We start from the raw sequence: 52,543 nt of genomic DNA on the forward strand, positions 1-52,543 counted from the left end.
CATCAGCTCGCATCTCGTGGTGAACCAGGCCGCGCTCAAGCTCAAGCGCGAGCCGTTGCGCCGCATCATCGATGCGTTCGCCCAGGCTACCGCTGCAGGCGCCCCGAAGTGAAAGTCGGGCGCGTGTGATACGAGAGATCGCTGCCATCCATTGATACTATGAAATTAATAGCTGCTCCTGCCCGTCTCTCCACGGTATCCGCTACCTTCGAGGCCGATTTCGCGGCCCGCCTGCACTGGTCCGCGGACACCGACGCCGCCATCGAGCAGCGCGTGGCCGACATTCTGACCGACGTGCAGGCGCGAGGCGATGCGGCCGTGCTGGAGTACACGCAGCGCTTCGACGGGCTGCAGGCGGACTCCGTGGCGGCGCTGGAGCTTTCCCAGTCCGAACTGAAGGCCGCCTTCGAGATGCTGCCGGCCGCGCAGCGCGAGGCGCTGGAAGCGGCGGCCCGCCGCGTGCGCAAATACCACGAAGCGCAGAAGAAGGCGAGCGGCGAGAGCTGGAGCTACCGCGACGAAGACGGCACGCTGCTCGGCCAGAAGGTGACGCCGCTGGACCGCGTGGGCATCTACGTGCCCGGCGGCAAGGCGGCATACCCTTCCAGTGTGCTGATGAATGCCATTCCGGCCCACGTGGCCGGCGTGCCGGACATCGTCATGGTGGTGCCCACGCCGCGCGGCGAGAAGAACCCGCTGGTGCTCGCGGCTGCCTACGTGGCGGGCGTGAGCCGCGCCTTCGCCATCGGCGGTGCGCAGGCCGTGGCCGCGCTGGCCTATGGCACCGCTACCGTGCCCAAGGTGGACAAGATCACCGGCCCCGGCAATGCCTACGTGGCCAGCGCCAAGAAGCGCGTGTTCGGCACGGTGGGCATCGACATGATCGCCGGCCCCAGCGAGATCCTGGTGCTGGCCGACGGCACCACGCCGCCCGACTGGGTGGCGATGGACCTGTTCAGCCAGGCCGAGCACGACGAACTGGCGCAGTCCATCCTGCTGTGCCCGGACGCCGCCTACATCGATGCCGTGCAGGCGTCCATCGACCGCCTGCTGCCCGAAATGCCGCGTGCGGAGATCATCGCCAAGAGCCTCACGGGCCGTGGCGCGCTGATCCTCACGAAGGACATGGAAGAGGCCTGTGCCATCAGCAACCGCATCGCGCCCGAGCACCTGGAGGTGTCGAGCCGCGACCCGCACCGCTGGGAGCCGCTGCTGCGCCATGCAGGCGCCATCTTCCTCGGGGCCTATACCTCCGAAAGCCTGGGCGACTACTGCGCGGGCCCCAACCACGTGCTGCCCACCAGCGGCACCGCGCGGTTCTCGTCGCCGCTGGGCGTGTACGACTTCCAGAAGCGCAGCAGCCTGATCGAGGTGAGCGAGCAGGGCGCGCAGGCCCTGGGCCGCATTGCCAGCGTGCTGGCGCACGGCGAGGGGCTGCAGGCCCATGCGCGGGCTGCGGAGATGCGGTTGAAGGCCTAGGGCGACGTCCAACAAACACCTCAATCCTGATCTGAGCGGAGAAACTGCTGTTGAAAGATCAAGGTTGAAGAAGAGTTGGATGTTGCGCCATAGGGTTTTTAAAATCGATAGCTCGGATAATGAGCAAATGAACAAAGATCGGATTGAGAGGGCCTACGATCCTAAATTGGACTCCATACGCATCATTGCATGCCTTGCTGTGGTACTGCTGCATGTTTCAGCAAGGCCAATTTACATGCAGAAGGAGTTGAGCCAGTGGGGGTGGATGCTCGGAAACGCAGTCAGTTCATTGACGCACTGGTGCGTTCCGGTTTTTGTCATGCTGAGTGGTGCATTGGTCTTGGGAGACAAGAGAACCACCTATCCCTACATGTTGGTCCACAGGGTGCCGAGAATGCTGGTCGTTCTCGCAATATCTTCCATTATTTATGCCCTGTGGATGTTTTTCTTCCAGCATGCTTTTGAATGGAAGGCCTTCACCCGCGATCTGCTGATGGGGATGCCTTATTGCCATCTTCATTTTTTCTATCTGATCATAGGATTGTATATTATTGTGCCCTCTATTTCACAGGCTGTAATCGCCATGGACGAGAAGCACGTCCGCAATGCGGCAGTGGTAGCCTGCTTGATTTCCGCAGTTACTTTTTTCTGGAGCGTTTGGACTAGGGCATACTCGCCAAATGGCGGCAGCTTCTCTTGGGGGTATTGGTTATTTTATTCTTTGATATTATATCCATCGATAAAAGCCCAATCTGCCCTATGTAATTATCTTCCTGGTTGGTTACGTGGTTACGTGGTTACGTGGTTACGTGGTTACGTGGTTACGTGGTTACGTGGTTACGGTAGTCGGGGCGGGATTGCTGTCGTACAAGACTGCCGACGGAAGCGTCTGGAAGTTGTATTTGTACACTTACTTCAGTCCCACCGTGGTGGCCATGTCGATAGGTACATGGGGCTTGGGCGTCAAGGTTGCTAAATATGTGCGAGTTTCCTGGTTGAAAACGCTCGCTCCCCTCGCGTTACTGGTGTATATCCTTCATCCGATTTTTATGGAAATAATCAGAGCTAAATATAAAATCATTTCCCCTGCGTTGATGCGACCCGAAATCGAGGTGCCATTGACGTTCATTCTGACGACGTTGGGCGCTTTTTTCTGGCTTACGTTTTGAGAAAAATCCGAATCGCGAGGATATTTTTTTGAATCCGATCTACGGGTCCGGAATTTTTTTCTGAGATCCTAATTGCTGGTGGTTGCTATAAAATTAAATTCCATGCGCCTCAAATATAAACCATATGCTTTAGACTGCGCGATCGTTTTGCTGCTTTCTATCGCCATAATTTATCTCTTCTATCCCGGATTCATGAGCTATGACTCCTGGAAGCAGTTGTATGATGCGAAGAATCGACATATTGGAGATGCCCATCCTCCCATCATGTCGATGATCTGGCGAGGCCTTGATGCCGTTTATCCCGGTCCGGCCCTCATGCTCATCCTGCAGGTGGCGCTTTTTTCCGTTTCGCTTGCTTTTGTCGCTATCCGTTTGGCGCCGCACCCTGTCGGCCGCCTGCCTTTCCTGCTTTTGTTGATATTTCCTCCCTCGCTGGGGATCATTGGAATCATCTGGAAAGACGTTTGGATGCATGGCTTTCTGTTGGGTTGTCTTGCTGTGGCACTTTATTGTCACCACGCTCAGGGGCGCGCCCGCATTGCTTTATTGGTGGCGTTTTCGGCAATGGCGTTCATGGCGGCGACTTTTCGTCATAATGCAGTGGCCGCCATTCCACCGTTCGCTATGCTGGCCTTTTATGGAGTTGCCAGTCGACCTACGGTGAGTCGCTTGCGTAATTTCACAGTCACTGCCTTGATTTCGCTTGTTTTCACCGCTGTGGTTTTGTTTGTCAATGGACTGGTTACGCGCGTTCTGGCTGATTACCATGAGAATTTTTCACAAGTCTTGATGACTTTCGACGTGGCTGGGACATCCTCCCTGAGCGGAAGGCGACTATTCAGTTCCGGGTACGCAGACATGGTCGATGACACGGTGACTGTGGCGGACATCCAGGCCCGTTATACGCCGCGCTTTCATTCCTGCCTTTATAACCCTTGCACTGCGGGTCCAGGGATATTCAGAACGTCAATGAAGCAAAGCGAACTGGACCATTTGCGCAAGGATTGGTTACTTGCAATTGTCACAGAGCCTCGTGCATGGATGGAGCATAAATATCATGTGGCGCGGGAAATAATTCGGCTAGGAACGCTGGAAATTTGGGCCCCGACTCTTGAAGATCCCTTGTTTCCCAATGACTGGGGGATTACCTTCAACGATACGCCCGTCCGCGCTGCATTCCGGAAAATGATCTTTGCCGCTTCGGGCACCTGGATCTACAACACCTATATGTACTTGGCCGGGGCTGTCGTTGTTGGATTCATGGCTGCTGCCGGTCTTCTCTGGACGCAATGGCCGAGGGCGCAGCTGGCGGCTGCACTGGCCCTTGCCGCAAGCGGAACGCTTTACGAAACATCTCTTTTCTTCGGGGCTACCAGTGCAGATTTTCGATACTCTGTCTGGCTGATTATTTGTACTTGGCTGGCTATCTGTTCATTTGTCTCAGCCTTGATTGTCGGCCGGCGGTGATGTCGCGCGTTTGCTGGAGACGACTGCTGCCGGACTGAACGGAAAATGAGGCTGGTGGTCAATTTCCTCCTCCAAGACGCTCGCGCCCGGGCTGCGGCTTGGCTGGCTGGAAGGCGGGCGCTGGACGGACGCGTTGCGCCAGATGAAGGACCTGCAGGTGGGCGGGCAGTCGCCGGTGCTGGAGCTGGCGCTGGCCGACCTGGCGCTGCAGACCGGGCATGCTGCGGCGATGCGCCAACTGCGCACGGCCGTGGCAGCGCGCATGGATGCCGTGCGGCATGCCATCGCGCAGTCGTTCCCGCCGGGCACGCGGGTGAGCGATCCGTCAGGAGGGCTCCTGCTGTGGGTGGAATTGCCGCGCGGGGCTGGACACCCTGCGGTTGCACCAGGCCTGCAGGGAGCGTATCCTGGTGCCGCCGGGCACCGTGTTCGGCACGGGGGCGCTTCCACAACTGCCTGCGCATGGGTGTCGGTGGCGACTGGACGGAGCACTCTATGTGGCCGCGCTGTGGAGGGTGGGTGCCATCGCCTGCAGCATGCCCCCGAGGGGGCGTTCAATACAGCCGACTCATCATGACGCTCGACGCGCCGACCGATTCACAAGAGTTCGTCTTCTTATCATGGTTCTCCCCAAATTCTTATCTGCATTGCTGATATCGACGATGACGATAACTGCGGCCGCTGATGCTGCCGAAAAGAGAGGCCATCCTGAGGTCTTCACGTGGGCAAAGACTCCCGTCATCGAGACGCGGCCCTACTCTGAGGAATCCCTCCACGTCGAATATCCTACGGTGTTCATGGTGGGGGAAAGAAAATTCATGCTCTACTCCGCATACGGGGACGACGGCCGATGGCGGATAAAGCTCGCCATTGCCGAAGAGGGGAATAATTTTGTCGGGCAGGGAAATATTTTCGATGAATCATCGTTGCCTTTTCATGGGGCCTACGCTTTTCCCTTCGTGATGGTTTCAGGCTCGGGAGAGGGTGCGGTATATCATCTGTATTTTTCTGCAGCCGATGGGAAGGAGAGGTCGAAATATTCGGCCATTTACCATTCTTCCAGCCGCGACGGCGCCCAATGGGCCAAACCCGGAAAATTGCTGTCTGACGGCGCGCTCGATCCTGTCGTGATGGAGGATCGTGGCGGCAAGAAATTCATCATATACACCACCTCATTCAAGAGCAAGAACTTCATCAAGATGGCGGATTTGCCGGCGCCGAACGTCGCCGGGAAGAAGCGTGTGTTGTATTCCTCTCCCACAGGCTTTTATACGCTGGGGAAGCTGACGGTGAGTGGCAAACCCATGGTCGTCGTCGAAACCGGCGAAGACTGGATGGCCATGTGCTTCGCGCCAAATGGTCAGCTCGTAAAATCTTCCATAAGACCCCTTTTGCGCTTGAGAAATGGCGAAAGTTCCCAATGGGACGGCCTGAAATATGGAATGTATTTCACGGATGCCTCCGGAAACCCGGAGATTTTCTATAACGGCATCAGAGGCCGGGGAGTGGAAAGTGGCGGTCAGATAGGAGCAGGTACCTACGATGTGACGGCTATTGCCAAGACGCTGGATACCGCAGCCTGCCAGTAAGAATGCTTGGGGTGGTCCCACGAAGTTCGTGTTTCACGAACTTCGTGGGATTTCCGCTACCATGGTGCCCATGAAGAACGTCACCGTCACCATGGACGACACCGTCGCCGAATGGGCCCGCGTCGAGGCGGCCCGGCGCGGCACGAGCGTGTCCCGCATGCTGGGGGAATGGCTGGCCGAAAAGATGCGGCAGGAGGACGCCTATGCGCAGGCCCAGCGCGAAGCGCTGGCCTTCGAAAGCTGGGGCGCCTCGTCCCGGCCGTACCTCACGAGGCCCGAACTGCAGGAGCGCGAGGCCGCGCCATGAACGCCCCGCTGTTCGTGGATACCGGCGTGCTGCTCAGCAGCGTGGATGACCGCGATCCCGTCCGCCAGTCCCGTGCCCGCGAATGGCTCGCGCTGTGCTGGAACACGCGCCGTGGCCGCATCAGCTCGCAGGTGCTCAACGAGCTCTACCACAATGCCGTCGCCTGCTTCCCCGGCCCGCAGACGCTGCACCTGGTGCGCGCGCAGGTGCGTCGCCTGCGCGTCTGGCAGCCGCCGCACCTCGACGCCTATGTGGTCGATGGCGCCTGGGACCTGCAGGACCGCTACGGCCTGAGCTACTGGAACGCGCTCATCGTCGCTTCCGCGCACCAGCAGGGCTGCCGCCACGTGCTGGGCGACGTGCTGCCGCACGGGCAGCGGTACGACGCGGTGCGCGCCGTGAATCCCTTTCTACTGGCTCCCGACGAACTGGAATCGCTCGAATGACCGACACCCTTGCCGCCGCGCTCGGCCGCATCCGCCCCGACGTCCGTGCCATGCATGCCTACGCGGTACAGCCCGCCACCGGCGTGCTCAAGATGGACGCGATGGAAAACCCCTTTCCCCTGCCGCCGGAACTCCAGGAGGCCCTCGGCCGGCGCCTGGGCGCCCTGGCGCTGAACCGCTACCCCGGCGCGCGGCTGACGGACCTGAAAAGTGCCCTCGCCGCGCACATCGGCATGCCCGAAGGCTTCTCGATGGTGCTGGGCAACGGCTCGGACGAGATCATCACGCTGCTGGCTCTGGCCTGCGCACGGCCGGGCACGGGCGAGCGCGCGGCCATGCTCGCGCCCATGCCCGGCTTCGTGATGTACCCGATGAGCGCGCAACTGCAGGGCCTGGACTTCGTGGCCGTGCCGCTCACGGCCGATTTCGAGCTCGACGAGCCCGCCATGCTGGCCGCCATCGCGCAGCACCGCCCGGCGATCACCTACCTGGCCTACCCCAACAACCCCACGGCCACGCTGTGGGACGAGGGGGCGGTGCAGCGCGTCATCGACGCGGCGGGCGCGCAGGGCGGCATCGTGGTGATGGACGAGGCCTACCAGCCCTTCGCGAGCCGCACCTGGCTGGACCGCATGCGCGCCGAGCCCGTCCGCAACGCCCATGTGCTGCTCATGCGCACCCTCAGCAAGTTCGGCCTGGCGGGCGTGCGCCTGGGCTACCTCGCGGGCCCTGCGGCGCTCGTGGACGAGATCGAAAAGGTGCGCCCTCCCTACAACGTGAGCGTGCTCAACTGCGAGGCGGCGTTGTTCGCGCTGGAGCATGCCCGGGTGTTCGCCGCGCAGGCGGCCGAGCTGCGCGCCGTGCGCACCCGGCTGGTCGCGGCACTGCGCGCCATGCCGGGCATCGAGCGCGTGTGGGACAGCGAGGCCAACATGGTGCTCGTGCGCGTGCCCGACGCCGCGCGGGCCTTCGAGGGCATGAAGGCCCGCAAGGTTCTCGTCAAGAACGTTTCTACAATGCATCCCTTGCTGGCCCGCTGCCTGCGCCTCACGGTGGGCAGCGAGGCCGACAACGCCCAGATGCTCGACGCGCTCCAGGCTTCCCTATGACTTCCTCCGCACTCGTTCCCTCCACCGCCTCCGAGGGCGACCGCATCGCCGAGGTCGCCCGCAACACCGCCGAGACCCGCATCCGCGTGCGCGTGAACCTCGACGGCACGGGCAATGCCCGCCTGTCCTCGGGCATCGGCTTCTTCGACCACATGCTCGACCAGATCGCGCGGCACGGCCTGATCGACCTGGACATCGAGTGCGAGGGCGACCTGCACATCGACGGACACCACACGGTGGAAGACGTGGGCATCACGCTGGGCCAGGCGTTCGCGCGGGCCGTGGGCGACAAGAAGGGCATCCGCCGCTACGGCCATGCCTATGTGCCGCTCGACGAGGCGCTCTCGCGCGTGGTGGTCGATTTCTCGGGCCGGCCGGGCCTGCACATGGACGTGAAGTTCACGGCCGGCAGCATCGGCCAGCTCGATACCCAGCTGGTGTACGAGTTCTTCCAGGGCTTCGTGAACCATGCGGGCGTGACGCTGCACATCGACAACCTGAAGGGCTTCAATGCCCACCACCAGTGCGAAACCATCTTCAAGGCCTTCGCGCGAGCGCTGCGCGCAGCGCTCGAGCGCGACCCGCGCTCGGCCGGCGTCATTCCCTCCACCAAGGGCTCGCTCTAGGCTGCCACCATGAATGTTGAAGCAAAGACTGTCGCCGTCGTGGACTACGGCATGGGGAACCTGCGCTCGGTGTCCCAGGCCGTGCAGGCCGCCGCCGAGGGCAGTGGCTGGACCGTGGTCGTGACCTCGCGCCCCGAGGACGTGCGTGCCGCGCAGCGCGTGGTGCTGCCGGGGCAGGGCGCGATGCCCGACTGCATGCGCGAGCTGCGCGAATCCGGCCTGCAGGAATCCGTGCTGGAGGCTGCGGCCTCCAAGCCGCTTTTCGGCGTCTGCGTGGGCATGCAGATGCTGCTGGACCACAGCGCCGAGGGCGACACCCCGGGCCTGGGGCTGATTCCCGGCGACGTGGTGCGCTTCGAGTTGGCCGGCCGCCTGCAGCCGGACGGCAGTCGCTACAAGGTGCCCCAGATGGGCTGGAACCGGGTGCGGCAGATGCCGCACGGAGGGGCCGTGCATCCCGTGTGGGCCGGCATTCCTGACGAAAACTATTTTTATTTCGTGCATAGTTTCCATGCGTTGCCGCGCGACGCCGCGCACACTGCAGGGGAAACCGATTACGGCGGGCGCTTTGCATCCGCCGTGGCTCGCGATAATATTTTTGCCACGCAATTCCATCCTGAGAAAAGTTCCGGGCACGGCCTCGCGCTCTACCGCAACTTCCTCCACTGGAATCCCTGAGCAATCTCCCTCGCTTCCTATCCTCTTTCTTCCACCCGGCCGGCACTGGCACGCCCTGCCACGGCATTTCCCCACCTCGTCATTCCATCATGCTGCTCATCCCCGCCATCGACCTCAAGGACGGACACTGCGTGCGCCTCAAGCAAGGTGACATGGATCAATCGACCACCTTCGGCGAAGACCCGGCAGCCATGGCGCGCAAGTGGGTGGATGCCGGCGCCCGCCGCCTGCACCTCGTGGACCTGAACGGCGCCTTCGCCGGCGCGCCCAAGAACCACGCCGCGATCAAGGCCATCCTCAAGGAGGTGGGCGACGACCTGCCCGTGCAGCTGGGCGGCGGCATCCGCGACCTGGACACGATCGAGAAATACATCGACGGCGGCCTGCGCTACGTGATCATCGGCACCGCGGCCGTCAAGAACCCCGGATTCCTGAAGGATGCCTGCAGCGCCTTCGGCGGCCACATCATCGTGGGCCTGGACGCCAAGGACGGCAAGGTCGCCACCGACGGCTGGAGCAAGCTGACCGGCCACGAGGTGGTCGACCTCGCGAAGAGGTTCGAGGACTGGGGCGTCGAATCCATCGTCTATACCGACATCGGCCGCGACGGCATGCTCTCGGGCATCAACATCGAGGCCACGGTGAAGCTGGCGCAGGCCCTCACCATCCCCGTGATCGCCTCCGGCGGCCTGGCGGGCATGGCCGACATCGAGCAGCTCTGCGCGGTGGAGAGCGAAGGCGTGGAAGGCGTCATCTGCGGCCGTGCGATCTATTCCGGCGACCTCGACTTCGCCGCGGCGCAGGCGCGCGCGGACGAGCTGAACGGCGCGGCCTGACCCTCCTGCGCCGCAGGTGCGCCGGCCGCTTCAGCAGGCCGGCGGCGGGCGCCCCTGGTTCATGGCCGCCACGGTCTGCAGCAGGGCCGTCCAGTACGAGGGCAGCGATGCCCACGGGTTGCCGATGTTCCTGACCGGGTCGTACTGCAGGTCGGTCATGTAGACCAGCCCGGCGTTGTAGATGGGGGATCCGGCGGACTGCAGGGCCTTCACCATGTCGACGCAGGTGGCGGTGTCGTGCACCAGCGAACTCTGCCGGTTGTTGGGCAGGGTGTAGAGCCACGGCGTGGTGCGCGGATCGTAAGCGGCGTAGGTGCTGTTGCGGTCCTCGAAGGTGACGAGCACGTCGGCCACGGTGGCGTAGTCGGCGGTGTCGGGCACCCTGCCCGGGTTGCCGATCACGCGCAGGTCGGCGCCCTTGGCCTTGATGTATGCGTAGATCTCGCGGTAGCCGCTCAGCTTGGCGGCGTCGGACGACATTTCGTCGAGGAAGATGCCGCTGATCGCGGCGCGGCCGTAGAGCGCGAAGTACGCATCGATGTTGGCCTTGACGGCCGCGAGCGAGCGGGCGCCGTAGCCCGTGTAGACATAGCCCACCACCTTCCCGCCGGCGGCGACGAAGGTGCCCAGCGCGTTCGTGTAGGCGGCCTCGGCCGAAGTGAATTCGCCGTTGTTGGGGTTCATGATGGCCGTCACCGCGACGCCGGGGTGGGCGGCCGCGCCGGCCGCGAGGCGTGCCCATTCGGTACCCGAGGACGGGTGGAAATAGGCCGGCACCAGCACCTCGAGCGATGCGGGTACGGGACGCAGGTACATGATGCGGGTGGCCTTTGCCGTGGCGGTGGCCGATGACCCGGAGGGCACCGCGACCGAGGCGCTGAGCTGCTGGCGGCCCGGCACCGTGCCGCTGAATGCGACCGTGGCTACGCCCGACCGGGTGGTGCCGGTGGCGGAGAACGTTCCGGGCGACGCCGCGAAATTCACGGGGGTGCCGTCCGCGGCGTCCGCGCCGTTCACCGTGACGCGGGCGCTGAGCGACAGGGGCGAACCCACGCTGTGGACGGTTTCCGCCTCGGGCCCGGCAAAGGCGATGGCGACGCTGGCGGGGTTGGCCGGGTTGGCGGGCGAAGAGCCGCCGCCTCCGCCGCCGCAGGCGGCGATCAGGGCGGCCAGCGACAGGCTGCACCAGCGGGCGAGGGAAGGCTTACGGGCCATGGCAATTCCTGTCTGGATGGGGAAAGAGGAGGGCGGACGGGATTGTCGTCCGGTACGGTGAGCTTTTGGTGCAACGCTGCATGCGGACGCAGGAAGCTGCTCAGCAGGAAGGCAGGCTGGCCCCTCGATTGACGGCATCGACCGTGCCGAGGAAGCGCAGCCAGTACCCTGGCAGGGCGTCCCACGGGTTGCCTTCCCCGGTGTCGGGATTGAACTGGTCGTCGGTCACGTACAGCATGCCGGCGTTGCTGCGCGGCGTGGCGGCCGCGCGCACGGCCTGCTGCATGGCGGCGCAGCCGGGCGCGTCGTGCAGCAGCACCGCCTGCCGGGTGTTGGCCACCTGGTAGAGCCAGCCGCCATCGGCGCGCGGGTCGTAGCTGGCGAAGGCCGGTGAACGGTTCTCGAAGTTCACCAGCGTGTCGGCCGCCGCGAGGTACCCGCTGGTGGTCTGGGTGCCGGGGTTGCCCACCACCCGCAGGCCCGAGTCGCGTGCCTTGATGTAGGTGTACAGGTCCAGGTAATAGGCCAGGCGCTTTGGCGACGTGGACATCTCGTCGATGAAGAACCCGCTGATGAGGCCCCTGCCGTAGAGCTGCAGGTAGCTGTCGATGTTGCGCTTCACCATGCTGGCGGAGCGCGCGCCGTAGCGGGTATAGACGTAGCCGAGCAGCCGGCCGCCCGACTGCACGAAGGTGCCGGCCGCCGCCGTGAATTCCGGGTTCGCGCTCTTGAACACGCCGTTGTCGGGGTTGAGGATGGCGGTGACCGCCACCCCCGGGTAGGCGCGCGCGCCCGCGCTGAGGGCATCCCAGGGCGAGCCTTCCGACGGGTAGAAGTAGGCGGGCACCAGCACCTCGAGCGGGGCCGGGGCCGGACGTGCGTACACCGTGCGCGAAGCGGATGCGGCGCCGCTGGCCGATGCCAGCGTGGCGGAAATCACCTGGGGGCCGGGAACGGATGCGGTGAAGCTGGCCGAGGCGGTGCCGGCGCGGACCGGGGCGGCCGCCGGCAGGATGGCGGCCGTGCCCGCGGAGAACACCACGGTGGCGCCATCCTCCGCACCCGGGGCCTCCACGGCGACGCCGATGGCGGTGCCGACGTCGATCACGTCCGCGCCATCGCCGGGCGCGGTGAACGCGAGGGCTGCGGCCGGCAGGGCGGAGGCCCTTGCATCCTGCGCGGTCCGGGAGGTTGCGGCGGTGCCGGTGCCGTCAGCGGGGCCTCCCCCGCCGCCGCAGGCGCCCAGCAATCCGGCGGCGGCCAGCAGGCAGGCCGGCAGGGCCACGCGTGCGTTCGGAAAGTTCGGCTGTGCCATCGGGCCCTCTCTGCAGGTATGGAGCACCGATTGTGAATGCCGCCGGCTATTGCAGCATAAAAGTTTCGTATTCCAACCGGTTCAGCTGTCGAGACAATAAATACATGCCCGTGCACAGCGTGAGCAGCGTGGCGATGGCGAAGCCGTAGCCGTACAGCGCGGCACCCGCATGCAGCGTGAAGCCGGTCAGCAGCATGTTGAGCAGCACGAACTGCAGGCACAGCATGAGCACGATGCGGCGCTGGTCCAGGTAGAAGAACACGTTGAGGATGGCCATCAGCCCCACCTGCAGCCCCGCGCCGATCACCTGCACGTGCAGCAGCGGCAGGTAGAGGCGCGAAATGCCCAGGCCGCTCAGGATGGCCGGCCCGGCGACGAAGGTGATGAGCACGGCCAGCGTCTGGATCTTGCCGATCTCCCCGAGGCCCTGCTGGATGGAATAGACCATCTCGTCGCGCATCGCCTCGATGTACTCCAGCGAGCCGCCGCTGCGCACGGCGTCGTAGAACTTGTCGTAGTACTCGACGAAATCGGTCTCGATGCGCACCAGGAACACCGCCATGCCGGGAATGATGGACAGGTAGGCCAGGAACACGGGCAGGTCGTAGATCAGCGAGGCCCGCAGCGCCCCGATGATGGGCTCGGAGGTCGGCGGGAAGTACCAGAACATGAACTTGTCCACCCAGATCCCGAAGTTGTAGAGGAAGCCGATGGCGACCAGGGAGGGGTAGAGCAGCTTGCGGTCCGCGAAGTCGAAGGCGATGATGCGGCCGCGCGGGTTGAACTCGCGCACCACGAGCAGCCACATGCCCGCGAGCAGCAGGTAGTTGCCCAGCACGAAGCCCGCCAGCAGTCCTTCCAGGCCCCAGGGCCGCATCAGCAGCGCGCTGACCACGATGACGGCGTACGACACGCCGAAGAGCGCCACGATCTCCTTGTAGCGCTTCATGCCCGACAGCAGCACGGTGAGCACCCACACGTCGCACATGAGGGTGAAGCCCGCGAGCATGAGCATGCGGTACACCAGCCCCAGTTGCGGCAGCACGGTGAAGAGCGCCAGCGTGCCCAGGGCCGCGGCGGCCAGCGTGGTCACCAGCAGCAGGCCGTGGAGGTTGGGCAGGATCGAATCCTTGCGCTTTTCGAAGAGGCGGTCGGACACGAAGCGCGTGAAGGCCAGCTGCACCAGGCCGGTGAGGATGAGGCTGCCCGCCACCATGTAGGTGACGGAGGTCTGGAACTGGGTGACGAGCACGCCCGGCACCACCACGCTCGCGCTGAAGATACCGATGAGCAGGATGCCCACGATGGAGAAAACCCAGGGGCCGGAGCCGATCACGCCCGCGTAGGCGTAGGCCTGCACGAGGCCGACCAGGGTGTTCTTGCGCAGCATGCGCCGCAGCTCGAATCCGATGCCGGCCATCAGCGGGGGCCCTCCGTCTGTTCGAACGCCCGTTCGTACACGCGGCGGTAGCGGTCGAACATCAGCGTATCGGTGTAGTAGCGCTCCACGCGCGCCACGGCGGCGCGGCTGGCCGCGTGCCAGGCGGGCGCATCGTTGAGCAGCGACAGCGACGCGTCCGCGAGCTGCTGGGGATCTGCGATGGGCACGACCTTGCCGGAGGCGCCGAGCGCGCGGTCTTCCTCGTCCAGCCCCTCGATGAGCTGGCGGCACGAGCCCACGTCGGTGGAGACGGCCGGCACGCCGGCCGCATAGCCTTCCAGCAGCACCAGGGGCAGCGCCTCGCTGATGGACGAGAGGATGATCAGCCCGATGCGCGGCATGAGGTCTTCCACCTTCTGGAAGCCCAGGAAACGCACGTTGTTCTCCAGGCCCAGGCTGCGCACGAGGTTCTCGCACTCCTGCGCGTAGGCCGGGTCCTCCTCGGTGGGGCCGGCGATCCAGCCTTCGGCGTCGGGCCGCTGGTTCACCACGCGCCGCATCGCGCGGATGAAGGTCTTGATGTCCTTGATGGGGACCACCCGGCCGATGAGGCAGAGGATGGGCGGCACCTCGGCGGGTCGCTGGCCGCGCAGCGGCGCGAAGCGGCCGAGCTTGATGCCGTTGGGGATGTTGAAGGTGCGCGCGGGATCCGCGCCGTCGGCCACCTGCCGCAGCCGGTTGGCCTCGTAGAGCGCGATGATCGGGTCGGCCGCCGCGTAGCAGTAGTAGCCCAGCCACTCGAAGAACTGGATCCACATCTGGCGGAAGTAGGACAGCTCGGTCGGGTCGCGCTGGAAGATGTTGCGGTTGTCGCGGATCCACTCGCTCTTGAACAGGTCGATCTTGCGTTCCTTGGTATAGATGCCGTGTTCCGAGAGGATGAGCGGCACGCCGCGCATCTGCCGGACCAGGCCGCCCAGGTAGCCCGCATAGCCGGTGGAGGCACTGTGCACCATGCGCACGCGCAGCATGCTGCGGGCGACGCGCGCGAGCATCCAGAGCGGCTGGTACATGATGCGCACGGTCCAGAAATAGTCCACGAAGGACGGGTCCGTGCAGTGCTCGCGGTAGCTCTGGCAGATGATTTCCCAGGCGCGCTCGCTGTAGAGGAAGTCTTCCAGCGGCAGGCGGCCGCCGGGCTGCATCTCCAGGCTGATGCGCTGGAAGGCCTCGATCGCCGCGGGGCTGCGGTCGCCGAGCCGGAACGAATCGACGAGCGTGCGCACCATCTCGAGCGCGGCGCGGTCGCCCCGGCGCCGCGCGGGCATGGAGCGCACGCCGAGGTGCTCGTAGAGGTAGTGCTCCTCGAAATGCACCACGTTGGACGGCAGTTCGTACTTGAAGCCGGAATAGTCCTCGCGGCGGCTGCCCAGGAAGATGATGGCGAACCGGTATTCGGGGTAGGCGCGGATGATCTGGTTGATCCAGCTCGACACGCCCCCGCTCACGTAGGGAAACGTGCCTTCGAGCAGCAGTGCGATGTCGGCTTCCTGGGCCTGGGGGCGGACGTCGCTCATCGGGCGTTCCAGTAGTCGAGCACCGGCCGCAGGCGCGGCAGGGCGCGCCACTGGCCGAGTTCCTGCAGCAGCGCACGGGCCTGCACGTAGTCGCGCCGCTCGAAGCACAGCTCGGCCTGGTAGGGCAGCACGCGCGTGGCCGGCAGTCCCAGTTCCCGCGCGCGGGCATAGGCCTCGCCCGCCTCGTCGGTGCGGCCCTGCGCGTGCAGCAGGCGCCCGCGCCGCAGGTTGAGCTGCGCGTTGCCGGGGGACTGGGCCAGCACCATGTCGCAATAGCGCAGGGATTCGTGGATGGCGTGGGTGCGCAGGTCGCCCTGCACCAGTTCCTGGTACACCAGTTCCCAGTAGAGGTCGGAGAGCCGGTGGGCGGATTCCAGCATCAGCGGGCCGGGCGTGGCGCCTTCCTCGGCCTGGGCGCGGCGCATGGCGTCGAGTTCGCTGTCGATGGTGCGGTTGATGCGCTTTTCCAGCGTGTCGAGCATGCCGTAGGCGAGCAGCCGCAGGTCTTCGCTCGGATCGCTGAGGATGCTGCGCAGCAGGGGCGAGGCGATGCGGCCGGAGACGTGCTGCAGCGCCACCATGGCGCGCATGCGGGTCTGCATGGGGGCCTGGGCGTTGCCCAGGAAGGACCGCAGCCCGGCCTGCCGGAAGCTCGCCTGCATGCGCTGGTGCAGGTCGAATTCGGGCAGTTGCAGGGATTCGAAATCGTCCTGCCCGGTCGGCGAACGGTACAGGCGCAGCACCACCACGCCCACCGCCACGCCGATGAATCCGGCGATGGGGACGGCGTAGCTGAAGGCGGCCATGAGCACCAGCACGGGCAGGCGGGGGCGGGCCTGCTCGCCCGAGAGCAGCGGCAGCAGGCACAGCGCGAGCATGGAGCAGGCCAGCGCGTGCACGATCAGGTAGCTCGCCAGGGCCGCGTCGGAGCGGCCCTGCAGCATCAGGGGGCCGCTCCAGGCGCCCAGTTCCAGCAGGAAGGCCGACATGCCGAGCTTGAGGTTAAGCATGGGCGATCCTGTGCAGTTGCTCCAGCACCGCGAGTGGCTCGCCCTCCAGGGGCAGCACGTGCGGGAAGATGCCGGATTCGGCGAGCGGCTGGCCACCCTTCTGCCGGGACCAGTTCTCGAGCCGGTTGATGTAGCCCTCCGCCGTGGCCGTGTCGCCCAGCGGCATGAGCACCGCCAGCACCTGGCGCTCGGGGCCGGTGATCAGCCAGCTTTCGTCCAGTTCGCGCTTCAGGCGCTCGATCTGGGCCGGCAGGCCGCGCTCGACGGCGCGGGGCAGGAACTCGAGCGCCACGATGATGCTGGGCACGCCCGTGGTGTCGCGCATGTGGGACAGCCGCCGGGCCTCGAAGGCGAAATCCGCCGGGCAGTCGGGAAGGCGCTCCATGATGGGGCGCGCCAGGGTCTGCATGGCGAGGCCGTCGGTGTAGTAGCCCAGCAGCAGGTTGATGGTCTGCAGGTTCTCGTCCTGCAGCGAGAAGAACGGCATGTCCTCGATCACCAGCAATCCGTAGATCTCCCCGCCCAGGTCCAGCAGCGGCGCGACGGCGAGGTAGCGTGTCTGCTGCTTGTGCGTGAGCAGCTGGCTGATGTGGCAGAGCTTGCGGGTTTCCAGCGCCTGCAGCACCAGCGGGTCCTGCGTGTCCAGCGGTTCGCTGCCGCTGCCGATGCGGGCCACGGGCTCGGCTTCGACGCGGTCTTCGGTGGCCGCGTGCAGCGCGGCCGATTCGAGCTGGCAATACTGCGCGAGCAGGCGCAGCAGGGTCTGCGCGCCCTGCGCGGCGTCCTCCGGCGCGCCGGTGTCCACGCTCTGCAGCGTGGAGAGCGCGTCGCGCATGGACATGGGCCGGCCGATGAGCTCCTGCTCCAGCCGGTCGTGCGACAGGCGCAGCAGGTAGTACTGGCGCACGAGGTGCTCCAGGCGCTGGTCGAGGTAGAGCTGAACGTTCTCGGCGCGCCGGGTGCGGGCCTGCCACAGGCTGGAGAACTCGCCCACGATCAGCACCAGGATGAGTCCGCCCAGGAAGAACAGCTGAGGAAAGCGGTCGTAGTGACCGAGATTGGTCAGCAGCCAGCCCGCGAGCAGCACCACGGCGCCACCCAGTCCGGCGAGCGGTCCGTAGCGCAGCGCCACGATGACGGGCGCGAGCCATGCCCAGGGAAAGTCGCCCTCGCTCCAGATCGGATCCTGCGGATGCAGCAGCAGGCCCAGCGCGATCGCCAGGCCCGGCAGCAGCAGGGTCTCCAGCAGCATGATGGCCGGGCGCGTGTCGGTGGCGGCGAGCTTGCCCAGCAGCTGCTGCGGCAGCGGGCGCAAGCCGGTGCGTCCCGAAGCCGGCGCGGCGCCGACCGCGCGACGGCGGCCGGGGGAGGGCGGGGGGGACTTCTCCGGCGGCATGGCGGGGTCAGCGCGCACCGGACAGGCCGGAGTCCATCAGGCTGCGGATCAGCTTCTGCGCCACGCCCGAGAGGGACTCGCGGCTCCACCCGCTCTTGCCGCCCGTGCCGCTCCAGAGCGTTTCGCCGGTTGCGACGTCGATGATCTGCAGCGTCACGCCGGCCGCGGGTTCGCCGTCCACGCCGACCTTGTAGCGCCATTCGTCCACCGCGCCGGCCAGCGCGTATTTGGCCTGCTTCTCGCGGGCCCAGGCCAGGACCTCTTCCTGGCGCTTGGCGTCGCCCGCGTCGAACAGGGCCTCCTGCTGCGTGCCGCCGGGGTAGCGCTGCACACGGCCCACGCCGCGTGCCTGCAGCAGGGCCAGGGCGATGGCTTCCGCGCGGTTGCCGGCCAGCGGCGTTTCCGTGTGGTTCGCGAACGGCAGGACCACCCAGCTGGCATTGCGCTCCAGCGGCGGGGGCGTCCCGCGGTCGATGGTGGAGCACGCCGCGAGCATCACCAGGATCAGGCCGCCGGCGGCGCAGTGGCGCAGGCGTTGCAGCAGGGTGCGTGGATGTGGCATGGGAGAGTCCTTTCTTGTTGGGAGATACGCGTCAGAAATGCAGCCGGTAGCTGAAGAGCAGGCTGCGGTTGAGTCCCTGCTGCAGCTGCAGTCCGGATTTGCTCAGGCCCCAGGTCAGGCCCAGGTGGTCGCCGCCCAGCACGCTGCCGGCCATGCCCAGGCGCACCTCATAGCCCGGCCCGAGCCGGCTGTGCCAGGTGCGGCTCGCGCTGGCGTAGGGCCGCAGCGTGCGGGAATACTCTTCCTCGTAGCGCATGTTGGTCGATACCTGCAGCCCGTAGTAGGTGAAGCTTTCGGGCAGGAAGTAGTCCGGCCCCGGAACGATCCCGGGCAGCAGGTAGCGCTGGAACTCGCGGTCGCGCGGGGCGAGCGAGAAGATGTCGGTGCGCGAGAAGTCGTGGCGCGACCAGAACGCGCCGAACTCCAGCAGCGGCGCTTCCTGCCGGTAGGTGTGGACATAGCTCAGCGTGGTGTGCCGTCCGCTGCCGAGGTCGGCGCCGGTCTGCAGGCGGTAGCGCTCGTCCGCGTATTCGAGCACGAAGCGGTCCAGGCGCGTTGCCTGGTAGCGCAGGCTGGCGCCCGCGCGGCGCTTCATGCCGGCGATGCGCAGCGCCAGGCTTTCCTGGCTGGGCAGCTGGAATCCCAGTTCCATGCGCAGCGACAGGCGGTTGTCGATGCGCTGCTCGTGCTCGATCTGCACGGGCGTATAGGGCTGGAAGCTCACGCGGCGTCCCGCGCGCAGCGTGGTCTCCCCGTCCGCATGGCGCCATTGCAGGCGGGCATCGAACACGCTTTCATCCGGCGGATTCACCACCACCAGCGGGTCGGTGGAGCGGCGCCGGATGCTGGCGAACTCCAGGTCCAGCGCCATGCGCGGATTGAAGGCGATGTGGAAACGGCCGCCGGCCTCGTCTTCGTCCAGGCCACCCAGCTGCTGGATCTTGCCGTAACCGCCGGCGTGGTCGCTGAACGCCAGCAGGGTTTCGGTGAGCTGCAGCTGCAGGGGCTCGTCCTCCCGCTGCTCGCCCTGCGCCTCGAAGGCCGCGGTCTGCGCGAGCCGCACGTCGTCCACCGCGCGGGCGGCGTTGACGCGGTCGTAGCGGGGCAGGCGCTCGTCGAAGCCTTCCAGCAACTGGCCCGTGGCGGCCTTGTCGTCCTCGGCCAGCGCCACCGTGATCTCGGCCCAGAGCGGCCGGTTGGTGCGCGTGCCGCGGGCGCGGGCGTACTGCTGCCAGAGGTAGCCGCGCTCGGCGGTGTACTCGCCGGCATCCTGCAGCCAGCCGATGGCGGTCTCCGCCGCCGCGTTGGACATGCGGTTGCGGTCGTCCGTGTCCATGCGCAGCAGTTCGCGCAGCACGTCCAGCGCCGGATCGCCGGGCCGCTGGGTGAGCATGAGGCGCACGCGGGCCACGCGGCGCGTGGTGTCCAGCCCTTCCTCGGTGAGCCACCGGGCGCGGGCCTGCTGCGGCGTGAGCCGCTTGCCGCCTTCGCCTGCCTGGCGGGCCGCGCGCCATTCGCGCGAGAGCAGTTCGCGGCGCAGGCGCCAGGAGCGGTCGGTCTGCTGGTTCTGGTCCAGCGCGTCCGCATAGTTCATGAGCCACAGGAAATCGTCCTGGTGCTGCGCCACGCGCGGCGTGAGGTAGCGCTCCAGCGCCACCTGCGGCAGCGAGAGCGCCTGGTAGGCGGCGGCGAGCGCGTCGTGCACGTCCTCGTCGCGCGCCCAGCGGCGCTCCTGCGTGGTCAGCAGGGCGCGCAGCGCGACGGCATCGTTGCTGTCGATGAACAGCCAGATCAGCGCCTGGCGCATCTCGGACGAATCGGGGCTGGCGCGCAGGCCGTCCTCGTAATAGCGCCGCGCGCGGGCCAGGTCGCCCTGGGCCTGGTAGTAGCCGCCCGCCAGGCGCAGGAACCCGGGGATCTCCCGCAGGGCGGCGACCGCCTGCCGCGTCTCCTGCGGGCCGGCTTCGAGCTTGCGCATCAGCGGGCCCATCGCGTCCCACTGGTTGCGGCTGGAATAGACCGACAGCGCTTCCACGAGGTAGCGCGGATCGCCGAATTTCTCCCAGGCGAGCTCCGATACCTTGGCGGCCTCGAGCGGCTGGTCGGCCATGAGCAGGCGGATCAGCGCGTCGTAGTCGGAGCGGTCGTGGTCCTTGGATCCCACCAGCGCCCGGTAGGCCTGCACGGCCAGGGCCTGCCGCTGCCGGCTCTCGGCCAACTGGCCCGTCAGGCGCCAGAAGTCCATGGCGGCAGCTTCCGACGGCGCCTGCCGCTGCTGCGCGGCCTCCAGCCAGCCCAGGCCCTCGTCGGGCCGGTCGTGGGTGAGCGCGAGCACGGCCGCGCGCATGGCCCGTTCGGGCGTGAGCTGCTTCGGGTCCGCCAGCAGGCGGCGCCAGGTCTCCAGTGCCAGCGTGGGTTGCCCCGCGCGCTCGGCCAGCTGGGCCAGCAGTTCCACCGCCTCGGGTATCTTGCCGTGCTGGCGCAGGTAGTCGATGGCCGGCTGGGGCTCGCCGATGCGTTCGTAAGTGGCCACCAGCTGCCGGATCAGCGCGAAATCGTCGGGCCGCTGGCGCAGCTGGAAGCGGATGGCCTGCACCAGCGCGGTGTCGTCGAACTGCCCGGGCGCGATCCGCAGCACCGCCTGCCATGCGGCTTCCTTCTGCGTGCGCTGGGCCACCACCAGCCAGTTCTGCAGCGCCACGCCGGGCCGCTGCGACCATTCCGATACCTGGGCGAGCCGCTCGCGCCAGGCCATGTCGTCCGTGCGGGCCTGCACCGCGGCATGCGCTATCAGCCAGGCGTCGTCGAGCTTGCGGTTTTCCAGGAAGACCTCGAACGCGATGCCGTAGATCTTCTCGTCGTAGGGCAGCAGGTGCGCGGGGATCGGCACGGGCGGGGCCGCGACGGCGGGGGCGGGAGCGGCGGCCGGAGCAGCAGGTGCCCCGGGGGCCGTGGGGGCGGGGCCCGCCATGGGGCGGAAACCCCAGCCGTGCGCCGGACCGGCGTCGGCGCCGGTCGCGGACGGCAGCGGGATCACGGGCGGGCGCAGCAGATGGGCACCGTCGTCGTAGCGCCGTGCCGGAGCCGGGGCGGAGGGCGGGGCTCCGTGCCAGGCCATGGGGCGCAGCATCGCGCCGACAGGGGGCACCGCCACGGCCAGCGCGGTGGCGCCGTCCTCCCATTGCCGCAGCCAGGAGATGCGCAGCAACTGCCGCACATAGCGGTCCGCGACGGCGGGCTTGCCCGCCGCGCGCGCCAGTTGCGTGATCATCAGCAGCACCTGCGGATCCTTCGCCAGCGGGCCGATCTCGCGCTCGGCCATCTCCAGCGCGTCCACGGGCCGGTTGCCCGATTGCAGCGTGCGCACCGCGGCCATGTAGTAATCCTTGGCCTTGTCCGCATCGGGCGTAGCGCGGCGCGCCAGCAGGTAGAGCTCGGCGGAGCCGACGTAGTCCGACTGGCCCAGGGCCTCCTTCGCGGCGCGCTCGTAGAGCAGGGCGGCTTCCCGCGGATCGGAGGCCTCCTCGGCCATCCTGCGGGTCATCGCGGCCCCGAGCACGCGGTCCTGCAGCTCGGCGGCGCGGCGCGTCAGCAGCACGCGGCGCTCCAGCGGCCACGGCTCGGCGGACAGCGCGCGCAGCTGCCGCAGCAGGTCCTCGCGCATGGCCTTGCGGTAGGTGGCCTCCCGCTCGGGCGTGCGCTGGTACTCGGTGTACGACAGCTCCCAGAGCGCCCAGAGCGCGTCGCGGTGGATCTGCGGGTCGGAAGAGTCCAGCGCGGGTTGCAGCGTGGCGCGCGCGTCGCCCATCTGGCCGACGGCGATCTGCCGCTGCGCGAGCAGCAGCCGCAGGCGCGGGTTGTCCGGATCGCTGCGCAGCAGGTTGTGCAGGTAGGCGACCGAGAGCGCGGAGTTCTCGGTTTCGGCCAGCCGGCGTTCCAGATCCTGCCGCGGGTAGAGCAGCCACAGGCCGCCGCCCACCATGCCGGCGAGCAGCGTGATCAGCCAGGGCGGCGCCAGGACGGGCCGCTCAGCGGGCTGGGCACTGGAGCTGGATTTGCGCAGCAGCATGGGGCAGTCGGTAGGCGAGGACGTCGGTGCCGGCCGTGGCGGGGGCCTGGCGTTCGGGGGCGATGGCGCGCCGGTCGGCGCGGACCTGGCAGCCCCGCGCGTTCGCGAGGCTGAAGGCGAGGGGGGCATGGCCCTGGAGACGGAAATCCACGCGCGTGCCGTCGGCCGCGGCGCTCCAGTCCGCGAGGCGGGCATTGGCTTCGTAGAGATAGGGTACCGGCCGTGCCGCGGTGCCGGAGGCCTGCTCCGTGCGCAGCCACGCCGATCCACCCGTGAGGTGCACGTACGGGCCTTCGGCCCCGCCGCGGTAGCCCGCCACGCCCTGGCTGGATGCGAGCTGCGGCGTGCCGAGCGCGCCGGGCAGGCGCAGCGTGCGCAGTTCGCCGTCGCCGCGCACGCGCCAGCCGCCGCCGTCGTGCGCGATGGCGATGGTGTGGAAGTCGCGTACCTTGCGGATGTATTCCGACGCGAACACGGGATGCAGCGGCTGCGCCATGGCCCAGTCGTACACCTTGCGCAGCGCGGTCAGGCCCGCGCGCTTGCTGGCGGAATACATGTGGTAGTAGATGTCCACCGGCTTGATGCGCCGGGGCCTGTCGGTCATCTCGAAGCTCTGGATCACCTGCTCGAAGCCGTAATAAGGGCCCCTCCAGAGATTGGTGTAGATGTTCTCGTTGGTGATGGGCGCGTACACCTGCAGGTAGCCGTTCTTCTGGATGCCGAAGGCGCCGATGGCCGTGAGCGACGGATTGGTGCGCGTGATGTAGGTATCGCCGCCGTTCATGTTCAGCAGGCCCGCGCGCTCGGTGATCTCTAGCGCCTCCGCGTTGGGTGCGGTGTCGCCCGACCACAGCAGGATCTTCACGCGCTTGTCGGGCGGAGCGAGGCGGCTGTTGATGTAGTCGGTGGAGCCCACGATCTCGCGCCGCAGGTCCATGGTGTAGCCCGGCACGTCCAGGCTCATGGCGGCTTCCGAATTGTCGCTGAACACTCCGTGCCGAACGCTGCGGTCCCAGAGGAACGGGTGCGAGTAGGTGTGGCTGGCGATCTCCACGTGCGGCAGGCGGAACATGCGCCGCGCGATGTCCTCCATCTCCGCGCTGGTGTCGGGGTGCAGCCCGTGGGGCGCGACCTCGGCCTCGATGACGGACATGGTCTGCGGCACCTGGGTGTATTTCTCGAAGATTTCCTTGAGCAGCACGGCGCCCGCGTTGGGGCTGCCCGCCAGCTCCGCGCGCGAGGGGAAACCGTCGCCGTCCACGTGCGAGAACAGCAGGCGCCGGCCGTTTTCGGTGGTGATGTCCGGCACCGGCACCGGCTGCAGCCGCAGCGCCTGCGTGAGGAAGGCGAAGGGATCGACCATCCAGCGGGCGTAGTCGGTGCCGGGCACTGCCGTCACCACGAAGGGATCGACGACGAAGCCCCCCCACGGCAGTATGGCGCCGCCCAGGTAGGAGCCGCCGCGCGCGTCGCGGTGCTCGATCAGCGCGCGCGCGGGCTGCAGGGCCGGGGCGCCGTTGCGCGTCACCCAATCGAAGCGCGAGCCGCTGGAGGGCTGCACCGCCAGCTCGAAACCCATCATCGGGTCCTGCACGGCCACCCGCTGCTCGCCGCGCGGCGGGCTCGCGTTTTCCTTGATGCCCAGCGCCTCGTTGAACTGCCGGTCCAGCGCGAAGCCGAAGTTCCCCATCACGGCGACCGGCATGCGTTCGCCGAGCCGCGCGAGCAGCCACTGGCTCATGGTGCGCATTCGGCCCTCGGGCAGGTAGCCCGAGAACCAGGTGACGATGCCCGCGTACCGATCCTGGAGGATGCCTTCGGGCAGCGGTTTGCGCACATCCGCATAGTCCACCACATAGCCCATGTGGTTCAGCGGCATTTGCAGGAATCTGTGGGCGTCCAAGTAGTTCAGTGCGGTCGTATCTCCGCCGTAATAGACGACCAGCACCCGGCGCGGCACCAGCTCGACGCTGCCCACGCCCACGGTGCTCACCTGCCCGTCGGTCACCCAGGGGATGAAGCCCAGCGCCCGGATGCGCTCGGCGGTCGCGCGGGTGAGTTCCCGGTCGGCGGGCGGCACGTAGTCGATGGCCAGCACCGGCAGGCCGTCGCGCTCGTGGATGGTGCGCAACTGCCCCAGCAGCCATTCCCGGTCGGAGGCCTTCACTTCCTCGTAGCGGCGCGTATTGGCATTCCATCCCTGGAAGAGCGACTCGGCGGCGACCATCTGCACCTTGTCCTTGACCCGCGGCACGATCTCGAAGCCCCGGTTCAGGATCAGCCGGATGCCGGGAAAGCGCTGGTGCAGCGTCTCGATCACCCGCACGAGGCCCTGCTGCTGCGCCGCCTCGTCGAATTGCCTGGCCAGGCGGTAGGAGTCCAGCGTGTCGAGGAAGAAGCCGCGGTAGCCTTTCTCCCACAGGGGAGCGACCACCCGGGTGGCGAAGAATTCGGGCCACTCGGCGGGCGTCTGGTCGATCACCTCGGAGTTCCAGGCGCCGTTGCGGGCCATCTTCCAGGCCTCGGGGATGTCGCGGAAATACGCGCGCGAGGACTGCACCTCGGCCACGGAGACGTAGGCATAGAGGGCGCTGCCCGTTTTCGCGAACGCCTGCGGGTCGTAGCCGTGGTCCGGCTCGACCACCACGATGTCGAACACCTTCAGCTCGGACAGCGGGGCGGAGGGCCCGTAATGCAGTGCCACTGCCGGCGACGCGGCCCAGGCCACTGCCGCGGAAAGCTGCGCGATCAGGCAGAAAAACAACAGTCTCAGGCGTCTGGACACGGCACGTTGGTCTTATGGGATGAAAAAACGTCTAAGGGTTTGCCCGCAGCCCGCGGGGCCCGCCGGAGCGCCTTGCCCTGTGGGTCCGGGACCACTCCCTCCTATGGAACACATCGTGGCCCAAGCGAGCCGTCGTGGTTAAACCCATAGAAAAAAACAATTTATTGTATTGTTTCAATAAGTATCAATTCTCATGCGCTCTTTGCTGCTTTCAGCAGATCTCCTTCCGCCAGGGGCCCGGGCCGGTGCGCGGACCGCATCCCGGGGCTGGCCTGCCGGTATTACGCAGGCCAGAATAGGGTGGATTCAACGGGAGCAGATCGCGTGATACTTGTAACGGGCGGGGCCGGATTCATCGGCTCGCATACCTGCGTGGCACTGGCCGAGGCCGGGCTGCCATTCCTCATCCTGGACAACTTCTGCAACAGCCGCCGCTCGGTACTGGAGCGCGTGGGCCGCATCACCGGCCGCGTGCCCGACCTGGTCGAGGGCGACGTGCGGGACGAGGGCCTGCTGGCGCGGATCTTCGCGGAGCATTCCATCGATGCGGTGATCCATTTCGCCGCGCTCAAGGCGGTGGGCGAATCGGTGCGGGAGCCGCTGTCGTACTACGACAACAACGTGGCCGGCACGGTGGCGCTGCTGCGCGCGATGCGCAAGGCGGACGTCCGCACCCTGGTGTTCTCCTCGTCCGCGACGGTGTACGGCGAGCCGGCCTCCCTGCCCATCCGCGAGGATTTCCCCCTCTCGGCCACCAACCCGTACGGCCAGAGCAAGCTCATGATGGAGCAGGTGCTGGCCGACGTGGACGCCTCCGAGCCCGGCCGCTGGCGCATCGCCCGGCTGCGCTACTTCAACCCCGTGGGCGCGCACGAAAGCGGCCTCATCGGCGAAGACCCGCAGGACGTTCCCAACAACCTGCTGCCCTACGTGGCCCAGGTGGCCGTGGGTCTGCGCGAGCGCCTCAGCGTGTATGGCGGCGACTACCCCACGCCGGACGGCACGGGCGTGCGCGACTACATCCACGTGTGCGACCTGGCCGATGGCCACGTGGCGGCGCTGCGCTACCTGCGCGCGCACCCCGGCCTGCTCACGGTGAACCTGGGCACGGGGCGGCCCGTGTCGGTGCTGGAGATGGTGCGCGGCTTCGAGGCCGCGAGCGGGCGGCCGGTGCCCTACCAGGTGGTGGCGCGGCGGCCCGGGGACGTGGCCGCCTGCTGGGCCGACCCGGGGCTGGCCGAACGGCTGCTGGGCTGGAAGGCCCGCCACGGCCTCGACCGGATGTGCGCCGACGCCTGGCGCTGGCAGGACGGCGTGGCCCGCGGCCTGCAGGCGGGCTGAGAAAAAAGCAAGGGGCCCGGCGCGCTGGCGCAGGGCCCCTTGCGGCGGGCGTGGCGGTCAGGCCGCCGTGGCGGTGCCCGGAGCGCCTGCGGGGGCGTCGTCGGCCTGGGTGTCCAGCGTGGCGGCGTGCACGGCCGCATCCTCTTCCGACAGCAGGGCGTCTTCCCACTTCGCCACGACCGCGGCGGCGATGGAGTTGCCCACGGCATTCGTCGCCGAGCGGCCCATGTCCAGGAAGGTGTCCACGCCCAGGATCAGCAGCAGGCCGGCCTCGGGGATGTGGAACTGGTTCAGCGTGGCGGCGATCACCACCAGGGAGGCGCGCGGCACGCCGGCCATGCCCTTGGAGGTGAGCATCAGGATCAGCAGCATGGTGATCTGCGTCTCGATCGGCAGGTGGATGCCGTAGGCCTGCGCGATGAACAGCGTGGCGAACGTGCAGTAGATCATCGAGCCATCGAGGTTGAACGAGTAGCCCAGCGGCATCACGAAGCTGGACACCCGGCGCTTCACGCCGAAGCGGTCGAGCGCGTCCAGCAGCTTGGGGTAGGCGGCTTCGGAGCTGGCCGTGGCGAAGGACAGCAGGAACGCCTCGCGGATGTTGCGCAGCAGCTTGAACACGCGGCCGCGCAGCGCGATGAAACCCGCGGTGATCAGCAGGGCCCACAGCAGCAGCAGGCCCAGGTAGAACTGGCCCATGAACACCGCGAACTTGAGCAGGATGCCCAGGCCGTTCACCGCCACCGTGGCGGCCATGGCGGCGAACACCGCCACGGGTGCGAAGCGCATCACGTAGCCGGTGATCTTGAGCATGGCGTGGGACAGCTCCTCCACGCAGCGCACCAGCGTGCGGGCCTTGTCGCCGAGGCCGGCGAGCGCGACGCCGAAGAACATCGAGAACACCACGATCTGCAGGATCTCGTTGTTGGCCATCGCCTCCGCGAACGACTTGGGCACGAGATGGTTCACGAACTCCTTGAGCGTGAACTTGCCCGTGGCCAGCTGCGTCGCCTGGTGGGTGTCCGGCAGCGGCAGGCCCAGGTTGGCGCCGGGCTGGAGCACGTTGGCCAGGACCAGGCCCAGGGCCAGCGAGACCAGCGAGGCCGTCAGGAACCACGCCATGGCCTTGAGGAACACGCGGCCCACGGCGGCGGCGTCACCCATGTGGGCGATGCCCACCACCAGGGTGGAGAAGACCAGCGGCGCGATCAGCATCTTGATGAGCCGCAGGAAGATGTCCGAGAGGATCGATACGTAACCCGCGACCGCCGCCTTGTCCGCGACGTGCGTGTTGATCAGGTATCCGGTGAGGATGCCGATGAGCATCGCGATCAGGATGCTGACCGTAGGGGGAAGCTTTCTTTTGTTCTCTGGCATGGTGCTAGGCAGAAATGAGCGATGGGTCCCCTGGCGCTCTCCTTGCGCCGTTGGCGGGGGTGGCGCATTGTCGTTCAATACGTGTGCGTACCCGGGCCGCAACGCGCCCGCCTTGCGGCTGCGCAAAGGCCTTCACTCCTACAATCCGAAATATGACAGCCACCGCTCCGGCCGTGCCCGCGGCCTCCCTCCCGCCGTTTCCGGACCTGCCCGCCGTCCGGCTGCACGGCCCCCGGGCAGGCGCCGCCACCGTCGCTTTCCAAGGGGCGCAGGTGCTTTCCTGGACCACCGCGGACGGCGTCGAGCGCCTTTTTCTGAGCCCCCGGTCGGCCCATGACGGACACACGGCGATCCGCGGCGGGGTGCCGGTTTGCTGCCCCCAATTCAACCAGCGGGGGGCTTTGCCCAAGCATGGCTTTATGCGAAATTTGCCTTGGAAATTGGTATCCGAGTCGTCAAACGGTCACGTGACGGGTGCCGTGATGGCGCTCGGGGACGACGAGGCCACCCGCGCGCTCTGGCCCCATGCCTTCCAGGCCCTGCTGGCCGTGGAGCTGTCCGAAGACGCCCTGCGCCTGTCGCTCACCCTGCGCAACTCCGGTGATGCGCCCTGGTCCTTCACCGGCGCGCTGCATACCTATCTGCGGGTGGCGGACATCGCCCGGGCGCAGGTGGACGGGCTGCAGGGCTGCGCCCGCTGGGACGCCGTCGCCGACCGGCGCGGCATGCAGGAAGGCGCGGTGCGCTTCGACGGTGAATACGACAGCGTGTTCGAGGCCCCGGGCGCGCCGCTGCGCGTGGACACGGGGCAGGGCGTGCTGGCCGCCACCCAGGGCGGCTGGGCCGAGAATGTCGTCTGGAATCCCGGCGCCCAGCGCTGCGCGGCGCTGCCGGACATGCCCGGGGACGGCTTCCGCCACATGCTGTGCGTGGAGGCTGCCTGCGTGCACCGGCCCGTCGAAGTGGCGCCGGGCGCCGAATGGACCGGCTGGCAGCGGTTCGAAGTGCTGCGCTGACGGCTCCCTGGGTTCCGTTCCCCGTTCCTCTTTTCTTCCTTCCTTTCCCTTTCTCTCTCGCAGGACCCGCCCATGCTGGCCAAACGCATCATTCCCTGTCTGGACGTCACCGGAGGCCGCGTCGTGAAGGGCGTGAACTTCCTGGAGCTGCGCGATGCCGGCGACCCGGTGGAGATCGCCGCGCGCTACAACGGCCAGGGTGCCGACGAGCTCACTTTCCTGGACATCACCGCCACCAGCGACGGGCGCGACCTGATCCTGCCCATCATCGAGGCCGTGGCCAGCCAGGTGTTCATCCCCCTCACGGTGGGCGGCGGCGTGCGCACCGTGGAGGACGTGCGGCGCCTGCTGAACGCGGGCGCGGACAAGACCAGTTTCAATTCCGCCGCCATCGCCAACCCGGAGGTGATCGACGCCGCCTCCGCGAAATACGGCGCGCAGTGCATCGTGGTGGCCATCGACGCCAAGCGCCGCACCCCCGAGGAGGCCGCGCGCCCCGGCCCGGACGGCGCGCCCCGCGGCGAAGGCTGGGACGTGTACAGCCATGGCGGGCGCAAGAACACCGGCCTGGACGCCGTGCAGTGGGCCGCCGAGATGGCGCGCCGCGGCGCGGGCGAGATCCTGCTCACCAGCATGGACCGGGACGGCACCAAGTCCGGCTTCGACCTGGCCCTGACCCGCGCCGTGAGCGACGCGGTGAGCGTGCCGGTGATCGCCTCGGGCGGCGTGGGCGGCCTCGACGACCTGGCCGACGGCGTGCAGCAGGGCGGGGCGGACGCGGTCCTGGCCGCCAGCATCTTCCACTATGGCGAATACACGGTGGCGCAGGCCAAGGAACGCATGGCCGCACGGGGCATTCCCGTGCGCCTCTAGGGGCATTCCCCCGGAGGACATCCTGGTTCATGCTGCAGTGCAACAAAAAAGCGGAGAATGGGGCGATGAGCTGGCTCGATGAAGTGAAATGGGATGCGCAGGGCCTCGTGCCCGTGATCGCGCAGGAAGCGGCCACGGGCGACGTGCTCATGTTCGCCTGGATGAACCGCGAGGCGCTGGCCAAAACGGCAGAACTCGGTCGCGCGGTGTATTTCAGCCGCTCGCGCGGCAGGCTGTGGTTCAAGGGCGAGGAGTCCGGCCACGTGCAGACCGTGCACGAGATCCGGCTCGATTGCGACAACGACGTGGTGCTGCTCAAGGTGACCCAGCTGGGCCACGAGCCCGGCATCGCCTGCCACACCGGCCGGCACAGCTGCTTCTTCAGCGTGCTGAAGGACGGCGCCTGGCAGGCCGTCGATCCGGTCTTGAAAGACCCCGAATCCATCTACAAGTGACAGCGATGACCCACGATTCCCTTTCGCCCGTGGCCGCCCCGGCCGTGCATTCCGGCGACGCGCTCGCCCGGCTCGCCGCCGTGATCGAGAGCCGCAAGCCCGCCAACGGCGGCGACGCCGACAAGAGCTACGTCGCGCGCCTGCTGCACAAGGGCCCGGACGCCTTCCTCAAGAAGATCGGCGAAGAGGCCACCGAGGTGGTCATGGCCGCCAAGGACGTGGACCACGGCGCGGACGCCTCCAAGCTCGTTTACGAGGTGGCCGACCTCTGGTTCCACTCCATGATCGCCCTGGCGCACTACGGCCTGGCGCCCGCCGACGTGGTGGCCGAGCTGGAGCGCCGCGAAGGCACCAGCGGCATCGAGGAAAAGGCGCTGCGCAAGTCGCTGCAGCGCGCCGCCGAGGAAGCCCAACCCTGAGGACCATCCCCATGAGCCGCAACGACATCACCGACATCGAGACCGACCAGCGTGCCGATTCCCTGAAGACCGTCGGCTGGGTGAGCTACATCCTGCACCTCATCGTGGCCGTGGGCGCCGTCATCCCGGGCGCGCAGCCCGGCGCGGCGCTGCTGATCATCGCCCTCGTCATCGACCTGGTGAAGAAAACCGATGCCGAGGGCACGTGGCAGGCCTCGCACTTTTCCTGGCGCATCCGCACCGTGATCTGGGCCGGCGTGCTGTACGTGCTCACGGCGCCGCTGTGGATATTGATCTTCCCCGGCTGGATCGCCTGGGGCCTGATCTCCATCTGGTTCCTCTACCGCATCGTGCGCGGCATGGTCGCCATGAACAAGGGCCAGGCCATCGATGTCTGAACGGGCTGCGCCGGCGCCGGGCTCGGTGCCCCTCAACCTCGCCCTGCAGGGCGGCGGATCGCACGGCGCGCTCACCTGGGGCGTGCTGGACGCGCTGCTGGAAGACGGCCGCTTCCACTTCGAGGGCATCAGCGGCACCAGCGCCGGCGCGATGAACGCGGTGACGCTGGCCCACGGCTTCGCCCAGGCCGCCCACCAGAACCCCGGACTGCGCGGCGAGGCGCTCCACGAGCGCGGCTGCGCCATGGCGCGCGAGGCCCTGACGCGGCTCTGGGAGGGCGTGGGCGCCATGGGCAGCCAGATGTGGGGCGTGCCGCTCGCCTCCTCGCCCCTCATGGGCATGATGTCGCAGTGGCTGTCGCCCTACCAGACCAATCCGCTGGACATCAACCCGCTGCGCCGGCTGCTGGAGCGCGAGGTCGATTTCGACGTATTGCGCGACGCGCCCGGGCCGCGAGTCTTCGTCTGCGCCACCAACGTGCGCACCGGCCGCGGCGTGATCTTCTCGGGCCAGCGCCTGAGCGCCGACGCGGTCATGGCCTCGGCCTGCCTGCCGCTGCTCTTCAAGGCGGTGCAGATCGAGGGCGAGCACTACTGGGACGGCGGCTACTCCGGCAACCCCGCGCTGCACCCGCTGATCTACAAGACGCGCTGCGCCGACATCCTGCTGGTGCAGATCAACCCCATCGAGCACACCGAACTGCCCGACAGCGCCGCCGACATCATGGAGCGCATGAACGAGGTCACCTTCAACGCCGGCCTGCTGGCCGAGATGCGCGCCATCGAGTTCGTGCGGCGCCTGCTGGCCGAGGGCAAGCTGGACGCGCAGCGCTACAAGAGCGTGCGCATGCACCGCATCGATGGCGGCTCCGTGCTGGCCGAGTTCGGCGCCTCCAGCAAGCTGCGCGCCGACCTGCCGTTCGTGCGCCAGCTCTTCGCGCTGGGCCGCGCGGCCGGGCAGGACTGGATCGCCCGCCACCACGGGGACGTCGGGGTGCGGCCCACGGTGAACATCGCCGACAATGCCTGACGCGTTTCCCGACCCGATTCCCTTTCCCACGCCATGCACGATCCCGACTGCCTCTTCTGCAAGATCATCGCCGGCCGGATTCCCTCGCGGAAGGTCTATGAGGACGACGAAGTCTTCGCCTTCCACGACATCCACCCCGGCGCGCCCGTCCACTTCCTCATGGTGCCCAAGCAGCACGTGCATTCCATGGCCGGCGTGACCGACGCCCATGCCGGCGTGCTGGGCCGCATGATGGTGCTGGCGCCCAAGCTGGCGCTGGAGCAGGGCTGCAATCCCTATCCGGACGGCGGATTCCGCATCGTGGTAAATACCGGTACTGAGGGTGGCCAGGAAGTGCACCACCTCCATCTGCACGTGATGGGCGGTCCCCGCCCCTGGCTGAAGGGCTGAAACCGCCCCCGGCGGCGGTCAGGGATATGAAACTTCCGTGACTTGCGCCGAGTCTAGAATGGGCCGTATTCGTTAGGAGATTTCCATGGGTTCCTTTTCCATCTGGCACTGGCTGATCGTGCTGCTCATCGTGGTGATGGTGTTCGGCACGAAGAAGCTCAAGAACATCGGCTCCGACCTCGGCGGTGCCGTGAAGGGCTTCAAGGACGGCATGAAGGACGGCAGCACGCCCGAGGGCACGCCCGCCTCCACGCCCCCCGCCGGGCAGGTGACGAACCAGCAGGCGCACGCCGCCGACCCGGGCACGATCGACGTCGAGGCCAAGCACAAGGGCTGACCGCTCCTGTCTCCCGTCCCCCTGTTTCCCTGCTGACCCGTCCTCCCGCCTTCCATGATCGACATCGGCCTCTCCAAGATGGCGCTGATCGGCGCCGTGGCGCTCATCGTCATCGGCCCCGAGAAGCTGCCCCGCGTCGCGCGCACCGTAGGCACCCTGCTGGGCAAGGCGCAGCGCTACGTGGCCGACGTGAAGGCCGAGGTCAACCGCTCCATGGAGCTGGACGAGCTGCGCAAGATGAAAGACACGGTGGAGACCGCCGCGCGCGACGTCCACCACAGCTTCCAGACCCACGCGAGCGAATTCCAGAAGGACTGGGAATCCGGCACCTCCGACGCGGCCGCAGCCGGCCACGACGGCGCCCTGGATCCCGCCGCCCTCGAGGGACCATCGTCCCGCATCGTTCCGACCTACAAGCACCCCGGCAAGAACTGGCGCCTCAAGCGCAGTGCCACCCCGCAGTGGTACAAGGCGCGCGCCGGCGTGCGCACCAAGGCCCAGTCGGGCGCGGCGCGCGTCGCGCGCTTCCGGCCCCGCAAGTTCCAGTGATGGCCCGCTGACGGCCGCGTCCGCGCGGCCCCGCGCGGGCCGCCCACCTCCACCATGTCCGAAAAACCCTCCCTCGAAGACGAGCTGGCCGGTACCGAGCAGCCCTTCGTCGCGCACCTCATGGAGCTGCGCGACCGCCTCATCAAGGCCGTCGTCGCCGTCGGCATCGTCGGGGTCGTGCTCTTCTTCTATCCCGGGCCGGGCCGGCTCTACGACCTGCTCGCCGCCCCCCTGGTGGCGCACCTGCCCGCGGGCGCGACGCTGATCGCCACCTCGGTGATCTCGCCCTTCATGGTGCCGATCAAGATCCTGCTGATGTCGGCCTTCCTGATCGCCCTGCCCGTGGTGCTCTACCAGGTCTGGGCCTTCGTGGCGCCGGGCCTGTACTCGCACGAGAAGAAGCTCGTGCTGCCCCTGGTCGTCTCCAGCACCGTGCTGTTCTTCGCCGGCGTGGCGTTCTGCTACTTCTTCGTGTTCGGGCAGGTGTTCAGCTTCATCCAGAGCTTCGCGCCCAAGAGCATCACCGCCGCGCCGGACATCGAAGCCTACCTGAGCTTCGTGCTCACCATGTTCCTGGCCTTCGGCCTGGCCTTCGAGGTGCCCGTGGTCGTCGTCGTGCTGGCGCGCATGGGCATCGTGGACGTGGCCAAGCTCAAGAGCTTCCGCGGCTACTTCATCGTCGTCGCCTTCATCATCGCCGCCGTCGTCACCCCGCCGGACGTGGTGTCCCAGCTCGCGCTGGCCGTGCCCATGTGCCTGCTGTACGAACTGGGCATCTGGGCGGCGCAGATCTTCATCCGGCACACGCAGGCGCCGGAGGATGCGGCGGAGCAGCGGGAGCCGTCGGCCTGAGGGTTGCCTGCACCCATCCTCTGCAGGCCACGGAATCACAGAAGCAGAACACCCGTTTGCGTCTGCTGGCGGACTACCGCTGCTCCATCTGCGCGGAAAGTTAGTGGTGTGGGCCCGGGGTGAAGTTGCTATTCACCCGGTGACCCCTGTGCGCGAAACACTGATCCGCTGTTCTTGATTTCAAATCTGATGCGATTCGGAATGGTGGAAAAATCTTCGCTCTTCGTTCACTGAAATTTCCATATTGGAATGATACTGAAGGTAGTCATTCAATCAATGAAATCCTTCATGATCAATACTTCCATCAAAACAACTGGCAACCATAAAATCTACTCGTCTTCTACCCAAGAGCCACAACGCCATGCACCGCAAGCAGACGCAGGTTCTGCTTCCAAACTGATCCATCCTGCATTGCAGGGTCTGCCATCGATCCCGCACGGGGGGGCAACCCCACGGCAGGCGCTGGTCAACTCACCGCTTGCCGAGCATGCACGGCGCAGCGAGGCTTTCAAGGCACAACGCCAAGCTATTGCCATGCAACCCGGTCCGTCCAACCACCCGCACCTCATTGCCCTCGACAAGCTCGAGGCGCGTGGATTCGAGCCGGCAGCCGGGGGGATAAAAATTCCTCTTACGCCCAATTCGCTTCCCGGTGGTGGCAAGCGAGTCCAGACAGTTGGCACTTCATCGCGGGATGTCCATGTTGTTCCTGCCGGAATTGCTCCGCAACTTAGGGAAGCCATACAAGATAAGCAATTGATGATTCAGACGCTGACTCAAGAACTGGCACAAGCAGAAGAGGAGGGTAATCCAGCTGAAATAGCACAGAACCAGCGACTGTTGGCCCAAGCTCGTCAAGATTTGGCTGGGTACATGAGGCAAGCCGCTGTATACGGAGAAGAGAGTCGTCGGATTAACCGTTGAATTTGAAGGAGTCCTGACCTGACCACTGCAGCCTTTTCCATCATTGGGGAAGGGTTTGCAGTGCACCCAGGTCATTGATTCTGCATTGACGACAGGTGGCTTTCTTTATTCTCTTGTAGCAGGTATCTTTCCAGTGCTTCTGGACTTCACGCATCGCGGTAGTTTCGTCGCCAGTGACGGTTATCCCGGGCTTGAGCCAAGGTTTCCCTTGTAGATACATGGCACCAGCAGATTCAGCGCGATGTCGATCCGCTCGCGGAGGAAATCATCAGTGACGGCCGGCGCTTGGTGCTCCGGGCGTCGATTCGCCGCTCCGTGCGTTTTCGGCCCCTCGCGTCGAACATCGCGCTTCTGCTTCTATTAGAGAGTCAACGACGAAACTACAGATGAATCCCCTCACCGCCGCTGCCCCCTCTGCTGCGGCCGCGTCCCCGGCACCACATTCAACTCCAGCTGCGCATCCCCCCGCTGCAGCTGGAACGCCGCCGGCTCGCCCGGCTTCAGGGCCGCGACGGCGCTGAGCAGGGCCGAGACGTTGTCGGTGGGCTTGTCGCCCACGCGCACGATCACGTCGCCGGGGCGGATGCCGGCGCGGGCGGCGGGGCCGTCCTGCAGGACGCCGGTGATGATGACGCCCTCGGTGGCGCGCACGCCGAAGGTGGCGGCGAGTTCGGGCGAGAGTTCGTTGGGTTCCACGCCGATCCAGCCGCGGGTGACCTGGCCGTCCTTGACGATGCCGTCGAGCACGAGCTTGGCGGTGGAGACGGGGATGGCGAAGCCGATGCCCATGCTGCCGCCGGAGCGGGAGTAGATGGCGGTGTTGATGCCCATCAGATTGCCGTTGATGTCCACCAGCGCGCCGCCGGAGTTGCCGGGGTTGATGGCGGCGTCGGTCTGGATGAAGTTCTCGAAGGTGTTGATGCCGAGCTGGCTGCGGCCCAGGGCGCTGACGATGCCGCTGGTGACGGTCTGGCCGACGCCGAAGGGGTTGCCGATGGCGAGCACCTGGTCGCCCACGGAGAGCTGGTCGGAGTTGCCCAGCACCATGGCGGGCAGCTTGTCGAGGTCCACCTTCAGGATGGCGAGGTCGGTGTCCGGGTCGGTGCCGATCACGGTGGCGCGGGTGCGGCGGCTGTCGGCCAGGGTGACCTCGATCTCGTCCGCGCCTTCCACGACGTGGTTGTTGGTGAGGATGTAGCCGTCCGGGCTCACGATCACGCCGCTGCCCAGTCCGGTCTGCGTCTGCTGTGCGCCCTGGTCGCCGAAGAAGAACTGGAACCAGGGGTCGTTGCTGCGCGGGTTGCGCACGGCCTTGCTGGTGTTGATGCTGACGACGGCCGGCGCCGCCTTGCGCACGGCCGCGCTGAAGCTGCCTGCCGCGGGCTGGGAGGAGGGGGCGGGCGGGGCCTCGATGAGCGAGATGCCGGCGCTGCTGCGCGTGGCGCCGCGCCGGATCCAGTCCGGTTGCAGGGTGGCGACGACGAAGTAGGCGGCGACGAACACGGTCACGGCCTGGGAAAACAGCAGCCAGAAGCGCTTCATGGTGACAGGTGGGGCGGCAAAGGCCCACATTGTCGCCACTTTGCGCGGCCGTGGCCGTGGGAGGAGATGCCGAGGGCGAAAGCGGGGCCATTCGGACGCCTGGGAGAGCCCCTTTGGGGGAAACCCTAAAATCGGGGCATGGCCGCTACCCGCGGCCTTTTGCTTTCGTTTTTTTCCTTTTCTTTCTTTTCTTTTTCTTCCAGCCCCGGCCCCGTGCCCGGCCGCCCGCACTCCACCCCCGCGGCCGGCCCTGCATTCCGCGCCACCCCCGCCACGCTCCGCTCCGGTCCGGCGGCCGCAAGAGAAAGCCCGGGCGCCGCCGCATGCATGGCCGAGTCCGGGCCGCACCCGTGCATTTCCGGACCACGCCATGACTTCCTCTTCTTCCGCTGCCGCGAGCGCCGACGCCGCGCAGCCCCATCGCCCGCTCACGCGCAGCGACTACAAGACCCTGGGCCTTTCCGCGCTGGGCGGCACGCTCGAGTTCTACGATTTCGTCATCTACGTGTTCTTCGCCACGGTGGTGAGCGGCCTGTTCTTCCCGGCCGACATGCCCGACTGGCTGCGCCAGCTGCAGACGTTCGGCATCTTCGCGGCGGGCTACCTGGCCCGGCCGATCGGCGGCATCGTGATCGCCCACTTCGGCGACAAGCTGGGCCGCAAGCGCATGTTCAGCCTGTCGATCTTCCTGATGGCGGTGCCGACGCTGGTGATCGGCCTGCTGCCCACCTACGCGAGCATCGGCGTGGCGGCGCCGCTGCTGCTGCTGGCGATGCGCGTGCTGCAGGGCGCGGCCATCGGCGGCGAGATGCCCGGGGCCTGGGTGTTCGTGGCCGAACACGTGCCGAAGAACCGCTACGGCCTGGGCGTGGGCACGCTGACGGCCGGCATCACGGGCGGCATCCTGCTGGGCTCGCTGGTGGCGATCGCCATCAACCGCACGTACACGCCCGCCGAGGTGCAGGGCTTCGCCTGGCGCATTCCGTTCATCCTCGGCGGCGTGTTCGGCCTGGTGTCGGTGTACCTGCGCCGCTTCCTGCACGAGACGCCGGTGTTCCAGGAGCTGGCCGCGCGCCGCGCCGTGGCGCGCGAATTGCCGCTCAAGACCATCTTCCGCGACCACAAGGGCGCGATGCTGCTGGTGGCGCTGATGACCTGGGTGCTCTCCACCGCCGTGGTGGTGGTGGTGCTGATCACGCCGTCGTACCTGCAGAAGGTGTTCCACCTGCCCGCCACGCTGGCCCTGGAGGCCAACGCCGTGGCCACGCTCACGCTGACCATCGGCTGCGTGGTGATGGGCTGGGCCACCGACCGCTTCGGCACCCGCGCAGTGATGCTGGCGGGCTGGGGCGGCCTGTTCCTGACCTCGTACCTGTTCTACCTGGGCCTGCCCGGCACGCCGGAGACGCTGGTGCGCAACTATGCGCTGGTGGGCTTTTTCGTGGGCTCGATCGCGCTGCTGCCGATCGTGGGCGTGCGCGCCTTCCCGCCGGACGTGCGCTTCTCGGGCCTTTCGTTCTCCTACAACATGGCCTATGCGGTGTTCGGCGGCATCACGCCGGTGCTGCTGACGGTGTGGATGCAGCGCGACCCGATGGCGCCCGCGCACTACGTGGCGGCCATGGGGCTGCTGGGCTTCGTGCTGGGCTTCGTACCGCTGGCCTCGCGCGGCTGGCAGCCTGCGCCCGCGCGGGCCTGAACGGGCCCGATGAGGGCGGGCGGCGCCGTTTTCGGGCGCAGGCCCTGCCACAATGCCGTGCATGACGGACCCAGCTACCTTCCCTTCCACGGATGACTCCACCGCCGGGGTGTCCCGGCAGGCGCTGCTCGCGGCGTTCGACGACCTGCTGCAGCCGGCCCGCTTCAAGGATTACGGGCCGAACGGCCTGCAGGTGGAGGGCCGCGAGCGCATCCGCCGCATCGTGAGCGGCGTGACGGCGAGCCGCGCGCTGATCGACGCGGCCATCGCGGACGGGGCGGATGCGGTGTTCGTGCACCACGGCCTGTTCTGGCGCGGCCAGGACGGGCGGGTGACGGGCTGGATGAAGCAGCGCCTGCAGCGGCTGCTGGCCCACGACATCAACCTCTTCGCCTACCACCTGCCGCTGGACGCGCACCCGGAGCTGGGCAACAACGCCCGGCTGGGCCGCGTGCTGGGCTTCGCGCCGGCCGACGTGCGCTTCGGCGAGCAGGACCTGGGTTTCTGCGCGCCGGCCGACATCGCGGATGCGGCCACGCTCGCCGCGCGGGTGGAGGCGGCGCTGGGCCGGCCGGTGACCCTGGTCGCGCCCGGGGACGCCGGGCCGGGCCGGCCGATCCGCCGCGTGGCCTGGTGCACGGGCGGCGCGCAGGGATTCTTCGAGGGCGCGATCGCGGCCGGGGCCGATGCCTTCATCACGGGCGAGATTTCCGAGCCGCAGGCGCACCTGGCGCGGGAGACGGGCGTGGCCTTCCTCGCGGCGGGCCACCATGCGACCGAGCGCTACGGCGCGCCCGCGGCGGCCGCGCACGTGGCGGCGGCGCTGGGCATCGAGCACCGCTTCATCGAGATCGACAACCCGGCGTGGACGCGGCGACGGCCGCACTCTTGACCGTGCGGCGCGATCGGCGGGAAGGGGGCGGCCGTGGTGCGGGAGTTCGGACCGCTGCGCCGGCATTCGCGCGCGAACTGCCGGAACGCGCTGCCGTGGGCACCATCGGGGAAAAGAATTTCCGATCCCGAACCATGATGCATTCCAGCGCCTGCGCCCGTTCCGGCAGGCAGCCACCTTCTTCCCCGGCCCAGCCCGCCGCCGTGCACGAAACATCGACAACCGATCGGCCCCTGTCCCTTGCGGGACGGCCGGGAGCGCCCGGCTTTTCATCGGCCGAGGCCCTGGCGGGCGGTATCAGGGCGAGGGCCCGCTCCACGCCTGCTCCGGCGGAGCAGGCCATCCGCCCGAGAAGCCATGCGATGGCATCGACCAGGGGGCATGCCGCGGGCTTGCCTCCGGAGCCTGCGGCCGATCCATCGACAGTGAAAACCAGGGGCGGACCCGATAGCGCGCTGAACGGGTTCCTGTCAGGCATGAAGGAGGGCGATAAGGCGCTGTTCGTGGTGGGCGGGGGCACTGCTGCCCTGACCTATCTGTCCACGGTGGATCTCGACAGTCGCTTCACCCATGTGGTGGTGGTCGGCGACCAGGGTTACTGGAACCGGGTCGGGCACAGGCTCGCCCAGCCGCACCACATCCTGGCGTTGCCGCACGAGGATAGCGCGGGGTTCGTCGATCCTGGCCGGCATGACGCCCTGCGCCGCATACTTCCCCACGACGACCGGTCGGCTTATGTGCACTCCCGCGACTACCAGGCCCGGCTGGCGCGACTCGGGCAATACACGCGCGGGCTGCTGGAGAGCCAGGGCCGGAAGGTGCTTTTCGCTGGCGGGGTTTCCGTCGGGAAGATCACGAAGAGCGACGGGGCGGGCTACCGCATCGCGACGAATGCAGCCGGGCCGGCCGTAGTGGGCCACAAGGTGGTGATCGCGACCGGAGCCGCGCCTGCGCGAAGCCTGGCGAATCACCTGCTGCCGGACAAGTCCACGAGGGATCTTCCCCACATCCTCGGCTATGACGACATCCTGGCTCCGGGCGCGGCCGAGCGCATCCAGGGCAAGAGCGTCATGGTCTATGGCGGAGGTCCGACGGCCGCATGGGCCATGGAGGTCGCGAAAGGCCATGCGGGGTCGTCCATGTGGGTGGCGAGAAACGGCTTCGGGGTGGCGGAAGCGGCCGGCCCGCGGGTGGGGGCGATCATCGAAGGCAGCCGCGATTGCCAGATCCGGGGCGAGATCGAAGCCATCCGGCCCCTGGGTTCCGGCGAAGCCGGCGGGGAGCCAAGGCTTCGTGTGGTCGTGGCGAGCGAGACATCCGGGAAGGCCGTGGAAAGGAAATCGGTGGATGTCGATTACCTTGTGAATTCCATCGGGCAGGATGCCTATGCCCCGGGCGGGCTCCATGACGTGTTGTCCGCTGACATCAAGGCTGAACTGCAGCCGATTCCCGATCGCAACCGGGTTTCCGGCGTGCCGGGCACGATGCTGGGCTTCGGAACGGAAACGGGCGATCTGCAGATCATCGGCGCCGCTGCGGCGTCTTACCAGGACGCCAGCCGCGGACTGAAACCGGGCCGCCTGGCCAGCGAGACGCTGCCCAGGAGCGGGAAGATCGGCATCACGATCGGTGGGGTGGTGGCATCGGTGGCGGCGCTCACCGATTACATGCCGATGCGGCAGAACCCGGCGACGGGCGAGATGAAGGTGACCGGGCTGAATCTGCATGTGATGAATGCGACCCAGCTGGCGGTCTATCTCACGGGCGCCTATCCGGATGCTCCGGCGGAAAGGATCAACACCACGGTGGAGCAGTACCTGGCGGCGCGCTCCTGCACGGAATTCGGATTGCCGGACGTGGAACTGCAGGCTTTCATGGAGGCGCGCCTCGGCCCCCTGCCACGCATCGAAGGCATTGCTGCGGAGCCCGGAGCCCGATCTTCCGCGGCATGACGGGCCCCTACAGCACCCGCCCGAACCACCACAGCGACAGCAGGCCGGCCAGCACCAGCAGGGCCGCTCCCGCGAGCGCGAGCAGGGCGGAGATTTCGGTCTCCTTCTTCTCCACGGTGAGGCGCGAGCTGAGGGTTTCGTACACCTTCTTCAGGTCCGCCGCGGTGGCGGCGTGGAAGTATTCGGCGTTGGTGCGCTGCGCCACGGCCTTGAGGGTGTCTTCGTCGAGGCGCACGCGCATCGACCAGCCCTCGAAACCGATGGTTTCGCCGGCCACGGTGCCCACGCCCACGGTATAGACGCGCACGCCGCGGTCGGCGGCCCATTGCGCGGCCTCCATGGGATCGACGCCGGTGGTGCGCTGGCCGTCGGTGAGCATGATGATGGCGGCCGAGGTGTAGGAGCCCGGTGCGACGGGCGCGGGCCGGTCGGCGCCCTTGCCGTTGCCGCCGCGGTGCGGCGGGCGGCCGATCTCGTCCATGGACTGCGGGCGCGGCATGGCCTGGCGGCCGCCGAGCGCGGAGACATCGATGCCGGTGTCGGGGAACAGGGTGGCGAGCGACAGCAGGATGCCGTTGCCCGTGGCCGTGCCGCGCTGCAGCTGGAAGCTGTCGATGGCCCTGAAGAGGTCTTCGTGGTTCTGCGTGGGCAGCTGGGCGAGCTGGGCGCTGCCCGCGAAGGCCACGATGCCCACGCGCACGTGGCGCGGCAGGTCGGCGATGAAGGCCTTGGCGGCGTCCTGGGCGGCGGTGAGGCGGTCGGGGTGCACGTCGGCGGCGCGCATGCTGCCCGAGACGTCCATGGCCAGCATGATGGTCTGCTGCTGCGAGGGCAGGGTGAGCACCGCCAGCGGCCGCGCGGCCGCGACCAGCAGCGCCGCGAGCCCGAGCAGGAAGAGCAGCGGCGGCACGTGGCGCCGCCAGCGGGTGCGTGCTCCCTGGGCTTCGCGCGCCAGGGCCAGGGCGGGGTAGTGCAGCACGGCGGAGCGGCGGCGGCGCAGCAGCCAGACGTAGAGCACCACCAGCACGGGCAGCGCGAGCAGCAGCCAGAGAAGGTCGGGCCAGAGAAAAACCATGGGCGGCTCCTTCCTTGTCGTTCGTTGGTCCGGCGCGTCCGGCGATCAGGCGCGCACGCGCCGGCGGGACCGCACGGGCTGGCCGCGCAGTTCCATGAAGCGCACCAGCGCGTCGAGCAGGTCGTCGTCGGTGGCGAGTTCGAGCGTGTCCGCGCCCGCGCGCGCCAGGGCCGAGCGCAACGCGGCTTCGCGCCCGGCGGCGAGGCGGGCGAAGCGCTGGCGGAAGGCGCGGTCGCGCGTGTCCACCGTCAACTGCTCTCCGGTCTCGGGATCGCGCAGGTGCAGCACGCCCACGTCGGGCAGCGCCATCTCCAGCGGGTCGAACAGGCGCACGGCGACCACGTCGTGGCGCTGCGCTAACTGCGCGAGGGGCTTCTCCCAGCCGGGGGCCGAGAGGAAGTCCGATACCACGAACACCGCCGAGCGCCGCCGCAGCACGGGCGCGGCCGATTGCAGCAGCCGGTGCAGCTCGGTGGCGCCGGGCGGAGAGGACGCGGGCGGGCCCGCGGGCGCCAGCGCATCGATGAGGCGCAGCACATGGGTGCGGCCGGTGCGCGGCGGCAGCACGGTGGCGGGGATGCCCTGGCCGAAGAGCAGGGCGCCCACGCGGTTGCCGTGGCGCGTGAGCAGCCGCCCGAGCACGGCGACGAAGCCGGTGAGCCGGTCGCGCTTGGTCTGCCCCGGCGGCCCGAAATCCACCGAGGGGCTGAGGTCGAGCAGGAACCAGGCGGCCATCTCGCGGTCTTCGGAAAAGACGCGCACATGGGGCGTGCCGAGCCGCGCGGTGACGTTCCAGTCGATGTGCCGCACGTCGTCGTGCGCCTGGTATTCGCGCAGGTCGGCCAGGTCCACGCCGGCGCCGCGCAGCAGCGTGCGGTAATCGCCCTGCAGCAGCCCGTCGAGGCGGCGCAGCACGGTCCATTCGAGCCGGCGCAGCAGGCGGTCCGCGGCGTCAGGCCCGCTGCGCGGCGGCATGGAGCACCTCGTTCTGGGCATCGTGCGCGAGCGGGCGGGCCGGCGCGGGCAGCCGTGCCATGAGCTGGGCGATGAGGGCGTCGGCATCGAGCCCGTCGGACAGCGCCTCGTACGAGAGCGTGATGCGGTGGCGCAGCACGTCGGGCGCGAGGTCGGCCATGTCCTCGGGCAGCACGTAGCCGCGGCCGCGCAGCATGGCCAGGGCGCGGGCGCCCTCGGCCAGGTGGATGGTGGCGCGCGGGCTGGCGCCGCAGGCGATGCGCGGTTCGAGTTCGGGCAGGCCGTACTGCGCGGGCGCGCGCGTGGCGGCCACGAGGCGCACGGCGTACTGCAGCAGGGAGGGATCGACGTACACGCGCCGGCATTCGGCCTGCAGCGCGGCGAGCTGCTCCGTGGTGGCCACGGAGGCCACCTGCACGGGCTCGGCGAGGGCGCGCTGGGCGATGACGAACTCTTCCTCCTCGGTGGGATAGCCGATGAGCACCTTCATCATGAAGCGGTCCACCTGGGCCTCCGGGAGCTGGTAGGTGCCCTCGGTCTCGATCGGGTTCTGCGTGGCCATGACGAGGAAGGGGCGCGGCAGCGTGTGCGTCTCGCCCGCGATGGTGACCTGCCGCTCCTGCATCACCTCCAGCAGCGCGCTCTGCACCTTGGCGGGCGCGCGGTTGATCTCGTCGGCCAGCAGCAGGTGGGTGAACACCGGCCCGAGCGTGGTGGCGAATTCGCCCGTGCGCTGGTGGTACATGCGCGTGCCGACGAGGTCGGCGGGCACGAGGTCGGGCGTGAACTGGATGCGCTTGAAGGTACCGCGCACGGTGCCCGCCAGCGTCTTCACGGTGAGGGTCTTGGCCAGGCCCGGCACGCCTTCGACCAGCAGGTGGCCCTGCGCGAGCATGGCGACCATCACGCGCTCCAGGAAGCGGTCCTGGCCGACCACCACGCGCTTGACCTCGTAGAGGATCTGCTCCATCAGCGTGGCGGTGGCGGCGGCCGTCGGGGGCGGGGTGATGTCCATGGAGGCTCCTTGCGAAAGGTCAGAACGGTGGCGAGCCCGCGGCCTCGGCGGCGTTCTCGATGGGTACGGCGAAGCCGATGCCGATGAAGGTGCGCGCGGGCGTGGGGTTGAGGATGGCGGTGACGATGCCCACGACCTCGCCGTCGAGCGTGACGAGCGGGCCGCCGGAATTGCCGGGGTTGGCGGCGGCGTCGAACTGGATGAGGTTGCGCATCTCCTGTTTGCCCTGGGGCGAATCGAATTCGCGCTGCAGGCCCGAGATCACGCCGGCCGAGACCGAGGGCCCGATGCCGAAGGGAAAGCCGATGGCGACCACGCCGTCGCCGGGCTTGAGGCCCTGCGTGGAGCGCAGCGGCGCGGCCTGCAGGTCGTCCGGCACGCGGCGTGCCTGCAGCACGGCGAGGTCGTTCGCGGGCTGGGCGCCGGTCAGGGAGGCGTCGCTTTCGGAGCCGTCGGCGAAGGTGACCTGGATGCGCGCCGCGCCCCGCACCACATGCAGGTTGGTGAGGATCACGCCCTTGTCCACGATCACGATGCCGGTGCCCACGCCGCGCTCTTCCTCCTGGACCTTGCCCTTGCCTTTCTTCGTCCGGGCGAAGCCGGCGACGCGCACCACCGACGGGGCCACGGCCTCGGCGGCGCGTGCGGCGGCCGAGGGCAGGGGCTGGGTGGAGAGGGTGTGCAGCACGGCCGCGTCGATGTCCTGCTGGGTGATGCGCGGCGCCGGCGGCGGCATGCGCCAGGCCAGCCAGCCGAAGCCGGCCAACAACACGGTCGCCAGCACGGCCGCCGGCGCGCCGCCGAGCCAGCGCCGCGAGGGACGGGCACGGGATGGGCCGGCAGCGCCTGCAGGTCCGGCGCTGCCGGGAGCCGCGGCCGCAGGACCGGCCGGCGGCGGGTCCGCGGACCCGTCCGGGAAAGGATATGGCGGGGAGGCCGCGGCCGGCGCGCGGCGGGAGCTGCTGTAGCGGGCGGGCCTGGGCATGCGGTCACCTCGGGTCAGGGGGCCCGCGCGCGGCGTCGTGCGCCGGGCAGGCGGTTCCCGGCGACGGTAGCACGGAACCGCCCGCCGCGCATGTGTCCGCGTGTTTCAGGGCGGGGGCCAGGCGGCCTGGCGGCTTGCGCGGGACGCCGGAGCCGGCCGACGTGCGCGCCGCCCATGGTGCTGGCATGCTCGGGGGATGGAGACCTGGATCGATACCCACTGCCACCTCGACGAGTTCGAAGCCCATGCGGGCCGGGACTACCTGGACAGGGTGCGCGCGGACGCGGCGCGGGCCGGTGTCGCGCATTGCGTGCTGCCCGCGGTGGAGCGGGGCAACCTGGACGCCGTGCGCACGCTGGCGCACCGCCACGGCGACAGCTATGCCCTGGGTATCCACCCGCTTTTCACGGGCCGGGCGGACGATGGCGATCTCGGTGTGCTGGCGCGGGCGCTGGAGCAGCATGCGGCGGACCCGCGCCTCGTGGCCGTGGGCGAGATCGGGCTCGACTTCTTCGTGAAGGACCTGGACCCGGCGCGGCAGGAGCATTTCTTCCGCGAGCAGCTGCGGCTCGCGCGGCGCAGCCGCCTGCCCGTGATCCTGCACACCCGGCGGTCGGTGGACAAGGTGCTCAAGGGCCTGCGCGACGTGGGTGCCGAGGGGGGCATCGCCCATGCGTTCAACGGCAGCCTGCAGCAGGCGCGCGCCTTCATCGACCTGGGGTTCAAGCTCGGCTTCGGCGGGGCGGTGACCTTCGACCGCGCGCTGCAGCTGCGCCGGCTGGCGGCGGAGCTGCCGCTGGAGGCGATCGTGCTGGAGACCGACGCGCCGGACATCCCGCCGCACTGGCTCTACGTGACGGCCGCCGAGCGGGCGGCGGGCGCGGCCCCGGCGCGCAACACGCCGGGCGAGCTGCCGCGCATCGCGCAGGTGGTGGCGGAGCTGCGCGGCATGCCGGTGGAGGCGCTGGCCCGGGCCGCGCACGCGAATTCCCTGGCGGCGCTGCCGCGGCTGGCGGGGCTGCTGCCGGCGACTGCGCAGGCCCGCCGCACGACCGCCGAATAGCTACCATAGGCTCGCATGCCCCGTTCGTCCCGTTTGCCCGATAGCCCCCCCGCCGACCCGCGGCCCGCCGCGCCTGTACGCCTGGTGGGGCTGGCGCCGGTCGTCTCGGAGCGCACGGTGGTGCTGGTGCTGGGCAGCTTCCCGGGCGTGGCGTCGCTGCGCGCGGGCCAGTACTACGGCCATCCGCAGAACCATTTCTGGCCGATCCTGCAGGCGCTCTGGCCACGGCATCCGCTGCCCGGGCGGGACCGCTATGCGGAGCGCTGCGCCTGGCTGCTGGACCGCGGCCTGGGGCTCTGGGACGTATATGCCGCCTGCGAGCGCGAAGGCAGCCTGGACACCAGCATCCGCAACGCCGCCGTGAACGATTTCGCGGCGCTGCGCTCGCGTTGCCCGAGGCTGGCGGCCATCGCCCACAATGGCGGCGAAAGCTTCAAGCATGCGCGTGCCGTGCGCACCGCGCTGCAGCTGCCCGCCGGGCTGCAGGACGGCCCGGTGCCCTCGCTGCGCCTGCCCTCCACCAGCCCCGCGAACGCGTCGTGGAGCTTCGAGCGCAAGCGCGCCGCCTGGGCCGCGGCCTTCGCCCCCTTTGGATTGATGGACTGAATGACCACCCGCAAGAAAGCCGCAGCCGCCGAGCTGCCCGAAGTCAGTGTTTCCGATGACGGCGACGTGCGCCACCTGCACCTGGGCACGCCCTGGATCCAGGGCTCCATGCGCATCGACGATCCCTTCGACATCGAACTGGAGTACGTGCAGCGCATGATGGCCTGGCTGCTGTTCGTCGAGCCCGCCAGCGTGGGCAAGCGGCATGCGATGCAGCTGGGCCTGGGCGCGGGTGCGATCACCAAGTTCTGCCACAAGAAGCTGCGCATGTGCTGCACGGCGATCGAGCTGAACCCACAGGTGCTGGCCGTGTGCCGCGCGTGGTTCAAGCTGCCGCCCGACGGGCCGAAGCTGCGCGTGGTGCTGGCCGATGCCGCGCAGGAGATCCGCAAGCCCGAGTGGCACGGCACGGTCGATGCGCTGGCGGTGGACCTGTACGACCACGAGGCCGCGGCGCCGGTGCTCGACAGCGCGGAGTTCTACGCCGACTGCCGGGCGCTGCTCACCGAAGACGGCGCGATGACCGTGAACCTCTTCGGCCGCTCCTCCAGCTACGAGCGCAGCCTCGCGCGCATGGCCGAGGCCTTCGGCGCCGACGCGCTCTGGGCCTTCAAGCCCACGCGCGAGGGCAACACGGTGGTGCTGGCCCAGCGCACGCCCTTGCGGCCGCGCCGCGCGGACCTGCTGGCCCGCGCCGATGCGGTGCAGGCGCGGTGGGACCTGCCCGCGGCGAAGTGGCCGCGCGTGTTCAAGCCGGTGGAGTGACGCGCGATGAGCCGCAGCCTGCCTCCTACCCTCCATGACGCCGCCGGGCCCGCGGCGCCGGCCGGCTTCGCGGGCCCCCTCGAGTGGCGGCGCATCGTCGAGTGGCTGCGCGCCGACGGCGTGATCTCGCAGGAGGAGGCCGCGCGCACCATCGCGCGCTGCTCGCAGGCCGAGAGCCGGCAGCATCCGCTGGTGCGGCTGGCCAGCGTGGCGATGGCGCGCGCGAGCGACGGCAGGCCGCTGGACCTGGAGAGCCTGACCGAATACCTGGCCGGCCGCAGCGGCCTGGCCTACCTGCGCATCGATCCGCTCAAGGTGGACGTGGGCCGCGTGGCCGACATGATGAGCGCGAGCTACGCGGAGCGGCACCGGGTGCTGCCCGTGCAGGTCACGCCGCGCGAGATCGTGGTGGCCACGGCCGAGCCGTTCGTGGACGACTGGGTGGCCGAGGTGGAACGCCAGTCGCGCCGCGCCGTGCGCCGCGTGGTCGCCAACCCGCAGGACATCCACCGCTACACGGCGGAGTTCTTCGCGCTGGCCAAATCGGTGAAGGCGGCGCAGAAAGCCGGCGGCGCGAGCGCGGGCAGCAGCTTCGAGCAGCTGGTGGAGCTGGGCCGCAGCAACAAGCAGCTGGACGCGAACGACCAGGGCGTGGTCAAGGTGGTGGACTGGCTCTGGCAGTACGCCTTCGACCAGCGCGCGAGCGACATCCACCTGGAGCCGCGGCGCGAGCAGGGCGTGATCCGCTTCCGGATCGACGGGGTGCTGCATCCGGTCTACCAGATGCCCATGGGCGTGCTGAACGCCATGGTGTCGCGCGTGAAGCTGCTGGGCCGCATGGACGTGGTCGAGAAGCGCCGCCCGCAGGACGGCCGCATCAAGACCCGCAACCCGCGCGGCGACGAGGTGGAAATGCGCCTCTCGACCCTGCCCACGGCCTTCGGCGAGAAGATGGTGATGCGGATATTCGACCCGGACAACACCGTCAAGGACCTGGACGCGCTGGGCTTCTCTCCGCACGACGCGCAGCGCTGGGAAGCGCTGGTGCAGCGTCCGCACGGCATCATCCTGGTCACCGGGCCCACGGGCTCGGGCAAGACCACCACGCTCTACTCCACGCTCAAGCGCCTGGCCACCGAAGAGGTGAACGTGAGCACGGTGGAGGACCCGATCGAGATGATCGAGCCGAGCTTCAACCAGACGCAGGTGCAGCCGCAACTCGATTTCAGCTTCGCGGAAGGCCTGCGCGCGCTCATGCGGCAGGACCCGGACATCCTGATGGTGGGCGAGATCCGCGACCTGGAGACGGCGGACATGGCCGTGCAGGCCGCGCTCACGGGCCACCTGGTGTTCTCCACGCTGCACACCAACGACGCCCCCTCGGCCATCAGCCGGCTGATGGAACTGGGCGTGCCGCCCTATCTCATCAACGCCACGCTGCTGGGCGTGCTCGCGCAGCGGCTGGTGCGCACGCTCTGCCGGCAGTGCCGCCAGCGCGACGAGGCGGCCGGCATCGAACGCCTGGCCGAGGTGGTGCGGCCCTGGAAGATCACCGGCGGCTACCACCCCTACCGGCCGGTGGGCTGCGTGGAATGCCGCATGACGGGCTTCCACGGCCGCATGGGGCTCTACGAGCTGCTCACCGTGAGCGAGGCTCTGAAGGAGCGCATCACCCAGTCGCCCTCCATCGATGCGCTGCGGCGCCAGGCGCTGCAGGACGGCATGCGCCCGCTGCGGCTGGCCGGCGCGCTGCGCGTGGCCGAAGGCGTGACCACCCTGGAGGAGGTCATCGCCGCAACGCCGCCGCTGGAGTCACGTGACCGGGCGGGCCCGCCGTCCGCGTCCTGAATCCGTTTTCCGCCAGTCGAAAAACTGGAAAATGCCCGGCGCGCCGTGCCGGCATTTTCGCTGTGCGCGTTGCGGTTTTCCCTAGGTGCAGGGTAGGTGGTATCCACATCGATCGGGCAGGGGACGTGATTGCACAATCGCCCGTCAACTTCGTGTAAGGAGTCGTTTCGTGAAAATAAAGAGCCAGAAAGACTTTTTCTCCGGCCTCATGTTCATGGGGGTCGGGGTCGCTTTCGCGGTCGGTGCCACCAACTACAGCGTCGGGACCGGCGCGCGCATGGGTCCGGGCTATTTCCCCCTGATCCTGGGAATCCTGCTCGCGATCCTGGGCGCGGCCATCACGTTCTACGCCACCGTGGTGGAGAGTGCCGATGGGGACAGGATCGGCAAGTGGGCCTGGAAGCCGCTGTTCTTCATCCTCGCTTCCAACTTCGCGTTCGGCGTGCTGCTCGCCGGCCTGCCGACCTTCGGCGTGCCGGCCATGGGCCTGATCGTCGCCATCTACGCGCTCGTGTTCATCGCGAGCCTGGCGGGCGAAAAATTCAACGCCAAGGAAACTTTCATTCTCGCCACCATCCTGGCGGTGGGCAGCTACGTGGCTTTCGTGTGGGCGCTGAAACTGCAGTTCCCCGTGTGGCCCAGTTTCATTTCGGGTTGAGCGGGAGCATCGATAACCATGGAATTGTTCGACAACCTGGCGACCGGCTTCGGCGTCGCCTTCACCTTCCAGAACCTCATCTACTGCCTGATCGGCTGTATTCTGGGGACGCTGATCGGCGTGCTGCCCGGCATCGGGCCCGTGGCCACCATCGCCATGCTGCTGCCTGCCACCTACGCGCTGCCACCCGTGGCCGCGCTGATCATGCTGGCCGGCATCTACTACGGCGCGCAGTACGGCGGATCGACCACCGCGATTCTCGTGAACCTGCCGGGCGAGTCATCCTCGGTGGTGACGGTGATCGACGGCTACCAGATGGCGCGCAAGGGCCGCGCGGGTCCGGCGCTCGCCGCCGCCGGCATGGGCTCGTTCTTCGCGGGCTGCGTGGGCACGCTGATCCTGGCCGCCTTCGCGCCGCCGCTGACCGAAGTGGCATTCAAGTTCGGCCCCGCCGAATACTTCTCGCTGATGGTGCTGGGCCTGATCGGCGCTGTGGTGCTGGCCTCGGGCTCGCTGCTCAAGGCCGTTGCGATGATCGTGCTGGGCCTGCTGCTGGGCCTCGTGGGCACCGACGTGAACTCGGGCGTGGCCCGCTACAGCTTCGACATTCCCGAGCTGACCGACGGCATCAACTTCGTCGTGATCGCCATGGGTGTGTTCGGCTACGGTGAAATCATCGCCAACCTCTCCAAGCCCGAGGAAGACCGCGAGGTGTTCACGGCCAAGGTGCAGGGCCTGTTCCCCACCAAGGAAGATTTCAAGCGCATGTTCCCCGCCGTGCTGCGCGGCACGGCCCTGGGCTCGGCGCTGGGCATCCTGCCGGGCGGCGGCGCGCTGCTGTCGGCCTTCGCGGCCTACACGATCGAGAAAAAGACCAAGCTGCGTCCGGGCGAAGTGCCCTTCGGCAAGGGCAACATCCGCGGCGTGGCTGCTCCCGAAGCGGCCAACAACGCCGGCGCGCAGACCTCGTTCATCCCGCTGCTGACGCTGGGCATCCCGCCCAACGCCGTGATGGCGCTGATGGTGGGCGCGATGACGATCCACAACATCCAGCCCGGCCCGCAGGTGATGACCAGCAACCCCGAACTGTTCTGGGGCCTGATCGCCTCGATGTGGCTCGGCAACGCGATGCTGATCATCCTGAACCTGCCGCTCATCGGCATGTGGATCAAGCTGCTCACGGTGCCCTACCGCTGGCTGTTCCCCTCCATCGTGCTGTTCTGCGCGGTGGGCGTGTACGGCACGAACAACAACACGTTCGACGTGTGGCTGGTCGGCATCTTCGGCTTCATCGGCTACATCTTCCACAAGCTGGGCACCGAGCCGGCGCCGCTGCTGCTGGGCTTCATCCTGGGCCCGATGATGGAAGAGAACCTGCGCCGCGCCCTGCTGCTGTCGCGCGGCGACTGGAGCGTGTTCGTCACGCGTCCGATCTCCGCCGGCCTGCTCGCCGCCGCCGTGCTGCTGCTCGTCATCGTGCTGCTGCCGGCCGTGAGCAAGAAGCGCGAGGAAGCCTTCGTCGAGGACTGACCCGCCCAGGGCACATCCCCTTCCACGATTGGGAAAGACGGCACCTTCGGGTGCCGTTTTTCTTGGGCGGGCGAGTCAGGGCATGACCGCGGAATCGGGCAGGGGCGGGCAGCCGGTGCATTCGGGAGGGATGTTCTCGAAGACCACGTCTCTTCCGATGCGGACCTTGTTCATGGGGGGATTCAGGTACCAGTACAACTGGCCGTTGATCCACAGGTCCACGACGGCGCTTTCTCCGAGGAGAGCCGGTGGTTCGATCCGGTACAGACGGATGACGTGCGGATAGCGCATGTCCCAATGCGCCATCCGCTGGAGCCAGGAGGCTTCGTAGTAATCGAGCCGATAGACGTGCCGCGGGCTGTAGTGGCTTCTTTGGTATTCAGGGGTGGCGAGACTGCGGAGGGTGATCCCAACCACTGCAATGCCGAGGAGCAGGGCAGCTACCTTGAATCGACGGGTGGTGGTCATGGGAGCGGACGTGCTGGTTCCAGAGGTTGAGGCCCGTTTCATCTCCACGGCATGCGTTGCCTTGGAGGGTGAATGCGATGGGCAAGACCTCTCCGGGACAGTTCAGGGCATCACTGCTGAGTCGGGCAGCGGTGGGCAGCCCGCGCATTCCGACGGAACATTCTCGAAAACGACGTCGCGGCCCGGAGCATGTCAAGGTAGTTGTCGCGTCGATCAAGCAGCCCGAGGCTGCGTATTCGATGCGGTCGCCGCGGCATTGGAGATGCCGTCGCGCTCAGGGTTGAGCGTGACCGATTGGACCGGCGCCCAGTTGCGGGTGCTGCCCGACCAGCGCGCGGGGTTGCGCTGTCGGGCCTGGGTGTAAAGGTGATGGCGAGCCTGCAGGATGGCCTGGTCCTGCCCGGCATGGCGCTGCGTCGGCGTGACGTAGCCGATCGCGCTGTGGCGGTGCTCGCAGTTGTACCAATGCACGAAGCCGCTGGCCCACTGGCGT

At 68.0% G+C, this 52,543-nt stretch carries 48 protein-coding genes and 1 pseudogene (1 of these 49 running past the window's edge); 32 read left to right on the forward strand and 17 right to left on the reverse strand.

The genetic code is table 11. The features are described 5' to 3' along the window. From hisG to hisA, 11 genes are all read left to right on the forward strand, one after another. Positions 1–112, forward strand: the end of a protein-coding gene (hisG, locus tag BLR99_RS11970; protein ID WP_011794179.1) for an ATP phosphoribosyltransferase. The gene continues 557 nt to the left of window position 1, outside the view; the window shows 112 of its 669 coding nt (coding positions 558–669); the start codon falls outside the window, past its left edge; its stop codon occupies positions 110–112. Positions 113–159: 47 nt separating this feature from the next. Next, a complete protein-coding gene (hisD, locus tag BLR99_RS11975; protein ID WP_011794180.1) occupies positions 160–1,479 on the forward strand; it encodes a histidinol dehydrogenase in 1,320 nt (439 codons plus the stop codon). A gap of 127 nt (positions 1,480–1,606) precedes the next feature. Further along, positions 1,607–2,455 carry an acyltransferase gene (locus tag BLR99_RS11980; RefSeq protein WP_074687192.1) on the forward strand — a complete coding sequence of 283 codons (849 nt, stop codon included), beginning with the start codon at positions 1,607–1,609 and terminating at the stop codon, positions 2,453–2,455. Positions 2,456–2,720: 265 nt separating this feature from the next. Further along, positions 2,721–4,115, forward strand: coding sequence for a hypothetical protein (locus BLR99_RS22595; RefSeq protein ID WP_133246157.1), 1,395 nt, complete (start codon positions 2,721–2,723; stop codon positions 4,113–4,115). 620 nt (positions 4,116–4,735) lie between these two features. Next, complete coding sequence (locus tag BLR99_RS23120; protein WP_160321120.1) at positions 4,736–5,704, forward strand: hypothetical protein; 969 nt, start codon at positions 4,736–4,738, stop codon at positions 5,702–5,704. Positions 5,705–5,774: 70 nt separating this feature from the next. After that, complete coding sequence (locus BLR99_RS11990; RefSeq protein WP_041827807.1) at positions 5,775–6,011, forward strand: hypothetical protein; 237 nt, start codon at positions 5,775–5,777, stop codon at positions 6,009–6,011. Then, positions 6,008–6,457 carry a PIN domain-containing protein gene (locus tag BLR99_RS11995; protein WP_011794185.1) on the forward strand — a complete coding sequence of 150 codons (450 nt, stop codon included), beginning with the start codon at positions 6,008–6,010 and terminating at the stop codon, positions 6,455–6,457. The genes BLR99_RS11990 and BLR99_RS11995 overlap by 4 nt, the downstream gene beginning before the upstream one ends. After that, a complete protein-coding gene (gene hisC / locus BLR99_RS12000) occupies positions 6,454–7,566 on the forward strand; it encodes a histidinol-phosphate transaminase (RefSeq protein ID WP_011794186.1) in 1,113 nt (370 codons plus the stop codon). The genes BLR99_RS11995 and hisC overlap by 4 nt, the downstream gene beginning before the upstream one ends. Then, positions 7,563–8,192 carry an imidazoleglycerol-phosphate dehydratase HisB gene (gene hisB / locus BLR99_RS12005; RefSeq protein ID WP_017438195.1) on the forward strand — a complete coding sequence of 210 codons (630 nt, stop codon included), beginning with the start codon at positions 7,563–7,565 and terminating at the stop codon, positions 8,190–8,192. The genes hisC and hisB overlap by 4 nt, the downstream gene beginning before the upstream one ends. Positions 8,193–8,201: 9 nt before the next feature. Further along, a complete protein-coding gene (gene hisH / locus BLR99_RS12010) occupies positions 8,202–8,870 on the forward strand; it encodes an imidazole glycerol phosphate synthase subunit HisH (protein ID WP_017438194.1) in 669 nt (222 codons plus the stop codon). 89 nt (positions 8,871–8,959) lie between these two features. Beyond that, positions 8,960–9,706 (forward strand): 1-(5-phosphoribosyl)-5-[(5-phosphoribosylamino)methylideneamino]imidazole-4-carboxamide isomerase, encoded by a 747-nt coding sequence (hisA, locus tag BLR99_RS12015; RefSeq protein ID WP_011794189.1) that lies wholly within the window; start codon positions 8,960–8,962, stop codon positions 9,704–9,706. Between the two features lie 30 nt (positions 9,707–9,736). Here hisA and BLR99_RS12020 read toward each other — a convergent pair whose 3' ends face one another. The 9 genes from BLR99_RS12020 to BLR99_RS12060 all read right to left on the reverse strand — a co-directional run bounded on the left by BLR99_RS12020 (position 9,737) and on the right by BLR99_RS12060 (position 25,016). Next, entirely contained in the window at positions 9,737–10,921 is a 1,185-nt protein-coding gene (locus tag BLR99_RS12020) for a spherulation-specific family 4 protein (protein ID WP_011794190.1), read from the reverse strand. 100 nt (positions 10,922–11,021) lie between these two features. Then, positions 11,022–12,236 carry a spherulation-specific family 4 protein gene (locus BLR99_RS12025; protein ID WP_074687194.1) on the reverse strand — a complete coding sequence of 405 codons (1,215 nt, stop codon included), beginning with the start codon at positions 12,234–12,236 and terminating at the stop codon, positions 11,022–11,024. A 46-nt stretch (positions 12,237–12,282) separates the two neighbouring features. Continuing rightward, on the reverse strand, positions 12,283–13,656 hold the full coding sequence (pelG, locus tag BLR99_RS12030) for an exopolysaccharide Pel transporter PelG (RefSeq protein WP_011794192.1): 1,374 nt from the start codon (positions 13,654–13,656) through the stop codon (positions 12,283–12,285). Beyond that, positions 13,656–15,194: a GT4 family glycosyltransferase PelF gene (pelF, locus tag BLR99_RS12035; RefSeq protein WP_011794193.1), complete on the reverse strand. Its 1,539-nt coding sequence runs from the start codon at positions 15,192–15,194 to the stop codon at positions 13,656–13,658. The genes pelG and pelF overlap by 1 nt, the downstream gene beginning before the upstream one ends. Continuing rightward, positions 15,191–16,204 carry a tetratricopeptide repeat protein gene (locus BLR99_RS12040; RefSeq protein ID WP_011794194.1) on the reverse strand — a complete coding sequence of 338 codons (1,014 nt, stop codon included), beginning with the start codon at positions 16,202–16,204 and terminating at the stop codon, positions 15,191–15,193. Before BLR99_RS12040 ends, pelF begins: the two co-directional genes overlap by 4 nt. After that, on the reverse strand, positions 16,197–17,519 hold the full coding sequence (locus BLR99_RS12045; RefSeq protein ID WP_228193892.1) for a PelD GGDEF domain-containing protein: 1,323 nt from the start codon (positions 17,517–17,519) through the stop codon (positions 16,197–16,199). Before BLR99_RS12045 ends, BLR99_RS12040 begins: the two co-directional genes overlap by 8 nt. An 88-nt stretch (positions 17,520–17,607) precedes the next feature. Further along, a complete protein-coding gene (locus BLR99_RS12050) occupies positions 17,608–18,162 on the reverse strand; it encodes an LpoB-related protein (RefSeq protein WP_011794196.1) in 555 nt (184 codons plus the stop codon). 31 nt (positions 18,163–18,193) lie between these two features. After that, on the reverse strand, positions 18,194–22,231 hold the full coding sequence (locus BLR99_RS12055) for a tetratricopeptide repeat protein (RefSeq protein ID WP_063366157.1): 4,038 nt from the start codon (positions 22,229–22,231) through the stop codon (positions 18,194–18,196). Next, positions 22,191–25,016 (reverse strand): bifunctional glycoside hydrolase/polysaccharide deacetylase family protein, encoded by a 2,826-nt coding sequence (locus tag BLR99_RS12060; RefSeq protein ID WP_052658270.1) that lies wholly within the window; start codon positions 25,014–25,016, stop codon positions 22,191–22,193. Before BLR99_RS12060 ends, BLR99_RS12055 begins: the two co-directional genes overlap by 41 nt. A gap of 324 nt (positions 25,017–25,340) precedes the next feature. Between BLR99_RS12060 and galE the strand changes: the two genes are divergently transcribed. Beyond that, positions 25,341–26,357, forward strand: a complete 1,017-nt coding sequence (gene galE / locus BLR99_RS12065) for a UDP-glucose 4-epimerase GalE (protein ID WP_011794199.1) — start codon at positions 25,341–25,343, stop codon at positions 26,355–26,357. Positions 26,358–26,414: 57 nt separating this feature from the next. Here galE and BLR99_RS12070 read toward each other — a convergent pair whose 3' ends face one another. After that, the gene (locus BLR99_RS12070) at positions 26,415–27,734 is read right to left on the reverse strand and encodes a dicarboxylate/amino acid:cation symporter (protein WP_017438796.1); all 1,320 of its coding nucleotides are present in this window, start codon (positions 27,732–27,734) and stop codon (positions 26,415–26,417) included. Positions 27,735–27,886: 152 nt separating this feature from the next. Between BLR99_RS12070 and BLR99_RS12075 the strand changes: the two genes are divergently transcribed. The 11 genes from BLR99_RS12075 to xopO all read left to right on the forward strand — a co-directional run bounded on the left by BLR99_RS12075 (position 27,887) and on the right by xopO (position 34,977). Beyond that, positions 27,887–28,750 carry a D-hexose-6-phosphate mutarotase gene (locus tag BLR99_RS12075; protein ID WP_017438797.1) on the forward strand — a complete coding sequence of 288 codons (864 nt, stop codon included), beginning with the start codon at positions 27,887–27,889 and terminating at the stop codon, positions 28,748–28,750. Positions 28,751–28,822: 72 nt separating this feature from the next. Next, the gene (gene hisF, locus BLR99_RS12080) at positions 28,823–29,623 is read left to right on the forward strand and encodes an imidazole glycerol phosphate synthase subunit HisF (RefSeq protein ID WP_011794202.1); all 801 of its coding nucleotides are present in this window, start codon (positions 28,823–28,825) and stop codon (positions 29,621–29,623) included. Positions 29,624–29,652: 29 nt separating this feature from the next. After that, positions 29,653–30,078 carry a phosphoribosyl-AMP cyclohydrolase gene (hisI, locus tag BLR99_RS12085; protein ID WP_011794203.1) on the forward strand — a complete coding sequence of 142 codons (426 nt, stop codon included), beginning with the start codon at positions 29,653–29,655 and terminating at the stop codon, positions 30,076–30,078. Between the two features lie 5 nt (positions 30,079–30,083). After that, on the forward strand, positions 30,084–30,497 hold the full coding sequence (locus BLR99_RS12090) for a phosphoribosyl-ATP diphosphatase (RefSeq protein ID WP_011794204.1): 414 nt from the start codon (positions 30,084–30,086) through the stop codon (positions 30,495–30,497). An 11-nt stretch (positions 30,498–30,508) separates the two neighbouring features. Beyond that, positions 30,509–30,895, forward strand: coding sequence for a DUF4870 family protein (locus BLR99_RS12095; protein WP_011794205.1), 387 nt, complete (start codon positions 30,509–30,511; stop codon positions 30,893–30,895). Next, positions 30,888–31,925: a patatin-like phospholipase family protein gene (locus BLR99_RS12100; RefSeq protein WP_046060440.1), complete on the forward strand. Its 1,038-nt coding sequence runs from the start codon at positions 30,888–30,890 to the stop codon at positions 31,923–31,925. The genes BLR99_RS12095 and BLR99_RS12100 overlap by 8 nt, the downstream gene beginning before the upstream one ends. 33 nt (positions 31,926–31,958) lie before the next feature. Then, entirely contained in the window at positions 31,959–32,315 is a 357-nt protein-coding gene (locus tag BLR99_RS12105; RefSeq protein WP_017438894.1) for a histidine triad nucleotide-binding protein, read from the forward strand. Between the two features lie 85 nt (positions 32,316–32,400). Next, positions 32,401–32,652: a Sec-independent protein translocase subunit TatA gene (gene tatA / locus BLR99_RS12110; RefSeq protein WP_074687196.1), complete on the forward strand. Its 252-nt coding sequence runs from the start codon at positions 32,401–32,403 to the stop codon at positions 32,650–32,652. A 54-nt stretch (positions 32,653–32,706) separates the two neighbouring features. Next, on the forward strand, positions 32,707–33,201 hold the full coding sequence (gene tatB / locus BLR99_RS12115) for a Sec-independent protein translocase protein TatB (RefSeq protein WP_074687198.1): 495 nt from the start codon (positions 32,707–32,709) through the stop codon (positions 33,199–33,201). Between the two features lie 54 nt (positions 33,202–33,255). Then, positions 33,256–34,053: a twin-arginine translocase subunit TatC gene (gene tatC / locus BLR99_RS12120; RefSeq protein ID WP_074687200.1), complete on the forward strand. Its 798-nt coding sequence runs from the start codon at positions 33,256–33,258 to the stop codon at positions 34,051–34,053. A gap of 288 nt (positions 34,054–34,341) precedes the next feature. Beyond that, positions 34,342–34,977 carry a XopO/AvrRps4 family type III secretion system effector gene (gene xopO / locus BLR99_RS12125; protein WP_074687206.1) on the forward strand — a complete coding sequence of 212 codons (636 nt, stop codon included), beginning with the start codon at positions 34,342–34,344 and terminating at the stop codon, positions 34,975–34,977. A gap of 396 nt (positions 34,978–35,373) precedes the next feature. On the opposite strand, the gene BLR99_RS12130 is transcribed toward xopO, so the two are convergent. Beyond that, on the reverse strand, positions 35,374–36,519 hold the full coding sequence (locus tag BLR99_RS12130) for a trypsin-like peptidase domain-containing protein (protein WP_074687202.1): 1,146 nt from the start codon (positions 36,517–36,519) through the stop codon (positions 35,374–35,376). Between the two features lie 370 nt (positions 36,520–36,889). Between BLR99_RS12130 and BLR99_RS12135 the strand changes: the two genes are divergently transcribed. The 3 genes from BLR99_RS12135 to BLR99_RS12145 all read left to right on the forward strand — a co-directional run bounded on the left by BLR99_RS12135 (position 36,890) and on the right by BLR99_RS12145 (position 41,062). Further along, positions 36,890–38,218 carry an MFS transporter gene (locus tag BLR99_RS12135; protein WP_011794213.1) on the forward strand — a complete coding sequence of 443 codons (1,329 nt, stop codon included), beginning with the start codon at positions 36,890–36,892 and terminating at the stop codon, positions 38,216–38,218. Positions 38,219–38,279: 61 nt separating this feature from the next. Further along, complete coding sequence (locus tag BLR99_RS12140; protein WP_074687204.1) at positions 38,280–39,110, forward strand: Nif3-like dinuclear metal center hexameric protein; 831 nt, start codon at positions 38,280–38,282, stop codon at positions 39,108–39,110. A gap of 362 nt (positions 39,111–39,472) precedes the next feature. Continuing rightward, positions 39,473–41,062 carry a hypothetical protein gene (locus BLR99_RS12145; protein ID WP_138919946.1) on the forward strand — a complete coding sequence of 530 codons (1,590 nt, stop codon included), beginning with the start codon at positions 39,473–39,475 and terminating at the stop codon, positions 41,060–41,062. Between the two features lie 7 nt (positions 41,063–41,069). Here BLR99_RS12145 and BLR99_RS12150 read toward each other — a convergent pair whose 3' ends face one another. From BLR99_RS12150 to BLR99_RS12165, 4 genes are read right to left on the reverse strand one after another with little or no spacing between them, the layout of a single operon-like run. Next, positions 41,070–42,137, reverse strand: a complete 1,068-nt coding sequence (locus BLR99_RS12150; RefSeq protein WP_011794216.1) for a VWA domain-containing protein — start codon at positions 42,135–42,137, stop codon at positions 41,070–41,072. A 45-nt stretch (positions 42,138–42,182) separates the two neighbouring features. Beyond that, on the reverse strand, positions 42,183–43,112 hold the full coding sequence (locus BLR99_RS12155) for a DUF58 domain-containing protein (RefSeq protein WP_011794217.1): 930 nt from the start codon (positions 43,110–43,112) through the stop codon (positions 42,183–42,185). Next, positions 43,090–44,127 carry an AAA family ATPase gene (locus BLR99_RS12160; protein ID WP_011794218.1) on the reverse strand — a complete coding sequence of 346 codons (1,038 nt, stop codon included), beginning with the start codon at positions 44,125–44,127 and terminating at the stop codon, positions 43,090–43,092. The genes BLR99_RS12155 and BLR99_RS12160 overlap by 23 nt, the downstream gene beginning before the upstream one ends. Positions 44,128–44,146: 19 nt before the next feature. Beyond that, the gene (locus BLR99_RS12165; RefSeq protein WP_011794219.1) at positions 44,147–45,112 is read right to left on the reverse strand and encodes a S1C family serine protease; all 966 of its coding nucleotides are present in this window, start codon (positions 45,110–45,112) and stop codon (positions 44,147–44,149) included. 196 nt (positions 45,113–45,308) lie between these two features. Here BLR99_RS12165 and BLR99_RS12170 point away from each other — a divergent pair, with 196 nt between their 5' ends. From BLR99_RS12170 to BLR99_RS12195, 6 genes are all read left to right on the forward strand, one after another. After that, positions 45,309–46,175 carry a TatD family hydrolase gene (locus tag BLR99_RS12170; protein WP_011794220.1) on the forward strand — a complete coding sequence of 289 codons (867 nt, stop codon included), beginning with the start codon at positions 45,309–45,311 and terminating at the stop codon, positions 46,173–46,175. 15 nt (positions 46,176–46,190) lie between these two features. Further along, on the forward strand, positions 46,191–46,781 hold the full coding sequence (locus tag BLR99_RS12175) for a DNA-deoxyinosine glycosylase (protein ID WP_011794221.1): 591 nt from the start codon (positions 46,191–46,193) through the stop codon (positions 46,779–46,781). Further along, positions 46,782–47,546, forward strand: coding sequence for a class I SAM-dependent methyltransferase (locus BLR99_RS12180; protein ID WP_011794222.1), 765 nt, complete (start codon positions 46,782–46,784; stop codon positions 47,544–47,546). A gap of 6 nt (positions 47,547–47,552) precedes the next feature. Beyond that, the gene (gene tfpB / locus BLR99_RS12185) at positions 47,553–49,394 is read left to right on the forward strand and encodes a type IV pilus assembly ATPase TfpB (protein WP_011794223.1); all 1,842 of its coding nucleotides are present in this window, start codon (positions 47,553–47,555) and stop codon (positions 49,392–49,394) included. A gap of 169 nt (positions 49,395–49,563) precedes the next feature. Next, entirely contained in the window at positions 49,564–50,052 is a 489-nt protein-coding gene (locus tag BLR99_RS12190) for a tripartite tricarboxylate transporter TctB family protein (protein ID WP_011794224.1), read from the forward strand. 18 nt (positions 50,053–50,070) lie between these two features. Further along, positions 50,071–51,582, forward strand: a complete 1,512-nt coding sequence (locus BLR99_RS12195; protein WP_011794225.1) for a tripartite tricarboxylate transporter permease — start codon at positions 50,071–50,073, stop codon at positions 51,580–51,582. A gap of 75 nt (positions 51,583–51,657) precedes the next feature. Here BLR99_RS12195 and BLR99_RS12200 read toward each other — a convergent pair whose 3' ends face one another. Together BLR99_RS12200 and BLR99_RS23125 are read right to left on the reverse strand one after the other, a co-directional pair. Then, positions 51,658–52,050, reverse strand: coding sequence for a hypothetical protein (locus BLR99_RS12200; protein WP_011794226.1), 393 nt, complete (start codon positions 52,048–52,050; stop codon positions 51,658–51,660). Between the two features lie 213 nt (positions 52,051–52,263). Next, positions 52,264–52,543, reverse strand: a pseudogene (locus tag BLR99_RS23125) (hypothetical protein); the annotation flags it as partial.

The organism is Paracidovorax citrulli (genome assembly GCF_900100305.1).
In the GTDB taxonomy this organism is placed as follows: domain Bacteria; phylum Pseudomonadota; class Gammaproteobacteria; order Burkholderiales; family Burkholderiaceae_C; genus Paracidovorax; species Paracidovorax citrulli.

Bases quoted from the DNA above. Each gene is read 5' to 3' on its own strand.
- tatB (WP_074687198.1), top strand. From the start codon at position 32,707: ATGATCGACATCGGCCTCTCCAAGATGGCGCTGATCGGCGCCGTGGCG.
- hisH (WP_017438194.1), top strand. From the start codon at position 8,202: ATGAATGTTGAAGCAAAGACTGTCGCCGTCGTGGACTACGGCATGGGG.
- BLR99_RS12195 (WP_011794225.1), top strand. From the start codon at position 50,071: ATGGAATTGTTCGACAACCTGGCGACCGGCTTCGGCGTCGCCTTCACC.
- tatA (WP_074687196.1), top strand. From the start codon at position 32,401: ATGGGTTCCTTTTCCATCTGGCACTGGCTGATCGTGCTGCTCATCGTG.
- tatC (WP_074687200.1), top strand. From the start codon at position 33,256: ATGTCCGAAAAACCCTCCCTCGAAGACGAGCTGGCCGGTACCGAGCAG.
- BLR99_RS12175 (WP_011794221.1), top strand. From the start codon at position 46,191: ATGCCCCGTTCGTCCCGTTTGCCCGATAGCCCCCCCGCCGACCCGCGG.
- BLR99_RS12170 (WP_011794220.1), top strand. From the start codon at position 45,309: ATGGAGACCTGGATCGATACCCACTGCCACCTCGACGAGTTCGAAGCC.
- BLR99_RS12070 (WP_017438796.1), bottom strand. From the start codon at position 27,734: ATGCCAGAGAACAAAAGAAAGCTTCCCCCTACGGTCAGCATCCTGATC.
- BLR99_RS11980 (WP_074687192.1), top strand. From the start codon at position 1,607: ATGAACAAAGATCGGATTGAGAGGGCCTACGATCCTAAATTGGACTCC.
- BLR99_RS12020 (WP_011794190.1), bottom strand. From the start codon at position 10,921: ATGGCCCGTAAGCCTTCCCTCGCCCGCTGGTGCAGCCTGTCGCTGGCC.
- hisA (WP_011794189.1), top strand. From the start codon at position 8,960: ATGCTGCTCATCCCCGCCATCGACCTCAAGGACGGACACTGCGTGCGC.
- BLR99_RS12090 (WP_011794204.1), top strand. From the start codon at position 30,084: ATGACCCACGATTCCCTTTCGCCCGTGGCCGCCCCGGCCGTGCATTCC.
- BLR99_RS12025 (WP_074687194.1), bottom strand. From the start codon at position 12,236: ATGGCACAGCCGAACTTTCCGAACGCACGCGTGGCCCTGCCGGCCTGC.
- BLR99_RS12150 (WP_011794216.1), bottom strand. From the start codon at position 42,137: ATGGTTTTTCTCTGGCCCGACCTTCTCTGGCTGCTGCTCGCGCTGCCC.
- tfpB (WP_011794223.1), top strand. From the start codon at position 47,553: ATGAGCCGCAGCCTGCCTCCTACCCTCCATGACGCCGCCGGGCCCGCG.
- hisD (WP_011794180.1), top strand. From the start codon at position 160: ATGAAATTAATAGCTGCTCCTGCCCGTCTCTCCACGGTATCCGCTACC.
- BLR99_RS12165 (WP_011794219.1), bottom strand. From the start codon at position 45,112: ATGCCCAGGCCCGCCCGCTACAGCAGCTCCCGCCGCGCGCCGGCCGCG.
- pelG (WP_011794192.1), bottom strand. From the start codon at position 13,656: ATGGCCGGCATCGGATTCGAGCTGCGGCGCATGCTGCGCAAGAACACC.
- BLR99_RS12145 (WP_138919946.1), top strand. From the start codon at position 39,473: ATGGCATCGACCAGGGGGCATGCCGCGGGCTTGCCTCCGGAGCCTGCG.
- BLR99_RS12130 (WP_074687202.1), bottom strand. From the start codon at position 36,519: ATGAAGCGCTTCTGGCTGCTGTTTTCCCAGGCCGTGACCGTGTTCGTC.
- BLR99_RS12040 (WP_011794194.1), bottom strand. From the start codon at position 16,204: ATGCTTAACCTCAAGCTCGGCATGTCGGCCTTCCTGCTGGAACTGGGC.
- BLR99_RS12155 (WP_011794217.1), bottom strand. From the start codon at position 43,112: ATGCCGCCGCGCAGCGGGCCTGACGCCGCGGACCGCCTGCTGCGCCGG.
- BLR99_RS12095 (WP_011794205.1), top strand. From the start codon at position 30,509: ATGAGCCGCAACGACATCACCGACATCGAGACCGACCAGCGTGCCGAT.
- BLR99_RS12075 (WP_017438797.1), top strand. From the start codon at position 27,887: ATGACAGCCACCGCTCCGGCCGTGCCCGCGGCCTCCCTCCCGCCGTTT.
- hisF (WP_011794202.1), top strand. From the start codon at position 28,823: ATGCTGGCCAAACGCATCATTCCCTGTCTGGACGTCACCGGAGGCCGC.
- hisI (WP_011794203.1), top strand. From the start codon at position 29,653: ATGCTGCAGTGCAACAAAAAAGCGGAGAATGGGGCGATGAGCTGGCTC.
- BLR99_RS12200 (WP_011794226.1), bottom strand. From the start codon at position 52,050: ATGACCACCACCCGTCGATTCAAGGTAGCTGCCCTGCTCCTCGGCATT.
- hisC (WP_011794186.1), top strand. From the start codon at position 6,454: ATGACCGACACCCTTGCCGCCGCGCTCGGCCGCATCCGCCCCGACGTC.
- BLR99_RS12160 (WP_011794218.1), bottom strand. From the start codon at position 44,127: ATGGACATCACCCCGCCCCCGACGGCCGCCGCCACCGCCACGCTGATG.
- BLR99_RS23120 (WP_160321120.1), top strand. From the start codon at position 4,736: ATGGTTCTCCCCAAATTCTTATCTGCATTGCTGATATCGACGATGACG.
- BLR99_RS12140 (WP_074687204.1), top strand. From the start codon at position 38,280: ATGACGGACCCAGCTACCTTCCCTTCCACGGATGACTCCACCGCCGGG.
- BLR99_RS12055 (WP_063366157.1), bottom strand. From the start codon at position 22,231: ATGCTGCTGCGCAAATCCAGCTCCAGTGCCCAGCCCGCTGAGCGGCCC.
- BLR99_RS12050 (WP_011794196.1), bottom strand. From the start codon at position 18,162: ATGCCACATCCACGCACCCTGCTGCAACGCCTGCGCCACTGCGCCGCC.
- BLR99_RS12135 (WP_011794213.1), top strand. From the start codon at position 36,890: ATGACTTCCTCTTCTTCCGCTGCCGCGAGCGCCGACGCCGCGCAGCCC.
- hisB (WP_017438195.1), top strand. From the start codon at position 7,563: ATGACTTCCTCCGCACTCGTTCCCTCCACCGCCTCCGAGGGCGACCGC.
- BLR99_RS12105 (WP_017438894.1), top strand. From the start codon at position 31,959: ATGCACGATCCCGACTGCCTCTTCTGCAAGATCATCGCCGGCCGGATT.
- BLR99_RS11990 (WP_041827807.1), top strand. From the start codon at position 5,775: ATGAAGAACGTCACCGTCACCATGGACGACACCGTCGCCGAATGGGCC.
- pelF (WP_011794193.1), bottom strand. From the start codon at position 15,194: ATGAGCGACGTCCGCCCCCAGGCCCAGGAAGCCGACATCGCACTGCTG.
- BLR99_RS12180 (WP_011794222.1), top strand. From the start codon at position 46,782: ATGACCACCCGCAAGAAAGCCGCAGCCGCCGAGCTGCCCGAAGTCAGT.
- BLR99_RS12100 (WP_046060440.1), top strand. From the start codon at position 30,888: ATGTCTGAACGGGCTGCGCCGGCGCCGGGCTCGGTGCCCCTCAACCTC.
- BLR99_RS11995 (WP_011794185.1), top strand. From the start codon at position 6,008: ATGAACGCCCCGCTGTTCGTGGATACCGGCGTGCTGCTCAGCAGCGTG.
- xopO (WP_074687206.1), top strand. From the start codon at position 34,342: ATGATCAATACTTCCATCAAAACAACTGGCAACCATAAAATCTACTCG.